The following is a 55513-nucleotide window of genomic DNA, read 5'->3' on the forward strand; positions in this document are numbered from 1 at the left end:
CCGATGCCATCACCGCGACCAGCACCTCGTCCGGCGCCAGCTCCGGCATGGGGACCTCACCGACGTGCAGGGTGCGCCGTACGTCCTTGGCACGGCTGTCGACGCCCTGGAACAGCTGCTCGTCCTCGCGGCGCAGGAAGACCGCGCGGTAGGACTCGGGGACCTGGCAGGCCAGCAGTTCGTCCGGGTCCGCGCCGTGCTGGACCGCCTCGATCAGATTCGGCATGAGTGGGTACTCCGCTGGGGGTGGGGTCGCGTCAGGACTGGTGTGTGGCCGACGCGTTGTCCGCCGGTCGCATGGCGGCGCACAGCTGCCCGATGGTGGCTCGCCGCCGGACTGCCTCGATGAGAGCCGGCAGGACGTTGCGACCCGCGCGGGCGTCGTCGCGCAGCCGGGCGAGCTCGGGCTCGCAGGACGGGCGTTCGACATCGCGTCGGCCGCCGGTCGTGGTGTGGCGTTCGGCCTGGAGCAGCTGTCGCTCGGACGCCGAGGGGGAGGTCTCCAGCACGCCCACGGTGGGCCCGGGGTCGCGGAAGGCCAGCTCCTCGATCTGCCCCTCCAGCCAGCCGCTGCGGATACAGGCCGCGATACCGCCGCGTTCCTCGATCCGCTCCAGCCAGTCGTCGACGTCCTTGCCCAGTTCCTCGACGAGTGCCTCGATCACGTGGGAGCCGCCGAGCGGGTCGGTGTAGCGGGCGAGGTCGGTCTCGTGGGCGAGGATCTGCTGGGTGCGCAGCGCGATCCGGGCGCCCAGCGGACCGGGGGTCTGTACGGCCTCGTCGAAGCTGCACACGTGCAGCGACTGGGTGCCGCCGAGCACGGCGGCGACCGCCTGGAGGGTGGCCCGGACGATGTTGTTGAGGGGTTCCTGGTAGGCGAGGGCCGATCCGAACGTGTTGACCTGGGCTCGCAGCTTCATCGCCCGGGACGAGGTGACGCCCCAGCGGTCGCGCATCCGCTCGGCGTACCGCCGGCGGGCGACCCGGAGCTTGGCGGCCTCCTTCAGCACCTCCATGTCGGTGCCGAAGATGAAGCTGAACCGGGAGGCCACCTGCTCGGCCGGGTGACCGCGCTCGACCATCCCGGCCAGGTAGGCGTCGACGCTCGCCAGTGCGCAGGCGACCTCCAGCGCGGCGTCCGCCCCGGCCTCGCGGGCATGCCCGCCGGAGACGGAGATGGGGTTGACGCCGGGCAGGTGCTCCACGCAGTACTCGACGACGTCGAGGGCGTAGCGCACGCTGGTGTCGAGGTCGTAGACGTAGGCCTTGCGGGCGAGGAACTCCTTGAGCATCTCGTTCTGCAGGGTGCCGCGCAGGGCGGCGGGGTCCACGCCCGACTCCTCGGCGGCCACGATCCACATCGCCAGCAGCATCGGGGCGGTGGCGTTGATGGTGAAGGACACCGAGACCCGGTCGAGCGGGATCTCCGAGAACACCGTCTTCAGGTCGTCCACGGTGGCGACGGAGACACCGGTGCGTCCCACCTCGCCGTCAGCGGCGGCGTCGTCGGGGTCGAGGCCGAGCTGGGTGGGCAGGTCGAAGGCGAGCGACAGGCCCGTCTCGCCCATCTCCAGGAGGTACTTGAAGCGGCTGTTGGTGGTCTCGGCGCTGCACAGACCGGCCAGTTGCCGCATGGTCCACAGCCGTGTCGTGTATCCGCCCGGGTGCAGCCCGGCGTCGTAGGGAAACTCTCCCGGTATGCCCATGGGTCATACCTGGGACGCGTCGTGGATCGTGTCCAGGACCGATACGGCGAACTCGCGCAGCTCCGGGTATTCGAAGACGTTGAGCAGCGGGATGTCCGCGCCGAACCGGGTGCGCAGTGCCGCCACGATCCGAGTGGCGACCAGCGAGTCGACGCCGAGTTCGAGGAGATTGTCGTCGAGGTTCACTTCGGGATGACCGAGAGCCTCGGCCGTTACGGCCAGTACGGCGATTTCGACATCGGCAAGGGTGACCGAAGCAATGGACATTCCGTCATCCGTTTCTGCCCGCTGCCTCGTGCGCGCGGCACGGAATAGCGGGGGACAAGTCCCTTGCGGGGCTAATGGGCTCGACACGGGTGCGGCCCCCGCACAGGGGTCCGCACCGGGTCCGTGATCTGCTGATCAACTTAGAAGTCCGAACGTCGCGGCAGCAACAGGTCTCGGGTGGCAAAGTCGGCAGAAACCTGCCAGGGCCCGGCCCTGGTCTGCCGCGGTCCGGTCAGTTCGCGGACAGCAGACCCAACGCGGCGGCCTTCAGGCCCGCCTCGAAGCGGGTGTTGACGTCCAGGGAGCTCAGGATGGCCGCGACGTGCCGCCGGTAGGTGCGGACGGACACGTTCATCTGCCGTGCGGCCGTGTCGTCCTTCGTGCCCGAGCCGAGCATCCGCAGCACTTCCCGCTGGGCGTCGTCCAAGCTCAGCGGACGGGCCGAGGGGGGCGGCAGCAGTTCCTTGGCGTGCCCCCACAGCACCTGATGGAACTGGTAGAGCGCGGCGGTGGCCTCGTGGCGGGCGAGCAGGATCTGTGGCTGTCCGTCCTGCCCCGCCGCGCGGACCAGGGCGAGTTCGGTGCCCAGCAGGGTCAGGTCGGGCAGTGGCGCGTCGGAGACACGCAGGTGCACCCGCCGGGCCGAGTCGCCGTGGAGCAGAGCGCGCGTGCCGGTCTTGGGCACGGCGTTCCGGGCGGCCAGCAACCGCAGGCCGTGGCCGCGTTCGAGGACTTCGGTGCGGATCAGGCGCGAGAAGTCCGAATTCGGATGGCGCATGACCTCGGTGGCGAAGCGCCCGCTCAACTGTATGCATCCTCGGGTGTGCGGCGCCTCGGCGAGTGCGTGGCGGAATACCTCGCAGACCGTGGTGCCGTCGAGCGGGCACACAGGTTCAATTGAAAGTTGCACGGAATCGTGCGCAGCGGCGAGCACGCGTTCCTGTGGATCCGCTATTTGAAGAGACACGATTCCCCCGGGTCTCGATTGTCGCTCTTGGGTGGCAGAGTTCGGCGACCGATGCATTCGGGACGGAAGGGGTTGCCCATTCGCCCTGCAGTCGATCATGAGCGTACGGCAAGGATGATTATCGGTCGACGGCTCGAATGCCGTATGTCGGTTGCCGTACGGAATGATCGCCCGTGACGCTTGTAGATCGCCTTTGAGTTGTGACCCACGTCTCAACTACCCTTCGTGTCGACCTCATTACCCTGCGCACCAGAAGGTGGCACCAGCGATGGCCCGACACACTTCCTCCCAGCACCCCACGGCGCAGCGCGCCCTGATCGCCCTCGCGACCGCCGGAGCAGCCCTGGGCACGGGTGCGGCGACGGCACACGCGGCCGCCGCCCCGGTCCTCGACGTGCCGTGGCGTCCCACCGCGCTCGGCAAGGTCGACCCCAAGGCGGGTCTGACGGCCCTCACCGGGACGGTCGGCTACGTCACCGGCCCGGTCTCCGGCCTCAAGCCCAACCCGCTCGCCGGTACCGGCGTCGACCCGCTCGACAACGGCGTGGGCACCCAGGTCGCCGACTTCAAGCCGGTCGGCACGCAGATGCTGACGGGTCCGGTCGCGCAGGCCCGGTCGCTGAACGCGGTGCCGGGAGTGGGCCTGGTGACCGGTCTGCTGGGCGGCGGTACGGGCGCCCCGCTGGGCTGAACCCCGGCCGGTACGAGGAGAGCCGCGCCGCCCCCGGACGGAGGGGTGGCGCGGCTCTCCGGCTCTGCGCGGCCGTCAGGCCGTCAGGCCGTCAGGCCGTCAGTACGACGAACCCGACGCGCCCAGCGAACCCGTCGGGTGCCAGACCGTCTTGGTCTCCAGGAATGCCGTCATGCGGTCGATGCCGGGAGTCGCCGACCAGTCGTCCACAGGCTGTGGACGAAGGACGCGCTTCAGGTTGTCGGCCGCGGCGATCTCCAGCTCCTTCGCCAGGACGTCGTCGGCGCCGGCGAGGTCGATCGCGTTGACGTCCTGGTGCGCGGCCAGCGGGGCCGCGATCTCCGCCGTGGCGCCGGAGAGGACGTTGACCACACCGCCGGGCAGGTCCGAGGTGGCCAGCACCTCGCCCAACGACAGGGCGGGGAGCGGGGACTTCTCGCTCGCGATCACGATCACCGTGTTGCCGGTCGCGATCACCGGGGCGATCACGGACACCAGGCCCAGGAAGGAGGACTCCTGGGGGGCGAGGACGGCCACGACGCCCGTCGGCTCCGGCGAGGAGAGGTTGAAGAACGGGCCCGCCACCGGGTTCCCGCCGCCCACGACCTGGGCGATCTTGTCGGTCCAGCCGGCGTACCAGACCCAGCGGTCGATCGCGGCGTCCACCTGGGCGGCGGCCTTCGACTTGGACAGGCCCTCCGCGTCGGCGACCTCGCGGACGAACTGCTCGCGACGGCCCTCCAGCATCTCCGCGATGCGGTAGAGGATCTGGCCGCGGTTGTACGCGGTCGCGCCGGACCAGCCGCCGAACGCCTTGCGGGCGGCGACGACCGCGTCACGGGCGTCCTTGCGGGAGGACCGGGGAGCGTTGGCCAGCCAGTTGCCCTTGGAGTCCGTCACCTCGTACACCCGGCCGCTCTCGGAACGCGGGAACTTCCCGCCGACGTACAGCTTGTAGGTCTTGAAGACCGACAGCCGCACGTCGGTCTTTTCCGTCTTGTCAGACATCGAGGTACGCCTCCAGGCCGTGGCGGCCGCCCTCGCGGCCGAAGCCCGACTCCTTGTAGCCGCCGAACGGCGAGGTCGGGTCGAACTTGTTGAACGTGTTGGACCAGACGACGCCGGCGCGCAGCTTGTTCGCGACGGCCAGGATCCGGGAGCCCTTCTCGGTCCAGATGCCGGCGGAGAGGCCGTACTGGGTGTTGTTGGCCTTGGCGACGGCCTCGTCGGGCGTGCGGAAGGTGAGGACCGACAGCACCGGGCCGAAGATCTCGTCGCGGGCGATGGTGTGCGCCTGGGTGACGTTCGTGAACAGCGTCGGGGCGAACCAGTAGCCGGAGGCCGGCAGTTCGCAGGCGGGGGACCAGCGCTCGGCGCCCTCCGCCTCGCCCTGCTCGACGAGCGAGGTGATGCGGGAGAGCTGCTCGGCGGAGTTGATCGCGCCGATGTCCGTGTTCTTGTCCAGCGGGTCGCCGAGCCGCAGGGTCGACAGGCGGCGCTTGAGGGAGTCCAGCAGCTCGTCCTGGATCGACTCCTGGACCAGGAGACGGCTGCCCGCGCAGCAGACCTGGCCCTGGTTGAAGAAGATGCCCGTGACGATGCCCTCGACGGCCTGGTCGATCGGGGCGTCGTCGAAGACGATGTTGGCACCCTTGCCGCCCAGTTCGAGGGTGAGCTTCTTCCTCGTGCCCGCGACGGTGCGGGCGATCTCCTTGCCCACGGCCGTGGAGCCGGTGAAGGCGACCTTGTTGACGTCCGGGTGCCCGACGAGCGCGGCACCCGCGTCGCCGTAGCCCGGAAGGATGTTGACGACACCCTTAGGCAGGCCCGCCTGGCGGCAGATGTCCGCGAAGAAGAGCGCGGAGAGCGGGGTGGTCTCGGCGGGCTTGAGGACGACCGTGTTGCCGGTCGCCAGCGCCGGGGCGATCTTCCACGCCAGCATCAGCAGCGGGAAGTTCCAGGGGATGACCTGGCCCGCGACGCCCAGCGGGCGCGGGTTCGCACCGAAGCCGGCGTGGTCGAGCTTGTCCGCCCAGCCCGCGTAGTAGAAGAAGTGCGCGGCGACCAGCGGGAGGTCCGCGTCGCGGGTCTCCTTGATCGGCTTGCCGTTGTCCAGCGTCTCCAGGACGGCCAGCTCCCGGCTGCGCTCCTGGATGATCCGCGCGATGCGGAACAGGTACTTGGCGCGCTCGGAGCCCGGCAGCGCCGACCACTTCTCGAACGCCTTGCGGGCGGCCTTCACCGCACGGTCGACGTCGGCCTCACCCGCCTGGGCGACCTCGGAGAGGACCTCCTCGGTGGACGGGCTGACCGTCTTGAAGACCTTGCCGTCGGCCGCCTCGGTGAACTCGCCGTCGATGAACAGGCCGTAGGAGGGGGCGATGTCGACGACGGAGCGGGACTCGGGCGCCGGTGCGTACTCGAATGCGGATGCCATGATGATCAGTCCACCGTCACGTAGTCGGGGCCGGAGTAGCGGCCGGTGGCCAGCTTCTGACGCTGCATCAGCAGGTCGTTCAGGAGCGAGGAAGCGCCGAAGCGGAACCAGTGGTTGTCCAGCCAGTCCTCGCCCGCGGTCTCGTTGACCAGGACCAGGAACTTGATGGCGTCCTTGGTGGTGCGGATGCCGCCGGCGGGCTTCACGCCGACCTGGACGCCGGTCTGGGCGCGGAAGTCGCGCACCGCCTCCAGCATCAGCAGGGTGTTGGCGGGGGTCGCGTTCACGGCGACCTTGCCGGTGGACGTCTTGATGAAGTCCGCGCCCGCCAGCATGCCCAGCCAGCTCGCCCGGCGGATGTTGTCGTACGTCGACAGCTCGCCGGTCTCGAAGATGACCTTCAGCCGGGCGCTCGACCCGCAGGCCTCCTTCACGGCGACGATCTCGTCGTACACCTTCAGGTACTTGCCCGCGAGGAACGCGCCGCGGTCGATGACCATGTCGATCTCGTCGGCGCCCGCGGCGACGGCGTCACGGACGTCGGCGAGCTTCACGTCGAGGGCGGCACGGCCGGCCGGGAAGGCGGTGGCCACCGAGGCGACCTTCACGCCGGAGCCGGCGACGGCCTCCTTGGCGACGGCCACCATGTCGGGGTAGACACAGACGGCCGCCGTGGTCGGGGTCGTCCGGTCCGTCGGGTCCGGGTGGACCGCCTTGGCGCCGAGCGCCCGGACCTTGCCCGGGGTGTCCGCGCCTTCCAGCGTCGTCAGGTCGACCATCGAGATGGCGAGGTCGATGGCGTACGCCTTCGCGGTGGTCTTGATGGAACGGGTGCCGAGAGACGCGGCGCGCGCCTCCAGGCCGACCGCGTCGACGCCGGGCAGCCCGTGGAGGAAGCGGCGCAGCGTGCTGTCGGACGCGGCGACGTCAGCGAGAGCGTGTGCTGTGGGTGCAGTGGGCATGGTCACCAGACGAGCATATCTACGCGCGTAGCGGCTGTATAGCCCCGGGTGCTCATTGCCTGGTTGTCGATCACGGATGAGCGCCGGTACGGGGGCGCGTAGCTGCGCCTGCGCCGACGTCGTGCAGAATCGGGACCATGACGACCCCGGACCACCAGTCGGCCACCGCCAAGGACCTGACCTACCGCTCGCCCCTGGCGCTCATGGCCGGCGTGCTGCTGCTCGTGCTGGCCGCCTGGCTGGGCTTCGACGCGCTGGTCCACGGCGCCGGGCGCACCCCCTGGATCGCACTCGCCGTGCTGATCCTGGTCGTCCCGCTGGTGATCGCCTTCACGCTGCGGCCGGCGGTCTTCTCGGGCGAGGACCGGCTGCGGGTCCGCAACCCGTTCCGGTTGATCACCCTGCCCTGGGGCGAGGTCGCCTCCCTGCGCTCCGGCTACACCAACGAGGTCATCGACAACGCCGGCACCAAGTACCAGCTGTGGGCCATCCCCGTGTCGCTGCGCGCCCGCAAGAAGGCGGCGCGCCAGCAGAGCCGGGCGGACGCGGCGGCCAAGGGTGAGGGACGCTCCTCCGGCCCGGGACCCGGCTTCGGCATCTTCGGCGGCTTCGGCGGCCACGACGGCCCGACCCGTGCCGAGACCGACCAGATCATGGACGACCTGCGGACCGCCATGGAGCGGCGCGGGCAGGCCAAGTCGGCGCAGGGCGAGGTGACCGTGCGCTGGGCCTACGAGGTGATCGCGCCCGTGATCGCCGGGGCGGTGCTGCTGGCCGTGCTGCTGGCGATCGGATGAGGGCAGCCGCCGGGGCCTGACCCCCAGCCCGCTCACAGTCGTACGGGTCATCATCGGCTGCCGCTCCGCGCAACCACGTGGACGGCAACCTGCTGTGCCGTTCGTGCGCGAGTCCGCCGTTGGCGGGAGCCCGGGTTGCGCCCGGCGGTGGGCAGCGAGGAGAGCGGCCGGGGACGCCCGCTGTGGCCGCTCGCGGTGGTGCCGGCCGTGGCGTGGGCGGCGGCCATCGTGTTCCTCCCGTAGGCCACTGCTCGGGTACGACGAAGGGGTGCCCCTGGAATCAGGGGCGCCCCTTCGTCGTCGGTGAACGTCGGTGAACGTCGGTGAACTCAGATGCCGGCGGCGGCGGACAGGTCCCGCTTGATGGCCGCGAGCAGGTCGGCCGCGCGGGTGTGCGCGGCCGGGAGGCCGGCGTGGGCCGCGACCGGCACGACGACCTCCAGGTAGCACTTGAGCTTGGGCTCGGTGCCGCTGGGGCGGACGATGACGCGGGCGCCGTCGAGGGTGTAGCGCAGGCCGTCGGTGGGCGGGAGCTTGTCCGTGCCCCGGGTGAGGTCCTCGGCGCGGGTGATGGCCAGGCCCGCCAGCTCGGTCGGGGGCTGCTCGCGCAGGCGGCGCATCGCGTCCGAAATGACGGAGAGGTCCTGGACGCGGACCGACAGCTGGTCGGTGGCGTGCAGGCCGTGCTCCACGGCCAGGTCGTCCAGCAGGTCGAGGAGGCTGCGGCCCTGCTCCTTGAGGACCGAGGCCAGCTCGGTGATCAGAAGCGCGGCGGTGATGCCGTCCTTGTCCCGCACGCCCTCCGGGTCCACGCAGTAGCCGAGGGCCTCCTCGTAGCCGTAGCGCAGGCCGTCCACGCGGGCGATCCACTTGAAGCCGGTGAGGGTCTCCTCGTACGGCAGGCCCGCCTTCTCGGCGATCCGGCCGAGCAGGGAGGAGGAGACGATCGACTCCGCGAAGGTGCCGGTGGCTCCCCGGCACACCAGGTGGGCGGCGAGCAGCGCACCCACCTCGTCGCCGCGCAGCATGCGCCAGTCGGACCCCGCCCTGACGGCCACCGCGCAGCGGTCGGCGTCGGGGTCGTTGGCGATGACCAGGTCCGGGTCGGTCGCGCGGGCCTGCGCGAACGCCAGGTCCATCGCGCCCGGCTCCTCCGGGTTGGGGAAGGCCACCGTCGGGAAGTCCGGGTCCGGGTCGGCCTGCTCGGCGACCAGCACCGGCTCGGGGAAGCCGGCGCGGGCGAACGCGGCCAGCAGGACGTCCTTGCCGACGCCGTGCATCGCCGTGTAGACCGTCCGGGCGGTGCGCGGCGAGCCGGCGGCCAGGACGGCGTCGGTACGGGCCAGATAGGCGTCCAGCACCGAGTCGTCCAGGGTCTCCCAACCGGAGTCCGGGCGGGGGACGTCGTTCAGCGAGGCGATCGCGTCGATCTCGGCGGCGATCTCCGCGTCCGCCGGCGGGACGATCTGGGAGCCGTCGCCGAGGTAGACCTTGTAGCCGTTGTCCCGGGGCGGGTTGTGGCTGGCGGTGACCTCCACGCCCGCGACCGCGCCGAGGTGCCTTGTCGCGAAGGCCAGGACGGGGGTCGGGAGGGGACGGGGGAGGACGGCCGCGCGCAGGCCGGCGCCGGTCATGACGGCGGCGGTGTCCCGGGCGAAGTCGGCGGACTTGTGGCGGGCGTCGTAGCCGATGACGACGAGGCCGCCGCTCTGGCCCTGGTTCTTCAGGTAGGCGGCGAGGCCGGCGGCGGCGCGGATGACCACCGAGCGGTTCATGCGCATCGGGCCGGCGCCGAGCTCGCCCCGCAGGCCGGCCGTGCCGAACTGGAGGGTGCCGCTGAACCGGGCGGAGAGTTCGGTGACGTCCCCGGCCTCGATCAGCTTGGCCAGTTCGTCGCGGGTCTCCGGGTCCGGGTCCTCGGCGAGCCATGCGCTGGCCTCGGCGATGAGATCGTCGTGCACCTTGGGATCAACCTCTCCTGTGTCTGCCTGCCGCCTGGGAGCTCCGCCCCCAGACCCCCGTTCCGCCTGCCGGCCCACCCGAGTCGGTGGGCCGGAGAGCCCGCTTACAGCCTGCCCAGCACCTGCGTCAGCAGCTGTCCCATGCGCGCCGCCGAGTCGCGGCCCGCCTGGAGGACCTCCTCGTGGTTGAGGGGCTCGCCGGTCATGCCCGCCGCGAGGTTGGTGACCAGGGAGATGCCCAGCACCTCGGCGCCCGCCTCACGGGCGGCGATCGCCTCGAGGACCGTGGACATGCCGACCAGGTCGGCGCCGATCACACGGGCCATGCGGATCTCGGCCGGGGTCTCGTAGTGCGGGCCGGGGAACTGCGCGTAGACGCCCTCCTCCAGGGAGGAGTCGATCTCCTTGCACAGGGCGCGCAGACGGGGGGAGTAGAGGTCCGTCAGGTCGACGAAGTTGGCGCCGACGATCGGGGACGTGGCCGTCAGGTTGATGTGGTCGCTGATCAGGACCGGCTGGCCGGGGCGCATGCCCTCGCGCAGGCCGCCGCAGCCGTTGGTGAGGACCACGGTCTTGCAGCCGGCGGCGACGGCCGTGCGGACGCCGTGCGCGACGGCGGCCACGCCGCGGCCCTCGTAGAAGTGCGTGCGGCCCAGGAAGACCAGGGCGCGCTTGTCACCGAAGGAGTACGAGCGGATCTTGCCGCCGTGCCCCTCGACGGCCGGCGGCGGGAAGCCGGGCAGCTCGGTGACCTGGAACTCGGCGTCGGGTGCGCCCAGGGCGTCGACGGCCGGAGCCCAGCCGGAGCCCATCACGAGGGCGACGTCGTGGGTCTCGGCGCCGGTGAGTTCGCGCAGGCGCGCGGCGGCGGCGTCGGCGGCGGCGTAGGGGTCGCCCTGGATGTCGTCCGGAAGGAGAGATGCGTTCACGCCGATGAGGGTAGCCGGTCTTCGCCTACGCGCGTAGATGACAGACCTCACGGGAATGCTTTCGTTGTCTTGTCGTTTCCGACGAAGCGCGGGCGAAGCCGCAGGAAGACCGCTGCCCGGCCGGCCTCAGCAGGGGCGCTTGCGGAGCTCCATCACATAGTCGTGGGGTGCCCCGGCCGACTCGGCCGCGTCCGCGATCTCCCCCAGATACCGCGCCGAGGGCAGGCCGCCCTCGTAGGCGTTGAGCGCGTACGTCCATGCCGACTCCTCGCCGTCCAGGGTGTGCACGCGGACCCGGACCCGGCGGTAGATGCCGAGGCCGACGCCCTCCCAGCGGTCCAGGGACTCCTCGTCCATGGGAGCGATGTCGTACAGGCCGACGAAGACCTGGGCGCCGGGCTCCTCGACGATCGTCGCCAGCGCGCCCTCCCAGCCCAGTTGTTCGCCGCCGAAGGTCAGACGCCAGCCGTTCAGCCAGCCGATGGCGCGCAGCGGGGAGTGCGGGGCGCGGCGTGACATCAGCCGCGCTTCGAGGTTGCCGGCGTACGCGGCATAGAGCGACATGGGGAGAGGGTACGGCAGGAGAAACTCCTGTCTCTTCCGTACCGGAGACAGCCGCCCGTCGCCCCCCGGGGCAGTAGCACCTTGAAGCGTGCGGGACAATGGGGTACGTGACTCGGATCGTGATCATCGGTGGCGGACCCGGCGGATACGAAGCGGCGCTGGTCGCCGCTCAGCTCGGTGCGGAGGTGACCGTCGTCGACTGCGACGGTCTGGGCGGAGCGTCGGTGCTGACCGACTGCGTGCCGTCGAAGACCCTTATCGCTACGGCCGAGGTGATGACCACCTTCGACTCCTCGTACGAGGAGCTGGGGATCATCGTCGCCGACGACACCCCGCCGCTGGAGCAGGCGGCCCGGGTGGTGGGCGTGGACCTGGGGAAGGTCAACCGCCGTGTGAAGCGGCTCGCGCTCGCCCAGTCGCACGACATCACCGCGTCCGTCACGCGCGCCGGCGCCCGGGTCATGCGCGGCCGCGGCCGGCTGGACGGCATGCAAGGCCTCGACGGTTCCCGCAAGGTCGTCGTCAGTGCCGCCGACGGCACCGAGGAGACCCTCACCGCCGACGCCGTCCTCATCGCCACCGGTGGTCACCCGCGCGAGCTGCCCGACGCCCAGCCCGACGGCGAGCGCATCCTCAACTGGACCCAGGTCTACGACCTCACCGAGCTGCCGGAAGAGCTGATCGTGGTCGGCTCCGGTGTGACCGGTGCCGAGTTCGCCGGCGCCTACCAGGCGCTCGGGTCCAAGGTGACCCTGGTGTCCTCGCGCGACCGCGTGCTGCCGGGTGAGGACCCGGACGCCGCCGCCGTCCTGGAGGACGTCTTCCGGCGCCGCGGCATGAACGTCATGGCCCGCTCCCGCGCGCAGTCCGCCAAGCGCGTCGGCGACCGGGTCGAGGTGACGCTGGCCGACGGCCGCGTCATCACCGGCTCGCACTGCCTCATGGCTGTCGGCGCCATCCCGAACAGCGCGGGTCTCGGGCTGGAGGAGGCGGGCGTGAAGTTGCGCGACTCGGGCCACATCTGGACCGACAAGGTTTCGCGTACGACCGCTCCGGGCGTCTACGCGGCCGGTGACGTGACCGGTGTCTTCGCCCTCGCGTCCGTCGCCGCCATGCAGGGACGTATCGCCATGTACCACTTCCTCGGCGACGCGGTGGCCCCGCTGAACCTGAAGACGGTCTCCTCCAACGTCTTCACCGACCCCGAGATCGCCACCGTCGGCTACACCCAGGCGGACGTGGACGCGGGCAAGATCGACGCCCGGGTCGTGAAGCTGCCGCTGCTGCGCAATCCGCGCGCCAAGATGCAGGGCATCCGGGACGGCTTCGTGAAAATCTTCTGCCGGCCGGGCACCGGGATCGTCGTGGGCGGTGTCGTGGTCGCGCCGCGCGCCTCGGAACTGATCCACCCCATCTCGATCGCCGTCGACAACAATCTGACCGTCGAGCAGATCGCGAACGCCTTCACGGTGTACCCCTCCCTTTCGGGGTCGATCGCGGAGGTGGCACGGCAGCTGCACACCCGCAAGGCGGGCATCGAGGCCTGACGGCCGGGGCTCGACTTCCCCCTGGTCACGGGGAGTTGTCGAGCATGCGTGCGGCATAGGCGGGGAGACTAGGCCTTATACCACTCCCCGTCCTGCCGTGCGAACAACTTCTGTTATTCGGCGCAAACTGCTGAAAGCAGACGGTCGTTGGGGTTACTGTCAGTTTCGTGTTCGCTGCAGAACGTCGCCAATTGATCCTCGAAATGGTGCGAGCGAACGGGGCTGTGTCGCTCCGTGAACTCGCCCGCGTCGTCCAGACCTCCGAAGTGACCGTACGGCGGGACGTGCGCGCACTGGAGGCAGAAGGACTCCTCGACCGCCGGCACGGCGGTGCGGTACTGCCGGGCGGGTTCACGCGGGAGTCCGGCTTTCCGCAGAAGTCTCATCTCGCGACCGCCGAGAAGACGGCCATCGCCGATCTCGCCGCGGGACTCGTCGAAGAGGGCGAGGCCATCGTGGTCGGCGCGGGTACGACCACGCAGGAGCTGGCCCGCCGGCTCGCGCGGGTACCCGGGCTGACCGTCGTCACCAACTCACTTCTGGTGGCACAGGCGTTGGCCCACGCCAACCGCGTGGAGGTCGTGATGACCGGCGGCACCCTGCGCGGCTCCAACTACGCCCTCGTCGGCTCCGGAGCGGAGCAGTCCCTGCAGGGGCTGCGGGTGTCGAAGGCGTTCCTCTCGGGGAGCGGCCTGACCGCGGAGCGGGGTCTGTCCACGTCCAACATGCTCTCGGCGTCCGTCGACCGTGCGCTGGTGCAGGCCGCGGCGGAGGTCGTGGTCCTCGCCGACCACACCAAGCTGGGTGCGGACACGATGTTCCAGACGGTGCCGACCGATGTCATCACCCGGCTGGTCACCGACGAGCCGCCCGCGCACGACGATCGCGCCGCCACGGAGTTGCAGGCTCTCGCGGATCAGGGGGTGCAGATCGCTGTCGCGGGGGCGAGCAGCCCTCCGGGGGGTGAGCAGGTCCCGGCGCGGCGTCCGCTGCCGGGACCGCGGCGGGGACAGGGTGGGCTGCGGGGGATGTTGGGGGAGCCGTCGGCAGGGGTCGAGCGGGGGCGCGTCGCTGATTTGCGGCGGCGTTGAGCGCGTAGTCGCCGTGGGGCTTCAGGTCGTGTGGCGGGTGCGGGTTCGTCGTGGCTGGTCGCGCAGTTCCCCGCGCCCCTCGGTTGGCTGCCGCTGAGGCTGGCTGGCTCCCGAAGCTCTGTCTCCTGAAGCCAGGGAAAGGCAACGCCCGGCAGACCGTTCGTCCACCGGGCGTCGCTCAGGCGTCTGACGTCAGTCCTTGATCTCGCAGATCGCGGCGCCGGACGTCACCGAGGCGCCGACCTCGAAGTTGAGGCCCTTGATGGTGCCCGCCTTGTGGGCGTTGAGGGGCTGTTCCATCTTCATGGCCTCCAGGACGACGACCAGGTCGCCTTCCTTGACCTCCTGGCCCTCCTCGACCGCGACCTTCACGATCGTGCCCTGCATCGGGGAGGCGAGAGTGTCGCCGGAGGCCACCGGGCCGGACTTCTTGGCCGCGCGGCGCTTCGGCTTGGCGCCGGCGGCGAGGCCGGTGCGGGCCAGGGACATGCCCAGGGAGGCCGGGAGGGAGACCTCCAGGCGCTTGCCGCCGACCTCGACGACGACCGTCTCGCGGCCCGTCTCCTCCTCGGCCTCGGCCTCGGCAGGGGTCGCGAACGGCTTGATCTCGTTGACGAACTCCGTCTCGATCCAGCGGGTGTGGACCTTGAAGGGCTCGGCGGAGCCGGTCAGCTCCGGGGCGAACGCATGGTCCCGCACGACCGCACGGTGGAACGGGATCGCCGTCGCCATGCCCTCGACCTGGAACTCCTCCAGGGCGCGGGCGGCCCGCTCCAGGGCCTCCTTGCGGGTGCGACCGGTGACGATCAGCTTGGCGAGCAGGGAGTCCCAGGCCGGGCCGATGACCGAGCCGGACTCCACGCCCGCGTCCAGGCGGACGCCGGGGCCGGACGGCGGGGTGAACGTGGTGACCGTGCCGGGAGCCGGCAGGAAGTTGCGGCCCGGGTCCTCGCCGTTGATCCGGAACTCGAACGAGTGTCCGCGCAGGGCGGGATCGTCGTAGCCCAGCTCCTCGCCGTCGGCGATGCGGAACATCTCGCGGACCAGGTCGATGCCGGCGACCTCCTCGGTCACCGGGTGCTCCACCTGGAGGCGGGTGTTCACCTCGAGGAAGGAGATCGTGCCGTCCTGGCCGACCAGGAACTCACAGGTGCCGGCACCCTCGTACGCGGCCTCCTTCAGGATCGCCTTCGAGGCGCGGTACAGCTCGGCGACCTGCTCCTCGGAGAGGAACGGCGCCGGGGCCTCCTCGACCAGCTTCTGGTGGCGACGCTGCAGGGAGCAGTCGCGGGTGGAGACCACGACCACGTTCCCGTGCTTGTCGGCCAGGCACTGGGTCTCGACGTGGCGGGGGCGGTCGAGGTAGCGCTCGACGAAGCACTCGCCACGGCCGAAGGCGGCGACCGCCTCGCGGACCGCCGACTCGTACAGCTCCGGGACCTCTTCGAGGGTGCGGGCGACCTTCAGGCCGCGGCCGCCGCCACCGAAGGCGGCCTTGATGGCGATCGGCAGGCCGTGCTCCTCGGCGAAGGTCACGACCTCCTCGGCACCGCTCACCGGGTCGGGCGTACCGGCCACCAGGGGGGCGCCGGCGCGCTGGGCGATGTGACGGGCGGCGACCTTGTCACCCAGGTCGCGGATGGCCTGCGGCGGCGGGCCGATCCAGATCAGACCGGCGTCCAGGACCGCCTGCGCGAAGTCGGCGTTCTCCGAGAGGAAGCCGTAGCCCGGGTGGACTGCGTCCGCACCGGATTCGCGGGCGGCGTTCAGCACCTTCTCGATGTCCAGATAACTGGTGGCGGGGGTCTCACCACCCAGGGCGAACGCCTCATCCGCGGCGCGGACATGCAGAGCGTCCCGGTCCGGGTCGGCGTAGACGGCCACGCTCGCGATCCCGGCATCCCGGCAGGCCCGGGCAACGCGGACAGCGATTTCGCCACGGTTGGCGATGAGCACCTTGCGCACGATTGAGGCTCCCTCCTTGAAACAAGCCGAGTTTAGGGACTGCCGACACGGCACTTCGACCCGTCCCCAATGGTGAGCTTGCCCACACGGAGCGTGATACGAGGCTCGCTCGACCCGCGAAATCCCTTGTCGCACCTCGGTACGCAGGACTCCTCCGGAAAACCCTAGCCCCGTCATGTGGTCAAGGTCTCTGTGAGAGCGTGCTGCGGCCCACTCTGTTTCTTTGTCGAGTCCCTACGAATGGCCCAATGATTCTTTGCTGGTGACCGAACCCTTGTCCCTGGGTTTACCCGTTAGTAGCGTTCGCGATGACTCGAACGTACTTCAGGTAACAGCAGCTCTGCTCGGGCTGAGGTCGAAGGTGGGTGGGGGCCGGTGGTGCGCAGACCGGTGGCATGGGTCGTAGCGGTCGTCCTGTTGGCCGAGGCGGTGGTGATCGGGGCGCTGAACTGGTTCCTCGGGGTGGTGGTGGACCGGCAGCAGATGTCCCTGGCCGGCCTCGACCCCGACGTCATGTCGAAGTCCTCGAAGATCGGCGGGGTGGCCTTCGGTCTCTACTTCGCTTTGTGCGCTCTGGTGGCCCTGCTCGTGGCGATACGCAACCGCGCGCCCGCGGGTTTCGGGCGTGTCGTGCTGATCAGCGTGGCGGTCGTCCACGGCCTGCTGGGCGCCTTCACCCTGAGCCTGGTGGGCTGGCCGGCCTTCGTGTTCATGGTCGTGATGCTCGGCCTCCTCGTCCTGCTCCTGGTGACGTACGACCGTGAGGACGGGCCGGAGCAGGGTGCCTCCGGCGGCGCCCCGGAGGCGGGCGGCGACCCGAAGGCGGAGGGCGAGCCGGCCGGGGCCCCGGGTGTCGTGGGCGAGTCGCACAGCCGGACGGACGAGCCCCAGGACGGGGACGAAGAACCGCAGGACTCCGTCCCCGCCCAGATCACTCAGCCGGTGCCCACAACTCTGTGATGCCGATGCCCAGTTCGGCCAGCAGCCGCCGTACGAGGGGCAGGCTGATGCCGATCACGTTGCCGTGGTCGCCGTTGATGCCCTCGATGAACGGCGCCGAGAGGCCGTCCAGGGTGAACGCTCCGGCGACGTAGAGCGGTTCGCCCGAGGCCACGTACGCGGCGATCTCCTCGTCCGAGGGCTCGCCGAAGTGGACGACGGTGGAGGCGAGCCCCGCGACGTACCGCTTGGCCGTCGTGTCCCAGATGCAGTGCCCCGTCTGGAGGGTCCCGGCCCGCCCGCGCATCGCCTTCCAGCGGGCGGTGGCCTCCTCGGCGTCGGCCGGCTTGCCGAGGGCCTGCCCGTCCAGCTCCAGCACCGAGTCGCAGCCGATCACCAGGGCGCCCTGCACCTCCGGCTTCGCCGCCACGACCGAGGCCTTGGCCTCGGCGAGAGCGAGCGCCAGCTCGGCCGGGGTCGGTGCGCTGACGGCGTCCTCGTCGACGCCGCTCACGATCACCTCGGGGGCGAGGCCGGCCTGGCGGAGCAGACCCAGGCGGGCGGGGGACTGGGAGGCGAGCACGAGGCGTCTGCGCGGCTTTGCAGTCATGCGGTCAGGTTAGCGGGGCCGCTGCGCTACCTCAGGCCGAGCACGATCATGCCGAGGAACATGGCCAGGGCCATGACGAAGCCGAGCCGCCGGAGCATCTCCTGCGTGTCGCGGAGTTCCTCTGGCGGCTCGTTCTCGGGGTCTGACCACAGCATGCCACCAGCGTGGGGCTTGGCCGGGGAAGGGTGCCTGAGTACAGGTACTCAAGTTGTGGCCCGGAATTGCAATGCGCTGTTCAGGCCCTGTTCACCTGCGGGTGCGTAGGGGCTGGTCGCGCCCGGGGAGCGGAGCCGCATGTCGATGCAGCCCCGCGCCCCTGGGGGTGCCCCTCAGCTCGGCCAGTAGGTGCGGGTCCAAGATGCCTGGCCGGGCTGCGGGACTCGCTGTGTTGCGATGCGGGCAGGGTCCGACCAGGAGTCCCGCGGGCCCGGTGCGCCGGGCGGCGTTGCTGCTGCCGCCGCGGCGCGGGCGCGGACCACCGCCAAAGCGGCGGCCAGCTCCTCCGGGGTGGGGTTGCCTCGTACGACCTTGATGTTCATGACCGCTCCAAGGGTCCGCGGGGCCTAGAGGGGGATGTTGCCGTGCTTCTTCGGAGGCAGGGATTCCCGCTTGGTGCGCAGCTGACGCAGGCCGCGGACGATGTGGCCGCGGGTCTCCGACGGCATGATCACCGCGTCGATGTAGCCGCGCTCGGCCGCGACGTAGGGGTTGAGGAGGGCGTCCTCGTACTCCTGGATCAGGCGTGCGCGGACCGCCTCCAGGTCCTCCCCGTTCGCCTCCGCCTCCGCGATCGTGCGGCGGTGCAGGATGTTGACCGCGCCCTGGGCGCCCATGACGGCGATCTGGGCGGTCGGCCAGGCGAGGTTGAGGTCGGCGCCCAGGTGCTTGGAGCCCATGACGTCGTACGCGCCGCCGAAGGCCTTGCGGGTGATGACCGTGATGAGCGGGACGGTCGCCTCCGCGTAGGCGTAGATCAGCTTCGCGCCGCGGCGGATGATGCCCGTGTGCTCCTGGTCGACGCCCGGGAGGAAGCCCGGCACGTCCACGAAGGTGAGCACCGGGAGGTTGAAGGCGTCGCAGGTGCGTACGAAGCGCGCCGCCTTCTCGCTGGCGTCGATGTCGAGGCAGCCGGCGAACTGCATCGGCTGGTTCGCGACGATGCCCACCGGGTGGCCCTCGACCCGGCCGAAGCCGGTGACGATGTTCGGTGCGAACAACGCCTGCGACTCGAAGAACTCGGCGTCGTCCAGGACGTGCTCGACCACCGTGCGGATGTCGTACGGCTGGTTCGCGCTGTCCGGGACCAGGGTGTCCAGCTCCAGGTCCTCCGCGGTGACGGTGAGGTCCGCCTCCTCCGGGAAGACCGGGGGCTCGCTGAGGTTGTTGGACGGCAGGTACGACAGCAGCTGCTTGACGTACTCGATGGCGTCCTTCTCGTCGCCGGCCATGTGGTGGGCCACACCGGACGTCGAGTTGTGGGTGCGGGCGCCGCCCAGCTCCTCGAAGCCGACGTCCTCGCCGGTGACCGTCTTGATGACGTCCGGGCCCGTGATGAACATGTGGGACGTCTGGTCGACCATCACCGTGAAGTCGGTGATCGCGGGCGAGTAGACCGCGCCGCCGGCGCACGGGCCGACGACCAGGCTGATCTGCGGGATCACGCCGGACGCGTGGGTGTTGCGGCGGAAGATCTCGCCGTACGCGCCGAGGGAGGCGACTCCCTCCTGGATGCGGGCGCCGCCGGAGTCGTTGATGCCGATGACCGGGCAGCCGGTCTTCAGCGCGAAGTCCATGACCTTGACGATCTTCTGGCCGTAGACCTCGCCGAGCGCGCCGCCGAAGACCGTGAAGTCCTGCGAGAACACCGCTACGGGGCGGCCGTCGACCGTGCCGTAGCCCGTGACGACGCCGTCGCCGTACGGGCGGTTCTTCTCCAGCCCGAAGTTGCTGGAGCGGTGGCGGGCGAACTCGTCCAGCTCGACGAAGGAACCCTCGTCGAGCAGCAGCTCGATGCGCTCACGCGCCGTCAGCTTGCCCTTGGCGTGCTGCTTTTCGACGGCGCGCTCCGAGCCGGCGTGCGTCGCCTCATGGATACGGCGCTGCAGATCCGCGAGCTTGCCCGCGGTCGTGTGAATGTCGATCTCTTCCGCCTCGGACATCGGGATCGCGGCTCCCTGCCTGCTCAAAAGGGGGGACGGTTACTCATCCGTAGCGTAGTGGCGTGCCTTCGTGTCGGCAGTGCGGCGTTTCCCACACCTAGGGTGACTTGCATGACGCCGCACAATGCATCAGACGACAGCCGTTGGTCCGACCTGGACCGCCCGCCCCTGAACGCCGCCGCGCTGCGCCGGGCCCTGGTGCGGGAGGGTGGTCTGTGGTCGGAGCTGGACGTGGTCCAGCGCACCGGCTCCACCAACTCCGACCTCGTGGCCCGGGCCGTCGCGGGCAAGGCGGGGGAGGGCGCGGTCCTGGTCGCCGAGGAGCAGATCTCCGGTCGGGGGCGGCTGGAGCGGGAGTGGACCGCGCCTGCCCGGTCGGGGCTTTTCTTCTCCGTTCTGCTCAACCCTGTCGAGGTGCCGGTGGCTCGGTGGGGGTGGCTGCCGCTGCTCACCGGGGTGGCGGTGGCGACCGGTCTGTCCCGGGCCGCCGGTGTGGACACGGCACTCAAATGGCCCAACGACGTGCTGGTGACCGTGGGTGACGAGGAGCGCAAGACGGGGGGCATCCTGGCGGAGCGGGCCGGGGACGACGGGGTCGTGGTCGGCGTCGGGATCAACGTCACCCTTCGTGCCGAGGAGCTGCCTGTGCCGCAGGCGGGGTCGCTGGCGTTGGCCGGGGCGGTGAGCACGGACCGGGATCCGCTGCTGCGGGCCGTGCTGCGGTCGCTGGAGGAGTGGTACGGGCGGTGGCGGGCGGCCGGGGGTGATCCGGGGGCCAGCGGGCTCCAGGAGACCTATGCGGCGGGGTGCGCGACGCTCGGGCGGGTGGTGCGGGCCGAGCTGCCGGGGGATCGGGCGCTGGTGGGGGAAGCGGTCGCCGTCGATGGGGACGGGCGGCTCGTCATCGCTACGGAGCGTGGTGTGCAGGAGCCTGTGGGGGCGGGGGACATCGTGCATCTGCGGCCTGCGTGAGGCTGCCTGCGGCGCCTTTGCGGGCTCGGGTGGGTGCCTCTTGCGGTGCCTGTCCGGGCTTGGGGGTGCCGCTGTGGTTCGTGGGTGGGGTGCCTGCGGTGCCTGTGCGGGTTTGGTGGGGGTGCGCCTGCGGGGGCCTGCGGTGCCTGTGCGGGTTCGGTCGGGGTGCGCCTGCGGGTGCCTGCGGTGCCTGTGCGGGTTTGGTGGGGGTGCCGCTGCGGGTGCCTGCGGCGCCTGTGCCGGTTCGGTGGGGGTGCGCATGGCGCCCCTGGTGGGGTGTGGGTCGGGGCCGCGCCGGGGCGTGTCCGTCCTCGGAACGGCGCGGAATCGGTTGGCGACAGAAGTGCCGGTGTTGACGCGCCAACCGCTGCGGGCGGACACCGCCCGGCACGTCCCCTTCCCGCCGTGGGCGGCTGCGGCGCCATTCGGCCGACGGCGCGGCAGTTCCCCCAGCGACGCCGGTCAGCGCACCCGGCACCGGGGAGCGAGCCGTCGGCTGAACCCTACGGAGTGAGCTGGCGCACACCTGCCGTAGAGTTGAGGCCGGTCGATACCTGACCGTGGCAGATCGGAAGGGCAGCAGGCGTGACCGTCGACGACACGGGCTCCGGCGCGGACGCGGACGGCCGGGTGGACCCCTACGCCGCCGACTCCGGCGAGGATCCGCTTGCCCTGCGTCTCGAGCAGCTCATTCTGGGGGCCGAGCGGCGCTACACCCCTTTTCAGGCGGCCCGCAGCGCCGGTGTCTCCATGGAGCTGGCGTCGCGGTTCTGGCGGGCCATGGGGTTCGCGGACATCGGGCAGGCCAAGGCGCTCACCGAGGCCGACGTGCTGGCCCTGCGGCGGCTCGCCGGTCTGGTGGAGGCGGGGCTGCTGAGTGAGGCCATGGCCGTCCAGGTCGCGCGGTCGACCGGGCAGACCACCGCCCGTTTGGCGGAGTGGCAGATCGATTCCTTCCTGGAGGGGCTGACCGAGCCCCCCGAGCCGGGCATGACCCGCACCGAGGTGACGTACCCGATCGTCGAGCTGCTCCTGCCCGAGCTGGAGGAGTTCCTGGTCTATGTGTGGCGCCGCCAGCTCGCCGCCTCCGCGGGCCGCGTTGTGCAGACCGGCGACGACGAGGAGATGGTCGACCGGCGGCTGGCCGTCGGCTTCGCCGACCTCGTCGGGTTCACCCGGCTGACCCGGCGGATGGAGGAGGAGGAGCTGGGCGAGCTGGTCGAGGCCTTCGAGACCACGGCCGCCGACCTGGTCGCCGCGCGGGGCGGGCGGCTCATCAAGACCCTCGGTGACGAGGTGCTGTACGCCGCCGACGACGCGGGTGTCGCCGCGGACATCGCCCTGCGGCTGGTCGAGACGATGGCCAACGACGAGACGATGCCCGAGCTGCGGGTGGGGATGGCGTTCGGCACGGTGACCACCCGGATGGGGGATGTCTTCGGTACGACCGTCAACCTGGCGTCGAGGCTGACCTCGATAGCGCCGCGTGACGCCGTCCTCGTCGACAGTGCCTTTGCCGAGGAGCTGATCCGTACCGCTGAGGCGCCCGCCTCCGAGGCCGAGGCGGCCGAAGCCGCTGCCGCCGCCGAGAAGGAGGGCGAGGAGCCGCCCAAGTACCGCTTCGGGCTCCAGCCGATGTGGCAGCGGCCGGTTCGCGGGCTCGGTGTCGTCGAGCCCTGGCTGCTCAATCGCCGCGACGGTCAGTCCTGAGGAACCGGGTTCTGCCGGGCGCTCGGCAGGTCCACGCACAGGGCGATCACCGGTACGCACACCCCGCCCTGTTCCGGTGCGGGTGTCTGTGTGGTCCGGCTGGGCGTCGGTGTGGGGGTTCGGGTGGGCGTGGGCGTCGTCGGCGTCGTGGATGACGGGCGGGGGGCCGTCGTCCTCGGGGCGCTCGTCGGGATCGTGGTCGGGATGCCGGTGCTGTCGGGGGGCGTCGTGGGTGTCGCCCGCGGAGCGGCCGTGGCGGTGGCTGGGGTCATGGGGGCCGCGCTGAACCCGCCCATGACCGATGTCGCCGAGGGCAGCGCGGTGGGGGTGGTGTCGTTCGCCGGGTCGGATGCGTGGTCGGTGGTGCCGTCCGGGTCCAGGCGGGGCTCTGCCTCCGCAGTGCCCGGTGCGCCCACCCCGGAGTCCGGGGCCACCCGGACGAGGCTGAGGACTCCGGCGGCCAGGGCCAGGCCGCCCGCGGCCAGCAGCACCTTGCGGGGGCGGGGCTTGCGGTGGCGGCCGCGGCGGACGAGGGGCAGGACGGGGAGCGTCGTCCCCGTCGGCTTTCTCTCGGCCGTGCCGGGCTGTGCAGGTATCGGTGTCATCAGGTTCCTCCCCGCCGCGCGCCCCGGGTGCGCCGGGGCGGAGCGCACGCTATGCGCTCTTGTGGGCGGTGTGGGGTGAGACGGCCGGGATGTCACTCGAACGGGCGTAGAACAGCGGGCGGGGGCGGCTCTTTCCCGGGGCGGGGTACGGCTGCGATGATCGGTCCGACAGTGAGTTAACCCGCGTTAACCGGAGGGTGTCATGAGCGAGGAGCGGTTCGGGGAGTTCGTGCTGGTGCGGCGGCACGGGCATGTGGCCGAGCTGGTGCTGGACCGGCCCAAGGCCATGAACGCCGTCTCGACGGAGATGGCCCGTTCCATCGCGGCCGCGTGTACGGCGCTCGGTGCCGACCGGGACGCGCGGGTGGTCGTCCTGACCTCGTCCCATGAGCGGGCGTTCTGTGTGGGGGCCGACCTGAAGGAGCGGAACTCGTTCAGTGACGCGGATCTGGTGCGGCAGCGGCCGGTGGCGCGCGGGGCGTACACCGGGGTGCTGGAGCTGCCCATGCCGACGATCGCCGCCGTGCATGGCTTCGCCCTGGGCGGCGGTTTCGAACTGGCCCTGTCCTGCGACCTGATCGTGGCGGACCGTACGGCGGTGGTGGGGCTGCCGGAGGTGTCCGTGGGAGTGATTCCGGGGGGTGGCGGTACGCAGCTGCTGCCGCGGCGCGTCGGGGCGGCCCGGGCGGCCGAGCTGATCTTCTCGGCGCGGCGGTTGGAGGCGGCCGAGGCTGCCGGGCTGGGGCTGGTGGACCAGTTGGTGGAGGAGGGGCGGGACCGCGAGGAGGCGCTGGCGCTGGGGGCGCGGATCGCCGGCAACTCGCCGGTGGGGCTGCGGGCGGCCAAGCGGGCGCTGCGGCTCGGGCACGGGCTGGATCTGCGGGCCGGCCTGGAGGTCGAGGACGCGGCGTGGCGGTCGGTGGCGTTCTCGGGGGACCGGGCGGAGGGCGTTGCCGCGTTCAACGAGAAGCGGAAGCCGGAGTGGCCCGGGGAGTGAGTCGGGGAGTGGGGCGGGGGATCGGGTCCCGGGTGTGTTCCTGGGGCCACCTGATCGCCACGCTTCTATCCCCATTTGCTCTGTTTCATCCCTAACCTGGGGTGATGGGTGAGGACAAGCGGCTCGCCACCGTGGTGGCGCTGGCTCAGGGGATGGCGGCGGCGCACACCCCGCGGGAGTCGTGGCGGGCCGCCGCGCTCGGTGCGTGCCGGGCACTGGACGGGAGCTTCGCCGCGCTGTCGGTGTGGGAGCGGGAGCTGGGGCGGCTGCGGGTTCTGGTGAACGTGGGGGAGCGCCGTCCGGACGAGGAGGAGTTCCCGGAGGGCGAGGCCTATCCGGTGCACCAGTTCCCGGAGATCACCGAGTTCCTGCACGAGCGCTGGGCGGGCGGTGGTGAGCCGAACGCCTGGGTGGAGACCGCCGAGGGCACGGCGGCCGGCACCCCCGGCTACCACCACCACCGTGTCGCCGCCCTGCGCCGCAGGGGCCGCGGCTGCTGCCTGGTCGCCCCCGTCGTGCTGCACGGCAGGGCCTGGGGCGAGCTGTATGTCGCCCGCGCGGCCGGCGAGCCCGTGTTCGGGCGGGCGGACGCCGACTTCGCCACGGTCCTGGCCGCCGTCGTCGCCGCGGGCATCGCACAGACCGAGCGGCTGGAGGAGGCCCGCCGGCTGGCGTTCACCGACGCCCTCACCGGCCTCGCCAACCGCCGTGCCGTGGACGTGAGTCTGGAGGAGGCCGTCGAGCGGCATCGCGCGGAGGGGGTCGTCGTCAGTCTCGTCGTCTGCGATCTCAATGGGCTCAAGAGGGTCAACGACAGTCTTGGGCATGCGGTGGGGGACCGGCTGCTGGAGCGGTTCGGCTCGGTGCTGTCGTTGTGCGGGGCGATGGTGCCGGGTGCGCTCGCGGCGCGGCTCGGTGGGGACGAGTTCTGTCTGCTGGCGGTGGGGCCGGCTGCCGATGACGTGGTCAAGGCCGCGGACGAACTGTGCCGCAGGGCCGCCGAGTTGGAGCTGGGGGAGGGGGTGGCGTGCGGGGTCGCCTCGACCGAGGAGGCCATCGGGCCGGTGCGCTCGGCCCGGCGGCTGTTCCGGCTGGCCGACGCCGCCCAGTACCGGGCCAAGGCCATGCGTGCGGACCGGCCGGTGGTGGCGGGCCGGGAGGGGCCGGACGACCCCGTCGTGCGTCTCGCCGACGAGCCGTCGCCCGAGCGGGGCGAGCGCGGAGAGCGGCGACGCTTCCGTGGGCGCCGGCCGCCCGGGGGTGGCCGTGAGGTGAAGCACACGGATCGGTAAGGGTCACTCCTGTTCCCCACTAGTGACATCAACGCATTCAATGCGTACGCTCCTGAATATGGATATGCACACTGTGGTGGTGGGGACGTCCGGTGTCACCGCGTCCGACGTTCTCGCCGTGGCGCGCGGCGGCGCCCGGATCGAGCTGTCGGCGGAGGCGGTGGCGGCCCTCGCGGCGGCCCGGGAGATCGTGGACGCGCTGGCGGCCAAGCCGGACCCGGTCTACGGCGTCTCCACCGGTTTCGGAGCCCTGGCGACCCGGCACATCAGCCAGGAACTGCGCGCCCAGCTGCAGCGCAACATCGTCCGCTCGCACGCCGCCGGCATGGGCCCGCGGGTCGAGCGTGAGGTCGTACGGGCCCTGATGTTCCTGCGGCTCAAGACCGTCTGCTCGGGACACACGGGTGTGCGGCCCGAGGTCGCGCAGACCATGGCCGACGTGCTGAACGCCGGGATCACCCCGGTCGTGCACGAGTACGGCTCCCTCGGTTGCTCCGGCGACCTCGCCCCGCTGTCCCACTGCGCCCTCGCGCTGATGGGCGAAGGGGACGCGGAGGGTCCCGACGGCACCGTCCGGCCCGCCGGTGAGCTGCTCGCCGAGCACGGGATCCAGCCCGTCGAGCTGCGCGAGAAGGAGGGCCTGGCCCTCCTGAACGGCACCGACGGCATGCTCGGCATGCTGGTCATGGCCCTCGCCGACCTGGACACCCTCTACAAGTCCGCCGACATCACCGCAGCCCTCAGCATGGAGGCGCTGCTCGGCACGGACAAGGTCCTCGCGCCCGAGCTGCACGCCATCCGGCCGCACCCGGGGCAGGGCGCCTCGGCGGCCAACATGCTCGCCGTCCTCAAGGACTCCGGGCTCACCGGGCACCACCAGGACGATGCGCCCCGCGTCCAGGACGCCTACTCGGTGCGCTGCGCGCCGCAGGTCGCCGGTGCCGGGCGGGACACCCTCGCGCACGCCCGTCTCGTCGCCGAGCGGGAGCTCGCCTCCGCCGTCGACAACCCCGTCGTGCTGCCCGACGGCCGCGTCGAGTCCAACGGCAACTTCCACGGCGCCCCCGTGGCCTACGTCCTGGACTTCCTCGCCATCGCGGCCGCCGACCTCGGCTCCATCGCCGAGCGCCGCACCGACCGGCTGCTGGACAAGAACCGCAGCCACGGGCTCCCGCCGTTCCTCGCCGACGACGCCGGTGTCGACTCCGGGCTCATGATCGCCCAGTACACGCAGGCCGCGCTGGTCAGCGAGATGAAGCGGCTGGCCGTTCCCGCCTCCGCGGACTCCATCCCGTCCTCCGCGATGCAGGAGGACCACGTGTCCATGGGCTGGTCGGCCGCGCGCAAGCTGCGCACCGCCGTCGACAACCTCACCCGGATCATCGCCGTCGAGCTGTACGCCGCCACCCGCGGCATCGAGCTGCGCGAGGGCCTGACCCCGGCGCCCGCCTCGCAGGCCGTGATCGAGGCCGTGCGTGCGGCCGGTGTGCAGGGGCCCGGCCCGGACCGGTTCCTGGCCCCCGACCTGGCCGCCGCCGACGCCTTCGTGCGCGCGGGTCACCTCGTCGCCGCCGCGGAGACGGTCACCGGTCCGCTGCAGTAGGACGCGGAAATGCGAAGGGGCCCTGTCGTTCGGCAGGGCCCCTTTGGCGACGTCACTTCAGCTTGGCCGCCTGGGCCTTGATGACCGGGGCCGACACCGTGTAGGCCTTCTTCGTCATCATCGCGCCGATGTTGATGGTGGTGTACGTGGCGAGGGTGTTCCCGTGCCGCACGACCTCGGCGTGCAGCGGCAGGGCGCCGTCCTTGCCCGAGTCGTTGGTCGCCGTGAAGGCCACCGAGTCGTCGCCCGTGCCCGAGGACTTCTCCTCCGCGACCTTGGTGAACTTGCCCTTCTCGCCGTCCTGCTCGCCGGAGAAGCCGCCCGAGCAGGACTTCACCGCGTCGGTCACCGACTTCAGGGCCGACGCGGCGCCGTCGCCGTCGTACGAGGCCAGGGTGACCACGGTGACGTCCAGGTCCATGGACTCGTTGAGCGCGTCCTCGAACTTGCCGTCGGCCAGGTCGTCCATGGACGTGGCCTTGTCCGTGGGGTCCTTCTTGTCCTCGGTGGCCATGCGGCTGGTGTTCGCCGCCGGCTCGCCGGGCGCGATGCCGGTCAGGGCGCGGAGCACCGGGTCGCACTGGGCGTCGGCCGACTTGACCTTGCTCTTGTCGGGGATGCCGCCCTCGACGGGGCCGACCTTGTAGCCGGGCACCTCGCCCTTGGCGATGATCAGCTGCTTCAGCTCCGCGGCGCTCAGCGCCTTCGCGGCCGAGTTCCCGTCCGTGCCGCCCTTGCCGTCCGCGGAGTCCTTCGAACCTCCGTCGGAGCAGCCGGTGATGAGGGCGAGCGACAGTGCGCTCACAGCTGCGGTGGCGCACAGCCGCACGCCCGATGATCTCTTCATGGGCGGACTATGCGTTCTCCGTCAAAGAAGAGTCAAGCGCAATTAAAAGCCGAGGCGTTCCCGACGTACCGAATACACCACGAATCCGGCGCCCACGGCGAGGAACAGGCTGCCGCCGACCACGTAGGGCGTGGTGTCGAAGCTGCCGGTGTCGGCGAGCTGGGTGCTGTCCGCGGTGCCCGTGGCATCCGTGGTCGCGGCCTCGGAGATCGCCTTCGCCTGCTGGGTGACCTGCGTCGTTCCGGTCACCTCCGTGGTCGCTCTGGCCGTGCCGTCCTGCGACGCGTTGGCGGACGGGACGAACCACAGGGCGCACAGCAGGGTCCCCGCGGCGGTGGCGGTCAGCAGCGGACGGCGAGCGGATGGCACGGAATATCGATCCCCCTTGTGACGCTGGCGAATTGGCCGTGTGGGGGCGATGTTAGTGAAAATCGCGGGTCACGGGAAAGTCACGGGAGGTTTCAGTCGTACGCTCCGGTCATGAGCACGGAAGAGACATCACGTTTTGTACGGCTTCGGGTGGAGCTGGTTCTTGAGGTGCACGACGAGGCCGGGGTGACCAAGACCGCGCTGCGTCGGCTCGCCGCCGATCCCGAGCTGCCTCCGGAGGAGCGGGCCCATGCCGAGAACGCTGTGACGGAAGACACCGCCGAGGCCCTCGCCTATCTCGTGGACCCGTTCGACCTGATCAGCGAGGTGCCTGGGGTGGAACTCCAGCAGGCCTCCTGGTCCAGCGAGCGGATCGAGTACGACCCGGATTCGCCGGACTGGGAGCTGGACGAGGAAGATGGGGACGACGACGAGGAAGAGGGCGGCATCGGCTGAGCGGCCCGGGGAACCCGACCCCGGACGGCAACCGCCGTCCGGGGTCTCGTCGTCTCCGGGGGCGCACGGACGGCTTCCGCACCACCCGTCCCGGGCGGGACGTGGTGTGGCCCACACATTCGATCTATGTGGAACGGGGCGGACCGGCCGTAGCGTTGATGGTTCCTACGGGGGCTTTCGGGGATTCCGCGGATTCGGCAGCGATGGAGAAGCGTGTGATGACGGACAGTAAGCGGCGCAAGGGCCTGACGGTCGCGTCCGCACTGCTCGGCGGTGTACTGGTACTCACCGGGTGTTCCGGCGGCGGCGACGCCAAGTCCGCCGACAACGGAGACACCTCCCAGGCCAAGGCCGACGAGGCGGCGGCCAAGAAGTCCTCCGCTGCCCAGATCACCATCACGCCCAAGGACGGCTCCAACAACGCCTCCATCAACAACTCGGCCGCCGTCACGGTCGCCAAGGGCACCCTCACCGGTGTGACCATGACCACCGCCGACGGCAAGGCCGTCGCCGGCGCGCTGTCCGCCAACAAGAAGAGCTGGAAGCCGACCACCCAGCTGGAGCGCTCCACCGGCTACAAGGTCGCCGCGGAGGCCAAGGACGCCGCCGGCCTCGTCGCCCACGAGAACGCCTCCTTCACCACGGTCTCCCCGGCCAACAGCTTCATAGGCAACTTCACGCCGGAGGACGGCTCCACCGTCGGCGTGGGCATGCCCGTGTCGATCAACTTCGACAAGGCGATCACCAACAAGGCCGCCGTCCAGAAGGGCATCACGGTCACCTCCAGCAGCGGCCAGGAGGTCGTCGGCCACTGGTTCAACGCCAACCGCATCGACTTCCGCCCCGAGGCGTACTGGAAGGAGAACTCCACCGTCACGCTGAAGCTCAACCTGGACGGTGTCCAGGGTGCGAGCGGCGTCTACGGCGTGCAGCAGAAGACGGTCACCTTCCACATCGGCCGCAACCAGGTCTCCTACGTCGACGCGCAGACCAAGCAGATGAAGGTCACGCAGGACGGCAAGACCATCAAGACCATCCCGATCTCCGCCGGTTCGCCCGAGAACAAGACGTACCAGGGCATCATGGTCATGCAGGAGAAGTTCAAGGAGACGCGCATGAACGGCGCGACCGTGGGCTTCACCGACGACGACGGCAAGGGCGAGTACGACATCAAGGACGTGCCGCACGCCATCCGCCTGACCAGCTCCGGCACCTTCCTGCACGGCAACTACTGGGGCGCGAAGTCCATCTTCGGCAGCGTCAACACCAGCCACGGCTGCGTGGGCCTGTCCGACACCAAGGGCGCCAAGGACCCGAGCACGCCGGCCGCGTGGATGTACAACAACTCCCTGATCGGTGACGTGGTGGTCGTCCAGCGCACCGGCGACAAGACCGTCTCCCCGGACAACGGCCTCAACGGCTGGAACATGGACTGGGCGCAGTGGAAGGCCGGTTCGGCCGTCTGACAGCCTCCGCACAGCCTTTCCGATGCCGCCCCCAGGGGCGGCATCGGTGTTTCCGGGGCCTTCCTGGGGGCGGCCACAGCCTTCTCATGGTTCTTTTATTTCGGCCTTATCGAGTCATCACGGTCCGTCCCTAGCTTGCGGGCATGTTCTTCACCTACCTGAGGCGCGAACTGCGCCGCCGCAGAAAGGCGGCCCTGGTCGTCGCCTCCGGCCTCGCGCTGGGCATCGCACTGGTCATCGTGGTCAACTCCGTGTCCAGCGGCATGGGGAAGGCCCAGGACAAGGTCCTGCAGTCGCTGTACGGACTGGGCACGGACATGACCGTCACCAAGGCGGCGTCGGCGTCCACCGGCGGCGCCCAGCGGCCACGCTTCCAGTTCGACGCCCGCAACAACGACGACGACTCCACCCAGAGCAGCGACCGCGTCATGGTGCAGGGCTTCCAGACGCTGTCGACCTCGACCGTGACCAAGGTCGGCGCGCAGTCCGGCGTCTCGGACGCGGTCGGCGGGCTGAGCCTGCAGGTCATCAAGATCAACGGCCAGTTCACGCGCGGCCGGTTCCAGCAGAACGGCAACGGCAACAGCCGGCAGGGCGGCCCCGGCGGAACAGGCCAGCCGCAGGGCGAAGTGCAGGGCGGTGGCGCCAACTTCGACGTCAACAACTACTCCGTCTACGGCACCGACGTCACCGAGCCGGCCCTCGGCCCGCTGACCTCGTCGAAGATCACCAGCGGTCGTACGTTCAAGGCGACGGAGACGAACGCCAAGGTGGTCGTGGCCGACTCGGCCTACGCCAAGCAGAAGAAGTACAAGGTCGGCTCCACCGTCACCATCAAGGGCGTCAAGTTCAAGGTGATCGGCATCGCCACCGCCGACAGCGGTGACTCGGCCGCCAACCTGTACATCCCGCTCAAGCAGGCCCAGACCCTCAGCGACTCGAAGAACAAGGTCACCACGATCTACGTCAAGGCGACCGACTCGCAGAAGATCGACACCGTCAAGTCGGCGATCCAGAAGAACGTCTCGGGCACGACGGTCACCACCTCCGCCGACCTCGCGGACACCGTCTCCGGTTCCCTGTCCACCGCCTCCTCCCTCGCCACCAACGTCGGCAAATGGCTGTCCATCGCGGTGCTGGTGGCCGCGTTCCTGGTCGCGGGCCTGCTCACCTCCGCCGCCGTCTCCCGGCGCGTCCGCGAGTTCGGCACGCTCAAGGCCCTGGGCTGGAAGTCCGGCCGGGTGACCCGGCAGGTGGTCGGCGAGGCCGTCGTCAACGGCCTGGTGGGCGGCGCCCTCGGCATCGCGCTCGGCCTGGCGGGCGCGTACGTCGTCACGGCCGTCAGCCCGAGCCTGCAGGCCCAGTTGGGCGGCGGCACGGGCGGTGGCGGCTTCGGCGGCGGCCCCGGTGGCGGTGGCGGCTTCGGCGGCCCCGGCCGTCAGCCGTCCAGGACCCTGGAGGTCGCCCTCACAGCCCCGGTCAGCGTGACGACGATCCTCCTGGCGGTGGGCCTGGCGGTGGCCGGCGGTCTGATCGCGGGGGCGTTCGGCGGCTGGCGGGCGTCGAGGCTGCGCCCCGCGGACGCGCTGCGGCGCGTGGAGTAGCTCAGCCCCACCCACCCGCAGCCGAGAACGATCCCAGGAGCCACCATGTACGAACTCAAGAACGTGACCAAGCGCTACACCAGGGGCAAGGACACCGTCCACGCCCTCGACGGCATAGACCTCACCATCGGTGACGGCGACCGGCTCGTCATCCAGGGCCCCACGGGCGGAGGCAAGTCCACCCTCCTTCAGATGCTCGGCGGCCTCGACCGCCCCACCGAAGGCGAAGTCGTCCTCGACGGCACCGACCTGGCCAGGCTCTCCGAGGCCCGCCTCACCAAGGTTCGCAGCGAGAACATCGGCTTCGTCTTCCAGTCCTTCAACCTCATCCCGACCCTCACCGCCCAGGAGAACGTGGAGACCGCTCTCGTCCCCCTCGGCATCAAGGTCAAGGAGCGCCGCGAACTGGCCGCCGACGCAATGAAGTCCGTCGGCCTCGGCGAACGCCTCTCGCACCTGCCTTCCGAAATGTCCGGAGGACAGCAGCAGCGCGTCGCCATCGCCCGTGCACTCGTCAAGCGACCGAAGGTCCTCCTCGCCGACGAGCCGACCGGCAACCTCGACGAGGGCATGCGCGACGAGATCATGGACGTACTCGAACGCCTGTGGGAGGAGCACGGGTTGACCTTCATCATGGTCACCCACGACTCCGCGATCGCGAAGAAGGCCCCGCGGCTGGCCACCATCCGCAAGGGCAGGATCACCGTGAAGGACAACGCGGGCGCCTGACGGCCCATAACACCGTTCCTACGAACGAGACTTAGCGATTCTGTAACGGTGTCCCCGCACACGCGTAACAGTTTTGGGGAGCGCTTTCTTACTGTCCTCTCATCTATTGAGCCGTCTGATCACCCCCCGGCATACTTCGGGATCCGGGGGGTTGACGTGCAGGTGTACGGGACTGCCCCCCCGCCGGGTGAATGGGGATTCGCCCGGTCACTCATCTCCAGGGGGAGAACTTGCGCAGACAAGTGAAAAGAGCAGCTGCGGCCACTGTGGCCACCGCCGCAGCCGTCGCCCTCGCAGCGGGAATGACCAGCCCCGCGTCGGCGAAGCCCGAGCAGCGCGTCTCGGCCGCTGCTTCCTCGCTCAGCGTCAAGCACCACGTCACCCTGATCACCGGCGACCGTGTCGCCCTCGACGCCAAGGGCCGCGTCGTCGGCCTCCAGCGGGCCAAGGGGCGGGAGCACATACCCGTTCAGGTCCGCAAGGCCGACGGACACACGCTCGTCATTCCCGCCGACGCGGCCCGCCTGGTCGCCTCCGGCAAGCTGGACCAGCGGCTGTTCGACATCACCGAGCTGAACAAGGCCGCCACCCGCAAGGCCCAGAAGAACGGCCTGAAGGTCATCGTCGGCTACAGCGGTTCCGCCACGGCCGCCAAGCAGGACGTCCGCGACGCGGGCCACCTGCGCCGCAGCCTCAGCGCGCTGAACGCGGACGCGGTGCAGACCCCGGTCAAGGACACCGCCGAGCTGTGGGACGCCGTCACCAACGGCGACAAGGCCGCCTCCGGCATCGCGCACGTCTGGCTCGACGGCGTCCGCAAGGCCTCGCTCGACAAGTCGGTGCCGCAGATCGGCGCCCCGGTCGCGTGGGCCGCCGGCTACACCGGCAAGGGCGTCAAGGTCGCCGTCCTGGACACGGGTGTGGACACCAGCCACCCGGACCTCAAGGATCAGGTGATCGACTCCAAGAACTTCACCGCCGCGGCCGACGCCAAGGACCACTTCGGTCACGGCACGCACGTCGCCTCCATCGTGGCGGGCACCGGCGCCAAGTCGGGCGGCAAGTACAAGGGCGTCGCCCCCGACGCCAAGATCCTCAACGGCAAGGTCCTGGACGACACCGGCTCCGGTGACGACTCCGGCATCCTCGCCGGCATGGAGTGGGCGGCCTCGCAGGGCGCCTCGGTCATCAACCTGAGCCTCGGCGGCTACGACACGCCCGAGATCGACCCGCTCGAGGCCGAGGTCAACAAGCTCTCCGCCGAGAAGGGCATCCTGTTCGCGATCGCCGCGGGCAACGAGGGCCCCCAGTCGATCGGTTCGCCGGGCAGCGCGGACGCCGCGCTCACCGTCGGCGCGGTCGACGACAAGGACAAGCTGGCCGACTTCTCCTCGACCGGCCCGCGCACCGGCGACGGCGCCATCAAGCCGGACGTCACCGCGCCCGGTGTGGACATCACCGCCGCCGCGGCCAAGGGCAGCGTCATCGACCAGGAGGTCGGTGAGAAGCCCGAGGGCTACCTGACCATCTCCGGTACGTCGATGGCCACCCCGCACGTCGCGGGCGCCGCCGCGATCCTGAAGCAGGAGCACCCCGACTGGGGCTACACCGAGCTGAAGGGCGCGCTCACCGGCTCCGCCAAGGGCGGCAAGTACACGCCGTTCCAGCAGGGTTCGGGCCGGATCGCGGTCGACAAGGCCATCAAGCAGGCCGTGATCGCCGACCCGGTGTCGGTCAGCTTCGGTGTGCAGCAGTGGCCGCACACCGACGACACCCCGGTCACCAAGCAGGTGTCGTACCGCAACCTCGGCGACAAGGACGTCACGCTCAACCTGACCAGCACCGCCACCGACCCCAAGGGTGCGGCGGCTCCGGCGGGCTTCTTCAAGCTCGCCGCGACCAAGGTGACGGTCCCGGCGCACGGCAAGGCCTCCGTCGGCCTGACGGTCAACACCAAGCTGGGCGGCACCCTCGACGGCGCCTACTCCGCGTACGTGACCGCGACCGGCGACGGGCAGACCGTCCGCACGGCCGCCGCGGTGCAGCGCGAGGTGGAGTCGTACGACGTCACGCTGAAGTTCATCGGCCGTGACGGCAAGCCGGCCCAGTACTTCGACGCCGACATGACCGGCGTGGCCGGCCTGGCAGGCGGCCAGTGGCTGAACCCGTACGACCCGTCCGGCACGGTGAAGGTGCGCGCGCCCAAGGGCACGTACATCCTCAACACCTCCACCTTCGTCGACCCGACGGACGCCACCAAGGGCATCGACTGGATCGCGCAGCCGAAGCTGACCGTCTCCGGCAAGCAGACGATCACGATCGACGCGCGCAAGGCCAAGCCGGTGGACATCACCGTCCCGGCCACGGGCCTGAAGTCCCAGTTCGCCTCACCGGAGTGGGACGTCACGATCGGCGACGGCCAGTACGGCTACGGCTGGTTCCTCGACTCGTACGACAACTTCCACACCGCTCACCTCGGTGGGTCGCTGCCCGCGGGCACGCTCTACCAGCAGTGGGACGCGCACTGGTCCAAGGGCGCCGGCGAGGAGTACGACGTCACCTCCGGCGGGACGGTCACCAAGCTCGCCACCGGCTACACCAAGCACTACAAGGCGAGCGACCTGGCCACGGTGAAGGCCCGGCTCGGTGCCGCCGCGAGCGGCAAGAAGGGCACCGTCAACGCGGTGGGCTGGCTGCCCGGCAGCTCCGGCGCCTCCTCCATCGGCATCCCGCAGACCCTGCCCGGCACCCGCACCCTGCACCTGTCGGCCAAGGGCGGCGTGAAGTGGCAGCTGGAGTTCGAGCAGGACGGCGGGGTGGACCCGGACGGGTTCCCGATCGCCGACGCGTCCTACTCGGCCGCCGCGCAGTCCTTCACGGCGGGCAAGTCGTACTCGAAGACCTTCAACACCGCGGTCTTCGCCCCGCTGGTCAACGCCGACTTCGGTGTCTTCCGGGACGGCAACGAGATCTACGGCGCGCTGCCGCTGTTCGCGGACGGCGCCAAGCACATCGGTTCGTCGACGTTCACCTCGGCGACCACGACCCTGTACCGCAACGGCGTCAAGGTCGGCTCCAACGACGACCCGATGTTCGGCGGGAAGACCTTCAAGGTGCCCGCCGGTGACGCCGCGTACAAGCTGACCACCTCGGTCAAGCGCTCGGCCAAGGTGTCGGAGGCCTCCTCCCGGATCGACGCGGCGTGGACCTTCCGCTCCAAGAAGCCGGCCGGCGGTTCCGCGAAGCTCCCCGTCTCCGCCCTGTACTTCGGCGCCAAGACCGGCCTGGACAGCCGTGTCGAGGCCGGCCGGACGGTCACCTTCCCGGTCACCGTCGAGGGCGCTGCGGCGGGCAGCAACCTGAAGTCCCTGGCGGTGTACGTCTCCTACGACGGCAAGACCTTCAAGAAGGTCGACGTCCGCGGCGGCAGGATCACCGTGAAGAACCCGGCGAAGAACAAGGCCGTCTCGTTCCGCGCCAAGATCGCCGACAAGAAGGGCAACACGTCGACGATCACGATCTACAACGCGTACTACGGCAAGTGAGCCGCCGTACCTGAGTAGGCCGTGAGCGAACGGCCCGCCGGAGCAGGAGCTTCCGGCGGGCCGTTCGTGCTTGTGTGCCCGTATGACGGCTCACACAGTCGAGTACATCCGTTACCGCGTTCCCGAGCAGCAGTCGGCGGAGTTCCTGGCCGTCTACACCCGCGCGGCCGTCCAACTGGCCGCCGCTCCCCAGTGTGTCGACTACGGACTGACCCGCTGCGAGGAGGAGCCCGAGTCCTGGATCCTGCGGATCACCTGGACGTCGACCGAGGATCACCTCCAGGGTTTCCGCAGGTCGGAGCTGTTTCCGCCGTTCCTGGCGGAGATCCGGCCGTACGTGGAGAACATCGAGGAGATGCGCCACTACCGGCCGACCGGTGTGCAGGGCGGCGGAGGCGCCGTCCCCACCCTGTACGACTGGGCGGGCGGCGCCGCGGCCTTCTCCCGGCTGACCTCGGTCTTCTACGACAAGGTGGTCAAGGACGACCTCCTCGCCCCGCTCTTCGCCGACCTGCCCGCCGAGCACGCGGAGCACGTCGCCCTGTGGCTGGCCGAGGTCTTCGGCGGGCCGGCCCGCTACTCCGAGACCCAGGGCGGCCACGGGCACATGGTCGCCAAGCACTTCGGGCGCAACATCAGCGAGGCCCAGCGCCGCCGGTGGGTGAACCTCGTCCAGGACGCCGCCGACGAGGCCGGCCTGCCGACGGACGCCGAGTTCCGTTCGGCGTTCCTGGCATACGTGGAGTGGGGGACGCGCCTGGCCGTGTACTTCTCCGGCCCGGACGCCCAGCCGCCCGCCGAGCAGCCCGTGCCGAAGTGGTCGTGGGGAGCGATGCCGCCCTACCAGGGGTGAACGCCGCCCTGTCGGGGGTGACCCGTGGCCGGTGGCCGGCTCAGGCCGACGGCACCGCCCGGGTCGCGTCCGTGCCCCAGCTGGCCAGCAGACGCAGGGACTCGGCCGACGGGGAACCGGGCTCGGCGTGGTACGTCACCAGGCCGAGGTCCGAGTCGCCCGCGAGGCGGAAGCCCTCGAAGTTCAGGGAGAGGTCGCCGACCAGGGGGTGGTGCAGACGCTTGACGCCGTGGCTCTTCTCCTTGACGTCGTGGGTCGCCCACAGGCGGCGGAACTCGTCGCTCTTCACCGACAGCTCGCCCACCAGAGCGGACAGCCGAGGGTCGTCCGGATAACAGCCCGCGTCCATGCGCAGGGCGCAGACGATGTCGATCGCCTTCTGCTCCCAGTCGACGAAGAGGTCGCGGTACTCGGGGTGCAGGAAGACGAGCCGGGCCCAGTTGCGCTCGGCGGACGGCAGTTCCGACCAGTCGCCGAAGACCGCCGCCGCCATCCGGTTCCAGGCCAGGATCTCCGAGCGGCGCCCGACGACGTACGCCGGCACGCCCTCCATCACGTCCAGCAACTGGCGCAGTGCCCCCCGCACCTGCTGCTGCCGTGCCGCCGGCTTCTTCTTGTGCGCCTTCGGCTTGGCCAGGTGGGTGAGGTGGGCGTGCTCGGCGTCGGTGAGGCGCAGGGCGCGCGCGATCGAGTCCAGGACCTCCGCCGAGACGTTGCGTCCGTTGCCCTGTTCCAGCCGGGTGTAGTACGCCACCGACACCCCGGCCAGCTGGGCCAGCTCCTCGCGGCGCAGCCCCGGCACCCGGCGGTGCCGTCCGAAGTCGCGCAGCCCCACGTCCTCCGGCTTCAGCCGGGCCCGCCGGCTGCGCAGGAACTCGCTCAGCTCGGCGCGCCGGTCCAGGGGCCGGCCGGCGGCTGCGTCCTGCTGTTCGTCCATACGGCCAGTATCGGCCGTCTCCCGTGGTCGTACGCCCGCCAGCCTGTCCCCGCCAGTGGTACGCACGGCGGTCGTACGAAGATCCGTGGTCTGGGTGAGCGGCGGCGTCCGCTGCAGGCTGGACGGGTGCCCGGTCGAAAGGCAGCCGGGCACGAACCCCCCTGCTAGGAGAACCCCGGCATGACCACTGTTGCTGCGTATGCCGCGCCCGCCGCGAAGGCCCCGCTGGAGCGGACCACCATCGAGCGGCGCGCGGTCGGCGAGTTCGACGTCCTGATCGACATCGAGTTCGCCGGTATCTGTCACTCCGACATCCACCAGGCCCGCGAGGGCTGGGGCACGGCGATCTTCCCGATGGTCCCCGGCCACGAGATCGCGGGTGTCGTCTCCGAGGTCGGTCCCGGTGTCACCCGATACGCCGTGGGCGACCGGGTGGGCGTCGGCTGCATGGTCGACTCCTGCCGCACGTGCGAGAACTGCCTCAAGGGCCTGGAGCAGTACTGCCTGGGCGGCAACGTCGGCACCTACAACGCCGTCGGCAAGGACGGCGAGCCCACCTACGGCGGCTACTCGCAGAAGATCGTCGTCGACGAGAACTTCGTCGTACGGATCCCGGACGGCCTGTCCCTGGACGTGGCCGCCCCGCTGCTGTGCGCCGGCATCACCACGTACTCCCCGCTGCGGCACTGGAACGCCGGTCCCGGCAAGAAGGTCGCGGTCGTCGGGCTCGGCGGCCTCGGCCACATGGCGGTCAAGATCGCGCACGCGATGGGCGCCGAGGTGACCGTGCTCTCGCAGTCCCTGCGCAAGAAGGACGACGGCCTGAAGCTGGGCGCCGACCACTACCACGCCACCAGCGACCCGAAGACCTTCGAGGAGCTGGCCGGCACCTTCGACCTGATCATCTCGACGGTGTCGGCGCCGCTGGACTTCGGCGCGTTCCTGTCGCTGCTGAGGACCGACGGTGCGCTGGTGAACGTCGGCGCGCCCGAGGAGCCGATCTCCCTCAACCTGTTCTCGGTGATCGCCGGCCGCAGGACCCTCGCCGGCTCGGGCATCGGTGGCATCCGGGAGACCCAGGAGATGCTCGACTTCTGCGCCGAGCACGGCATCGGTGCGGAGATCGAGCTGATCAGCGCGCCGGAGATCAACGAGGCGTACGAGCGGGTACTGGCGAGCGACGTCCGGTACCGCTTCGTGATCGACACGGCGACCATCTGACCTCGCTGGGCTGCGCCGCGTGGGGGCCGGTGCCCACGCGGCGCAGCCGCATGTCGATACAGCCCCCCGCCCCGGGGCCTAGGCCCTGTCGTCAAATTCCCGCCTGCCCCGCGGCGTCCGGCACGCACGCTCGGGCCTAGGACAGGCGGAAGACCTCCCCGGTCCCGTGCGCGCGCACCACCACGCCCCCCTCCCCGCCGGGCCGTACGACGTGCACGCGCCCGGCCCCCGCCACCCGGCAGTCCGCGCCGTCCACCGCCACCACGGTGTTCTCGTCGACGGCGACGCCGTACGGTGCCTCTCCGCGGCCCACCACCGCGACCAGCCGCCCCAGCGTCCCCCACTGCGCGGCGTGCACATCCACGGCGAACGGCACGAGCCCGAGCCCCGCCCGTACGTCGATCTCCTCGAGATCCTCCGCGGTGTCCGCCGGGCACACCGGCACCCCGTCCGCCAGCCAGCCGCCGACCACTGCCCGCCGCGCGGCCACGGCGGCGCCCGCGGAGAACCCCGCGTAGGGCAGCCCCCGGTCGGTGAGCAGCTGCGGCAGGCGGTCCAGGCACGCGGCGAACGCCTCCTGGTAAGCGGGCGTCAGCCCACCGCACACCAGGAGTCCGGCCACACCGTCCAGCGCCCCCTCAGGCTCGAACCGACCCCCGAGCGGTACGAGCAACGGCACGGGCGAACACGGGCCGGCCTTCCGCAGCGCACCCGCATACCGCTCGAACTGCTGCGCCCCGTCCCCTTCGTCGACGACCACGCACCCGATCCGCGGCACATCCCCGCCGCGTACCGCCGCCTGCCGCAGAAACGGCTCGTACACCTCCGGGACGTCCCAACCGCCACCGATCAGAAACGCGGAACTGCTCATCCGGACCCTCCCCTTGCGCGAAGTGCGAATGTACGAGGGCGCAGGCCCCGCGGTCGCCCGAATTACCCGAGTCCCCTGCGTGCGCTGCGGTGGTGGAGGGCGTGGTTCACGCGGGCGGCAGAGGCTGCTCCGTCCAGACGGTCTTGCCGTCGCGGGTGTAGCGGGTGCCCCACCGCTCCGTGAGCTGCGCGACCAGGAAGAGCCCGCGTCCGCCCTCGTCCGTGCTGAGGGCCCGTCTCAGGTGCGGGGAGGTGTGGCTGGTGTCGGACACCTCGCAGCTCAGCGAGTGCGTACGGATGAGGCGCAGGGTGACGGGGCCGGCCCCGTACCGGTAGGCGTTGGTGACGAGCTCGCTGGCGACCAGCTCGGTGGTGAAGGCCAGTTCGGTCAGCCCCCATTCGGTCAGTTTCTCCGTGGTCAGCTCCCTGGCGACGGCGGCGGAGGTCGCTTCCAGGGGCAGCTGCCATGAGGCGACATTCTCCGGCCGCAGCACCTGGGTACGGGCGATGAGCAGCGCGATGTCGTCGCTGGGGAGGTGCCCCTTGGGCAGCAGCGCTTCGACCACGGCGTGGCAGGTCTCGTCCAGCGGCTCCTTGGTGTGGGCCAGGCATGCGCGCAGGTGCTCCAGCGCGGCGTCTATGTCGCCGTTGCGTGCCTCCAGGAGGCCGTCCGTGTAGAGCGTGAGCAGGCTGCCCTCGGGGAGGTCCAGATCGTACGTCTCGAAGGGCAGTCCGCCCAGGCCCAGCGGTGGACCCGCGGGCAGATCGAGCACGGTCACCTCGCCGTCCGGGGTGGACATCAGCGGTGCCGGGTGGCCGGCGCGTGCCAGGGAGCAGTGCTGGGAGACCGGATCGTAGACGGCGTAGAGACAGGTGGCCCCGAGCACCTGCTCGATCGCCGGCTGGGTGTCGTCGGCGTTCGCCTCCAGCTCGGTGGCCAGCAGACTGACCAGATCGTCCAGCCCCGTCATCACCTCGTCCGGCTCCAGGTCGAGGCTGGCCAGGGTGCGCGCGGCGGCGCGCAGCCGGCCCATCGAGGCCGCGGCGTGGATGCCGTGGCCGACCACGTCTCCCACGACGAGTGCGGCCCGGGCCCCCGACAACGGGATCACGTCGAACCAGTCGCCGCCGATACCCGGTTCACCACTGGCCGGGAGGTATCGGAAGGCCACCTCCACGGCCGGCAGGTTGGACACCGCGCTCGGCAGCAGACTGCGCTGGAGAGTCAGAGCGGCGCTCTGCTGCTGGGTGAAGCGGCGTGCGTTGTCAATGCAGACGGCCGCACGCGAGGAAAGCTCCTGGGCCACCGCGGCATCGTCGTCCTCGAAGGCCTCCGAATTACGCGACCGCCACAGGCTCACCACGCCCAGGATCAGGCCGCGCGCGAGCAGGGGCACCGCGATCAGCGAATGAACGCCGAGCCCGAGGGCGATCTCGATCCGCCGCCGGTCCATGGCGTACCACTCGGGGCGCAGGGACAGCAGCCCGTCGAGAATCGGGCGACGCTCGGCCAGGCACCGCGCCTGCGGAGATTCCGGAAGCAGCGGGACCACGTCGCCCTCCTGGAACGGGATGCGGTGTTCCGGTGGCGACAGGGCGGCCCGGACCAGCGGACCCACCGCACCGGGAACCGGTTCGTCACCAAGTGTCACGGGCTTGAGGAGGTCCACCGAGCAGTAGTCGGCCAGGCCGTGGACGGCCGCCCCGGCCAGTTCCCGAGCGGTCTGTATCACGTCGAGCGAGGTTCCGATCCGGGCGCTCGCCTCGTTCAGCAGGGCGAGCCTGCGTTGCGCCCGGTGGCGGTCGGTCACGTCCTCGATCGTCTCGGCCACACCGAGAACCCGGCCCGAGGGATCTTCCATCCGGAACGCCGAAACGGACACGATCCGTTCCCGCCCTGGTTCGTGGCGTGCCCGGGCGGACTGCTCCGTGAAGATCAACGGCTCGCCGGTCTCCAGGACGTGCCGTACCCGGTCGTCCTGCGGACCCGCGTCCTCGTCGACCATGAATTCACGGGGGTGGTGGCCCACCGGCGCCTCGGCCGGGACGCCGCTCGCCTTTTCGACCGCGCGGTTGACCCGGGTCACCCTCCTGTCCGTGCCGTAGGTGACCAGACCGATCGGGGACCGGTGGTACAGGCCGTCCAGCAGCGCACGGTCCCGCTGCCAGGCGATGACCTCCGCGGCAGGAGCACCGACCAGGAGCCACTCCTGACCGCCCCCCTCCCGCGTGACCGCACGGGCTCGGAAACCCATCTCCACACGGCGTCCGTCGTGGTGCCGGACGGGCAGGACACCGAACCATCCCCCCGACTTCAGGGCCTCCACGACGACGGAGCGCACGACAGGCAGGTCACGGGCGTCGACCAGGAGGTCCTGCCACGCCCGTCCGAGTACTTCCTTGGCCGGATAGCCGAGCAGCTCCTCTGCACGCGCGCTCCAGCCGACCACGGTGCCCTGATCGTCGAGCACGGCCGAGGCACCGTGCCCGAGGGCGAACGGATCCTCCGGGCTCTCGCTGAAATGCATCGACGGCGTCCCCATAGCCACCACCTGCCTCCGTCACTCCGATGTTCCTCTCCACGGAGTCCGTCCGCGACCGACGCGATCAGCGGACCCGGGCGGGAGGACGCCGTTCTGCCGGGCCGGGGATCAGGTTCTGCCGAGGGCGGGCGCTCAGAGGCGCCTGTACTTCTCGATGTCCTCGGTGAACTCCCTGATCGCCTGTGCGGTGAGCGTCGGCCGGGTGTCGGCGATGGCGGTCATGTAGTCGTCGGTGTTGGCCGGTCCGCCCTTCCGCTCCATGACCTCACGCTCGAACGCCGCCTGCGCGCCCTTACGGGCGGCGAACTCGATGTCGGCAGGGGTGAACAGTTCGCTGGCCTCGACCAGTCGGTCGAGGTCCACCGAATCGCCGGCGGTCCTGAGATAGCGGGTCCAGATCGCAGCGCGGGCGGTCGGGTCCGGCGGGCCGATGGGAATGACGTAGTCGAACCGGCCCGGTCTCAGGAAGGCCGGATCGAGCGACCGCACGGAATTGGTGGCGCAGGCCAGCAGCCGTGCGTCGTGCTCGCGGAAGCCAGGGATCAGTTTGAGCAGCTCGTTGGTCACCCCGTGCCCCGGGTCGACCGCTTTCCCGGACCGCACGCCGGCGATCTCCTCGACCTCGTCGATGAAGAGCAGCACCGAGTCCAGTTCCGCCAGATCCGCGAAGGCCTCCCGAAGCGCCGCGGCCAGCCCCTCGCTCGTGTCTGCTGCGAGCCGGGACGGAAAGAGCTCCACGAACGGCCAGCCGAGCCGCGAGGCGACCGCTTTGGCGAAGCTGGTCTTCCCGGTGCCGGGAGGGCCGAACAGGATGATCGCCTTGGGAGGGGCGACCCCGTAACGGTCGGCCAGCGCAGGCTCCGTCAGCGGGAGCACGACCCGGCGTTCGACCACCTGCTTCTCGCGCTCCATGCCGGCCATGGCGTCCCAGAGCCCCTCGGGGAGCATGCGACCGCCCAACGCCGCGAGAACGTCGGCGTTGGCGGTTCCGGGGGGTTCGAGCTTCTCGAAGTAGGTCAGGTCGTCGCGGAACCGGTAGCCCGAGTTCTCCAGGGCCTTCGTCCCGGCGGCACCGGCGGGCAGCAGCGCGCTGATGTGGCGCGCGCCCAGTGCGCGTAGGCGCCGCTCCAGCTCGGTGAGGAGCGCACTGCCGATCCCGCGCTCGCGCCATCGGGAGGCGAGCGCCACCAGGAGGATCCACCCTCGCTTGCCGTGTGCCTGGGCCACGGCCATGCCCACGAGTTCGTCCCCGACCACGGCGACGACCGCCGTCTGACCGCCCTTGGCCGCAGCCATGACCTCGGACACGGGAAACACCCGGTCCTCGCCGCCCCGGCGGCTCTGGTCCCAGATCTGAATGGCCTGGTCGAGATCGTCGTCGCGATAGTCGCGCAGATGCCAAGCGGGCATGGCCACCACCCTCACCCGGCGGGAGAGTCTCATTATCCCAGCCAGGGCGTTCGGCGACGAACGCAGCCGATCAGGTCCCGCGTTGACTCTCTCCTGCCGGAACGGCCGTGGACGCGCAGTCTGCCGGCGCCGTCGGGGGTTCGGTGGCGACGGGACTCCAGGAGCAGGCCAGGGAGCCGCCGATCAGACCGGCGATCAGCCCGAGGAAGAGGCCGCCGAGGTTCGCGACGGGGAAGGAGATCAGGGTGAGCAGGAGCGTGGCGATCCCGGAGAACACGCGAAGGTGCGCGTGGTACCAGAGGGTGATCCCCAGGGTGATGAGCAGGACTCCGATGATCAGGGCTCCGGCACCGGACGTGGTCGACAGGGCCAGCGGAATTCCGCCCAGGTCCAGATGCGCGTACGGCCAGTACAGGATGGGCAGTCCCGCCGTCAGGGTGAAGAGTCCCGCCCAGAAGGGACGTTCGCCGCGCCAGGTTCTGAATCCGTGCCGGACACGCGCTGCGGTGACGCGCAGTCGGGGGCGTGCGGCAGGTTCGGCCCGCCGAGGACTCAGAAGCATTCGTGACGGCCGTGTTCGAGCTGCACGCGCAGGCCGGGGACGTTGAACGTCCCGGCAGTGAGCGCGACCGCGGTCAGGCGTACGTCGGTCAGGGAGACCGACGTGGCCTGCTGCCCGAAGCCGTCGGGGTCGAAGAAGCGCGAGTGCCTGTCGCCCGGATTGATCGGCCCCTTGGCGATCTCCCCCTGGGCGATTCCCTGGTCGAGGCCCCTGAAATTCGCCTGCCCGGCCGACTGGAACGTCGTGTCGAGGAACAGGTTCGATGCTTCGACCGGTCGTTCGTCTCCGCCGGTGAGCCTGAACGTCTGCACGCCCAGAACCGGGACCTCGATCAGTACGGACTGGCACAGCGCGGTGATCGTCGTGTGCCGGGATCCGGTGACCAGCACCGGCACGAGCTTTCCCTGCCTGGTCACGTCCACCATGCCGTAGCTGCTGAACCCGCGAGCGGTCAGTGTGTCCGCGGTGACCTGGAACTCCTTGCCGGAAATGAGGAACGACGCGGCCAGCACACCCTGGCCCATGGCGATTCCGAGGACCGCGCAGGCTGCGACGCTGGGTACCAGGATCGCCGCAAAGCGCCGCCAACGGGTTCTGCCGACGCGGGGCGACATCCCGTCTCCTTCGGTCATGGCGCGAGCCGCCTCTACCTGGACGAAGCGGATACGTTCCTCGCTACCCAGTGACGGATCCTAGGCTTCCGGTTGTGGCGATCGGCTGCACGTCAGGGCCGCCGTACGGGTGATGCACATGGTGCTCGGCCCTTCGGGCGATGCAGTGGTCACGAGCCGAGCGGCACCTCTGCGGCGTAGGCGACGAGGTTCGCGAAGCGCAGCCACCCGAGCAGATGACTGTTCAGGGGCGCCGGGCCCGGACGGAGAAGGCTCTCGATTCCGCCGATCGCCTCGGCCAGGGCGTCCCGCGTCGCGGCGTCCACGCGGCCGAGGTTCGTGAGGTACGCGGCGGCACAGCTGTCGAGGCAGGCGTGCAGGCCCGCCAGTTGCTGTCCCTGGCTGTCGCGGTGGAGGCCCTCGTCCGGGAAGGGAGAACGCCGGAACGCCGTGCGGCGGTTCGCGACGGCGGCGACGAGGCCCAGGCGGGAGGGGGCCGTCTCGCCGGGCCATCGAAACCCTGACGGCTGCGTGATGATGCGGCGTGGGGCGCGCCGGCCGGCCGCCTTCTCCGCGTGGCGTCGGACGGCGTAGGACTCGACCTCGTCGAGCCAGACCGCGCGACTGGCTTCCAGGGTCTCCAGCGCGCGCAGCAGGGCCGCGGGGTCTCTGCGGAGATCGGGGGACGGGCGCGCGGTCGCGGCGAGATAGGCCCAGGTCGCGTTGAAGCCCAGCGGACAGTAGTGCCCGACGGCACACCTGAGGGAGGTGTGCCGTCGGGCCAGTGGCACCTGCTCGTCGCGCACCCGGCGTGCGTAGGTTCCGAAGGACACCCGGTGATGTCAGCCCTCGGCCTCGACCACGCCGATCGGGCAGGACACGCCCGTCCCGCCCAACCCGCAGTACCCGCCCGGGTTTTTGCTGCTCGAAAGGTACTGCTGGTGATAGGCCTCGGCCGGGTAGAAGGTGCGGCCCTGCGCGGGGAGGATCTCCGTGGTGATCGTGCCGTGGCCGGAGTAGGTCAGGCGGTTCTGGTACGAGGTGCGGGAGGCCTCGGCCGTGGCCGCCTGAGCCGGGGTGTGGGTGTAGATCGCCGAGCGGTACTGGGTGCCCACGTCGTTGCCCTGGCGGAAGCCCTGGGTCGGGTCGTGGGACTCCCAGAAGGTCTTCAGGAGGCGGTCGTAGGCGATCAGTTCCGGGTCGTAGACCACGCGGACGACCTCCGTGTGGCCGGTCAGGCCCGAGCAGACCTCCTCGTACGTGGGGTGCTCGGTGTAGCCGCCCTGGTAGCCGACCAGAGTGGTCCACACACCCGCGGGGAGCTGCCAGAACCTGCGTTCCGCGCCCCAGAAGCAGCCCAGGCCGAAGTCGGCGGTCTCCAGGCCCTCGGGGTAGGGGCCGAGGAGTGGGGTGCCGAGGACGGTGTGGCGCTCGGGGACCGCGAAGGCGGGCAGGTCACGGCCCTTGAGCGCCTGCTCGGGGGTGGGCAGCTGGGGTGAGCGGCCGAAGAGCATGAGGTCTCCCTGTCGGTCTGGAAGGCGGAGGCCGGCCTGACACGTGGTCCAACGGCCCGGGCCTGCGCCGCATTCCGGTCAGGCCTCCGCCGTCACCGCCTGCACCGTGTCGTTGCGGACCTGGCAGTAGTACGCCGCCGCGCCGTCGCCCCGGTAGCTCCACGGCAGTGATTCCACGTACCCGTCGACCAGCTTGAACTGCTCCAGTGCCGCCTCGTGCCGGTCCTGGAGGTGGAGGTAGAACGCCAGCAGGTGGCGCAGCTGTGCCAGGCCCGGGTGGCTGGGGTCGGCTGCCGCCGCGTCCGCGAGGCCCGCGTCCACCCTGGCCACCATCTCGGGCGTGTTGTCGGCCGCGGTGTCGGTCGACTCGTCGTGCTCGAAGTGCGCGATGAGCGGCAGCGCCGTCAGCAGGCTGCCCAGCGGCGCCTCGGCGGCCGCACGCTCGGCGAAGTCGAACGCCAGCTGCTGCGAACCCCGCCACTTCGCGCACCAGTACTGGAGAGCCGAGAAGTGGGCCCCGAAGTGGTGCGGGGCGCGGGTCTTGATCTCCGCCCAGAGCTTGTCCATCTCGGCGTTCGCGTATCCGAGACCGAGCGCAACCCAGATCTCCGCGACGTACGGCGTGGGGTCGTCGGGGTTGAGGGCGGCCGCCCGCGCGATCTCCTCGCGTGCGCCCAGCAGCGTCCGGTGGAAGCCCTGGAACTGCTCCTGCGTCGTGTAATTGGCCTTCTTCGCGCCCCGCAGCTCCCAGGCGAGGTACACCGTGCTCTGCGCCCGGACCACGACCGCGTCCGGGTCCTCGGGGCGCGCCGCCTCCCAGGCCAGCAGCCACTCGTCGTCCTTGGCCGCGAGCGTGGCCACGTGGTTGACGAGCGTCGTACGGCGCTCCCAGTCCCGGCCGATGGTGCGCAGTGTCTGCGCGGCGGGCTCCCAGTCACCGCGGCGCACCGCGTCGAGGGCGGCGGCCCAGTCGGCGGGGAGCGGGGCGGGGTGGTCCATGTTCTGCCGTTCGGCGGGCAGCAGCCCGAGCTCCTCGGCGGCCTGCGCGGCCTCGGCGCCGTCGTCGGGGGTCGGGTTGAAGAACTCCTTGAGGAACACCCCGGCGATCCACACCACGAAGATCAGTGTGGGGACGGCCAGGACGGCCAGGATCCAGAGCAGCACGGTCATGGGAGGGTGCGGTCCGTTTCGTCGAGGGAGTCGAGGGGGAGCGGCGAAGAGGCTGCGTCGCTCACGCGGGCTGTGCCGCCGTCGGCGGCAGCAGCGCCCGCAGTGGTGCGGTGTCGGGGTGGTCGGCGAGCGCCGCCTCCACGGCCGCTTCCAGCGCGGCCTTGGGGCCGTCGTCCGGGGTGCTCTCCGGGGCCCAGCCGGGCAGCCGGACGACGGCCTCGCGGGACCAGGAGAACTCCCACTGCAGCAGTGAACGCGCGCTGAACTCGGCCAGCACCATCGTCCGCAGCATCCAGCGCAACCGGGGCCGTACGAACTCGCGGAAGGCCCGGCCCTTCGCGGCTGCCGCTTCCTCGGACAGCGGCAGCCGTTCCGCCAGCCGCCACAGCCGGCCGTCGTCGATGACGTCCAGCAGCGCGGACAGCGTCGCGGGCTGCCCGGTGTAGTCGGTGAGCGCCTCGTGCAGCGGGGTGTGCGCGGAGGACAAGTTCTCGGCCATGGAGGCGTTCAGCAGTTCCGGCCACTCGGCGGTGCGCCGGAAGGCGAGGACCTCGTCCGTCAGGGCGGTGTCCTCCAACGCGGCCAGGGTGCGCTGCGGGTCGGTGAGCAGGGCGAGGGCCGCGTCCGTGGCCTCCTCGGTGCGCCCGTCGGCGGGCAACTCCTCGATCCGGCGCACCCGTTCGGCGATGGGCGGATGGGAGTCGTACGGCGAGGCAGGCGCGGTCGGCAGCTGGGCCCGCAGCTTGACCAGCTCCTCTTCTCGGGCGGTCAGCAGTCGGCCGAAGCCGCCGAAGAACTCGCCGCGCGGCGGCAGCAGCCGTACCGGCAGGCCCAGGGTGGCGTAGGAGTCGAGGTAGAACTCGTGGGATTCGGCCAGGACCGGGATCTCGCGCAGCGCCGACGCGGTCGCGTCGCGCCCGGCGATCCGGGCGGCGGCCAGGTCGGCCGCGTACTCCTGGGCGCGGGCCGTGGACAGGGAGGCGCGCAGGTAGAGCTTGCCGTAGGCGGTGTAGATCTTCGCCATCGTCCGGTACGTCGCCCCGGCCCCGGCGGTGTCGATCCGCTTCGCCTTCCTGCCCTTGGCGACCCGCTTCGCGGAGGCCTGCTCCTGGCGGGCGCGCTCGGCGGCCACCTTGCCGTCGGCCTTGGCGTGGAACTGCCCGATGACCCGGGTGATCTGCACCCGGCCGCGCACCACGAGCGCGGACAGCCGGGTGTCGCCGCCGGTGAAGTGGCCGTACTCGTGGGCGAGTACGCCGCGCAGCTGTGCCTCGGTCAGACCGGTCAGCAGCGGCACGCCGAGGTAGAGGCGGCGCGGGCCGGGGAGCAGGCCGAGCAGCCGGGACTCCTCGCTGACGGCCGCGTTGACGTCGGCGGTGAGCAGGATCCGGTCGGGTGCGCGGGTGCCGGTCGCCGCCGCGAGGTCACGGACCAGCGCCCACAGCCGGGGCTCGTCGGCCTCGCTGACCGGGATGCCGGCCGGCTCCTCGCCCCGGGGCGTGCGCAGCATGAACATGCCGCGTACGACGGGGACGGCGAGCACCGCAGTGACGATGAAGAGCTTGATGGCGGCCGGGCCGTGCAGCCCCCAGCCGAACGCGGCGACGTCGGCACCGACCAGCACCGCGAGCAGCAGCAGACTCAGCAGATAGAAGCCGAACAGCAGGACCAGGGCGCGCAGCGCGCGCAGAGTTGCGCCCATCGGGCAGATCCCCCCACAGGACCCAGAGGCATGGACATGGCAAACACCGGGCCACGGTGCTGCCGGTGAGTGTGGGGGGACTCGGAGCACACCCCGGAGCCGGTTCAAGGCAAAGCAAGAGCAAACTCGGAGCATGCGGAGTATGCCCTACCGCAGGTCAGCAGGGCAATCCACTTGATCCACGGCCCGGCAGGTCAGCCGGGCAGGGTCGCCGGGCTGCCGCCGTTGGCCTCGTAGCCGGCCACCGCCAGCGCGCGGTGGACGGCGAACGCGGCGGCCGGGTCGGCGGACAGCGTCCAGGGCAGCGCGCCCACATGACCGTCGACGTGGATCAGCTGGTCCATGGCCTCCGCCCAGCGCTCGGCGCGGACCAGGAAGAAGAGCAGCAGATGGCGGACGTGCGCGAGCATCGGGTCGTCGGGGTGGGCCGTGTGCACCGCGTGCAGCGCGCCGTGCATCGCCTTGGTGACGACCTCGCTCTGGTAGAAGCTCACGACCAGGTTCACCTCGGGGAGGTGCTCGAAGACCGCGAACAGCGGCAGCGCGGCGAGCAGCGAGCCCTCGGGCGCGCGGGCCGCCGCGGCCTCGGCGAACGCGTACGCCGCCTCGCGCGAGCCGTGCCACTTCTCGCACCAGTAGTGCAGCGCGGCCAGATGCGCGCCCATGTGGTCCGGCGCGCGGTCCAGGATGTTCAGCCACAGCTTCTCGAACTCGGGCTGCGGATAGGCGAGGCCACGGGCGACGGACAGCTCGACGATGTACGGCACCGGGTCGCCGGGTGCCAGCAGCGCCGCCTCGGCGCAGGCCTGTCTGGCCTCCTCCATGATGATGCGGAAGTCGTCCGTGCCCGGCGTCGACGTCCGCCACGCCTGCTGTACCAGGAACTCGGCGTGCACCGCCGCGCCGCCCGCGTCCTTGGGCTGCTCGGCCCGCCACACCCTGAGCCACTGCCCGCCCGGCGTCTCGTGCACCCCGCCCGGCCGCTGCTTCAGCTCCAGCGCCGCCGCACCGGCGAAGGCCTGCACCCGCTGCCAGCGCGCCTCGCCCTCGGCCTCGGTGCCGGCCAGCAGCTGCGCCGCCGCGCGGTAGTCCTGAGTGCGCTGCACCAGCTCCAGGACGTTCAGCAGGTCCTGGTCGGGGCCGGGCATCCGCACGTCCAGCTCCTCCTGGCGCACGAAGCCGTAGGCCGCCGGGTCGGCGGCGTCCGGGTGGCCCGGGGGCACCAGCCCGATGGCCCCGCGCCTGCGCCGGATGATCGGGAGCAGTACGAAGCTCAGCAGGACCAGCGCCATGAGCAGCCAGAGAATCGACATGACTCCAGCGAACCAGACGCCGCCGACAATTGGCCAACCCCGCCCGCCGGGCCTGTGGAAAACCTCGATGCCTGTGTGCGGACGCCAGCATCCGGTCGGGCGCACTACGCTCGGTGGACATGAGCGACAGGCACATCAGTCAGCACTTCGAGACTCTCGCGATCCACGCGGGCAACACCGCGGATCCCCTCACCGGCGCGGTCGTCCCGCCGATCTACCAGGTCTCGACCTACAAGCAGGACGGCGTCGGCGGCCTGCGCGGCGGCTACGAGTACAGCCGTAGCGCCAACCCGACCAGGACCGCCCTGGAGGAGAACCTCGCCGCGCTGGAGGGCGGCCGCCGCGGCCTCGCGTTCGCGTCCGGCCTCGCGGCCGAGGACACCCTGCTGCGCACGCTGCTCAGCCCCGGCGACCACGTCGTGATCCCGAACGACGCCTACGGCGGCACCTTCCGCCTCTTCGCCAAGGTCGTCAGCCGGTGGGGCGTGGAGTGGTCCGTCGCCGACACCAGCGACCCGGCTTCCGTGCGGGCCGCCATCACCCCGAAGACCAAGGCCGTGTGGGTGGAGACCCCCTCCAACCCGCTGCTCGGCATCACCGACATCGCCACCGTCGCCCAGATCGCCCACGACGCCGGTGCCAAGCTCGTCGTCGACAACACCTTCGCCACGCCCTACCTCCAGCAGCCGCTGTCGCTCGGGGCGGACGTCGTCGTGCACTCCCTCACCAAGTACATGGGCGGCCACTCGGACGTGGTCGGCGGTGCGCTGATCGTCTCCGACCAGGCGCTGGGCGAGGAGCTGGCCTACCACCAGAACGCGATGGGCGCCGTCGCCGGCCCCTTCGACTCCTGGCTGGTGCTGCGCGGCACCAAGACCCTCGCGGTGCGCATGGACCGGCACAGCGAGAACGCCACGCGGATCGCCGACATGCTGACCCGGCACCCGCGTGTGACCCGGGTCCTGTACCCGGGTCTGCCCGAGCACGCCGGTCACGAGGTCGCCGCCAAGCAGATGAAGGCGTTCGGCGGCATGGTGTCCTTCCAGGTCGACGGCGGCGAGGAGGCCGCCGTCCAGGTGTGCAACCGCGCCAAGGTGTTCACCCTCGGCGAGTCGCTCGGCGGCGTCGAGTCGCTCATCGAGCACCCGGGACGGATGACGCACGCCTCCGCGGCCGGCTCCGCCCTGGAGGTCCCCGCCGACCTGGTGCGCCTGTCCGTGGGCATCGAGAACGTCGACGATCTGCTGGAGGACCTGCAGCAGGCCCTCGGCTAGTCCCGGGTCACCAGCCGGTGATCGGTGGAGTCGTCTGCGAGGGCGGCTCCACCCAGGGATGGACGTGCACCGCCCAGACGGTGAACGCCGCCGCCGCGGCGCACAACAGCAGCCACCACAGGCGGCGCGCGAGCCGCCGCCGGCGCAGGATGCGGTCGCCCCGGCGCACGGCCTCGCCGTACAGGTCCGCCGGCCGGGGTGCCGGGGCCTGCTCCAGGATCCGCCGTACGGCGGCCTCCCGCTGGGGACGGTTCACCTGGGCCTCCCGGCGGGCCGCGAGGCCCAGGACGGCGCCGCCCTCGCGCGCGGGGCGGGCGACACCGGCGCCGGATGCAGCACGGTGGCCGTGGCCCGGTCGCAGATCGAGTGCACCCGCTCGACCGGCAGACCGAGCAGGGCCGCCGCCTGTTCCTCGGCGACTCCCTCGTACATCCGCAGCACCAGGACCAGCCGTTCCTGCGGGTTCAGTTCGACGAGCGGACTGCGCGGATGCGGCCGGGCGCGGCCGACGGCGCCGTACTGGTGCCACGCCCCGCGCTGGAACCGGGTGGCGAGGTACTGGCGGGCGCAGTCGTAGGGGTCGTCGCCGTGCAGCCGGTCCCAGCCGGCGTAGGTGTGGGCGAGCGCCAGCGTCAGCAGACGCCGCGCGCGCGGGTTGGCGTCCGGCGCCTCCGCGGTGAGCAGCGTGGCGGTGTGCAGCAGGCGTCCTGCCGCACCCGCGACGAACGCCTCGAACTCCCGGGCCCGACGGGCAGCACGGGATGCCTGCCGATCACGCACCGTGCCTCCCCCCTGAGGAGGTCCTGTCCGGTACGGGACAGGCGAACCGCGCACGACGCAGGACCCGGTTTCATATGAGGCCAGCGGCGGCCCAAGGTCAATACGTAGGACGGCGCCAGTACCGCACCAGTGCGGCCGGCCTCAGGACGCCGGCGGCTGCTCCGAGGACGGCACCTGGACCGCCATCCGCGAGGACAGCGCGGTGTTGAAGCGCGTGAGGAGCGTGCAGAACTGCTCGCGCTCCTCCGGCGCCCAGTCGTGTGTCAGCTCGGCCATCAACTGACGCCGTGACGAACGCACTTCCTCCAGCCGCGAGGACCCGCGCGGCGACAGCTGGAGCACCACCGCCCGCCCGTCCTCCGGGTGCGAGGTGCGCTTGACGAGCCCGGTGTCGACCAGGGGGGCCACCTGCCGGGTGACCGTGGAGGAGTCGATCCCCATGCTCGCGGCGAGCGCCTTGACGCCCATTGGGCCTTCCTTGTCGAGGCGGTTGAGCAGCAGGTACGCGGCGCGGTCCATGGAGTTGCGCACCTGTCCGACGCCGCCGAGCCGGGTCTGTTCGGCACGGCGGGCGAACACCGCCACCTCGTGCTGGAGGGTGTCGAGAAGACCGGTGTCACCGACGGTCGTCATGTCCATCGACATTTCAGGTGTTGTGGGCATGGCCGGAGGCTCGCTTCATGAAGGGCTGCTGGGTTGGGGGACAGGGTACGCGGCCCGGGGGCGGGCCGTACCGGCGCGGAGCAAACCGGTCTCGGAGCTTGGTCACACCCGCCGTGTGCGAGCGTGAACTGCGAGACTTGAGTCATGAGCTACGGCACGGCTGACTCCTTGCGTTCCGTCACCCTCGACGATGTGCGCGGAGCCCAGAAGATGCTCTCCGGTGTGGCCCGTGTGACGGCGATGGAGGGCAGCCGCCACCTGTCCCAGCTGGTCGGCGCGCCGGTGCACTTCAAGTGCGAGAACCTGCAGCGGACCGGCTCGTTCAAGCTGCGTGGCGCCTACGTCCGGATCGCCGGTCTGCTGCCGGAGGAACGTGCCGCCGGGGTGGTGGCCGCGAGCGCCGGGAACCACGCGCAGGGCGTGGCGCTCGCCTCCGCGCTGCTCGGGGTGCACGCCACCGTGTTCATGCCGCAGGGCGCCCCGCTGCCGAAGATCAGCGCGACCCGGGACTACGGCGCCGAGGTGCGCCTGCACGGCCAGGTGGTCGACGAGACGCTGGCCGCCGCCCAGGAGTACGCGGAGAAGACGGGCGCGGTGTTCATCCACCCCTTCGACCATCCGGACGTCATCGCCGGTCAGGGCACGGTCGGCCTGGAGATCCTGGAGCAGTGCCCGGAGGTGCGCACGATCGTCGTCGGCATCGGCGGCGGCGGGCTCGCGGCCGGTATCGCGGTCGCGGTGAAGGCGCTGCGGCCGGACGTGCGGATCGTCGGGGTGCAGGCCGAGGGCGCGGCGGCCTACCCGCCCTCGCTCGCGGCCGGCCGTCCGGTGTCGGTGGAGAACCCGGCGACGATGGCCGACGGCATCAGGGTGGGGCGGCCGGGCCTGGTGCCGTTCGGGATCATCGAGCACCTGGTGGACGAGGTGCGCACGGTCAGCGAGGACCAGCTGTCGGCCGCGCTGCTGCTGTGCCTGGAGCGGGCCAAGCTGGTCGTGGAACCGGCCGGGGCGAGCCCGGTCGCGGCCCTGCTCGGCGAGCCCGGCGCCTTCCCCGGCCCGGTCGTCGCGGTGTTGTCCGGCGGCAACGTCGATCCGGTGCTGCTGCAGCGGGTGCTGCGCCACGGCATGGCGGCGCAGGGCCGCTACCTTGCCGTCCGGCTGCGGCTGACCGACCGCCCGGGCGCCCTCGCCACGCTCCTCGGGGTGTTGTCAGTGGTCGACGCTAACGTCCTCGACGTGAGTCACGTACGGACCGATCCCCGGCTCGGGCTCACGGAGGCGGAGGTGGAGCTGCACCTCGAGACGAAGGGACCGGCGCACTGCGCCGAGGTCGGCCAGGCCCTGCGCGAGGCGGGCTACACGGTCATCGACTGAGGCCGGCCGGGGCTGGAGCAGGCGGTCACTCGTTCGGGGAAAACCATTGAGAGACGCGATACATCGCGTTATGGTGTGTCGCGTGGTCGCCGGTCCGCCGACGGCCCGTCCGCCGGTTCGCGCACGGAAAGTCCCTGATGGAAAACCACAGGCGGCGTCGAGCGGACGAACCTAGCCTTTCCGCAACCCCCCACCCCTTCCCGAACGATCCCCGATGACGTGGAGACTCATATGCCAGGCGCCATCTATGCCGAAGGTCTGGTGAAGACCTTCGGCGACGTAAGGGCACTGGACGGCGTCGACCTCGATGTCCCCGAGGGCACGGTCCTCGGCCTGCTCGGGCCGAACGGCGCCGGCAAGACGACGACGGTGCGATGCCTGACCACACTGCTGCGCCCCGACAGCGGCCGGGCGGTCGTCGCGGGGGTGGACGTCCTCAAGCATCCCGACACCGTGCGCCGCTCCATAGGCCTGTCCGGCCAGTTCGCGGCGGTCGACGAATACCTGACCGGCAGGGAGAACCTGCAGATGGTGGGGCAGCTCTACCAGATGAGGGCTCGGGCGGCCAGACAGCGCGCATCCGAACTGCTCGAGCAGTTCAACCTCGCCGACGCCGCCGACCGCCCCGCCAAGACCTACTCCGGAGGCATGCGCCGCCGGCTCGACCTCGCCGCCGCCCTCGTGGTCTCACCGCCCGTGATGTTCATGGACGAGCCGACCACCGGCCTCGACCCGCGCAACCGCCAGCAGCTGTGGGAGGTCATCAAACAGCTCGTCTCCGGCGGTACGACGCTGCTGCTGACCACGCAGTATCTGGAAGAGGCCGACCATCTCGCCCACGACATCGCGGTCGTCGACCACGGCCGGGTCATCGCCAAGGGCACCTCCGACCAGCTCAAGGCCCGCACCGGCGGCGAGCGCGTCGAGGT

General features: G+C 70.9%; 52 protein-coding genes (2 of these 52 only partly in view). 20 read left to right on the top strand and 32 right to left on the bottom strand.

Annotated features, from left to right (window positions below; genetic code table 11):
* The 4 genes from ccrA to ACIRVH_RS09405 all read right to left on the bottom strand — a co-directional run.
* Positions 1–226, bottom strand: the 5' end (the start) of a protein-coding gene (gene ccrA, locus ACIRVH_RS09390; protein ID WP_403950083.1) for a crotonyl-CoA carboxylase/reductase. The gene continues 1118 nt to the left of window position 1, outside the view; only the first 226 of its 1344 coding nucleotides appear in the window; its start codon is at positions 224–226; the stop codon falls past the left edge of the window.
* Positions 227–257: 31 nt separating this feature from the next.
* Positions 258–1706, bottom strand: a complete 1449-nt coding sequence (locus tag ACIRVH_RS09395; RefSeq protein ID WP_403950085.1) for a methylmalonyl-CoA mutase family protein — start codon at positions 1704–1706, stop codon at positions 258–260.
* Positions 1707–1709: 3 nt separating this feature from the next.
* Entirely contained in the window at positions 1710–1973 is a 264-nt protein-coding gene (locus ACIRVH_RS09400) for a phosphopantetheine-binding protein (RefSeq protein ID WP_403950088.1), read from the bottom strand.
* Between the two features lie 232 nt (positions 1974–2205).
* Entirely contained in the window at positions 2206–2778 is a 573-nt protein-coding gene (locus ACIRVH_RS09405; protein ID WP_403950090.1) for a response regulator transcription factor, read from the bottom strand.
* 430 nt (positions 2779–3208) lie between these two features.
* Here ACIRVH_RS09405 and ACIRVH_RS09410 point away from each other — a divergent pair, with 430 nt between their 5' ends.
* A complete protein-coding gene (locus ACIRVH_RS09410) occupies positions 3209–3631 on the top strand; it encodes a hypothetical protein (RefSeq protein WP_403950092.1) in 423 nt (140 codons plus the stop codon).
* A gap of 99 nt (positions 3632–3730) precedes the next feature.
* Here ACIRVH_RS09410 and ACIRVH_RS09415 read toward each other — a convergent pair whose 3' ends face one another.
* Genes ACIRVH_RS09415 through deoC form a run of 3 tightly spaced genes read right to left on the bottom strand, consistent with a single transcriptional unit; the run spans position 3731 to position 7030 of the window.
* Positions 3731–4639 carry an aldehyde dehydrogenase family protein gene (locus tag ACIRVH_RS09415; protein WP_403950094.1) on the bottom strand — a complete coding sequence of 303 codons (909 nt, stop codon included), beginning with the start codon at positions 4637–4639 and terminating at the stop codon, positions 3731–3733.
* Entirely contained in the window at positions 4632–6068 is a 1437-nt protein-coding gene (locus ACIRVH_RS09420) for an aldehyde dehydrogenase family protein (protein WP_403950097.1), read from the bottom strand. The genes ACIRVH_RS09415 and ACIRVH_RS09420 overlap by 8 nt, the downstream gene beginning before the upstream one ends.
* A 5-nt stretch (positions 6069–6073) precedes the next feature.
* Positions 6074–7030 carry a deoxyribose-phosphate aldolase gene (gene deoC, locus ACIRVH_RS09425; protein ID WP_403950964.1) on the bottom strand — a complete coding sequence of 319 codons (957 nt, stop codon included), beginning with the start codon at positions 7028–7030 and terminating at the stop codon, positions 6074–6076.
* A gap of 137 nt (positions 7031–7167) precedes the next feature.
* Here deoC and ACIRVH_RS09430 point away from each other — a divergent pair, with 137 nt between their 5' ends.
* A complete protein-coding gene (locus ACIRVH_RS09430) occupies positions 7168–7827 on the top strand; it encodes a PH domain-containing protein (protein ID WP_403950100.1) in 660 nt (219 codons plus the stop codon).
* A gap of 329 nt (positions 7828–8156) precedes the next feature.
* On the opposite strand, the gene ACIRVH_RS09435 is transcribed toward ACIRVH_RS09430, so the two are convergent.
* The 3 genes from ACIRVH_RS09435 to ACIRVH_RS09445 form a co-directional block, all read right to left on the bottom strand.
* A complete protein-coding gene (locus ACIRVH_RS09435; RefSeq protein WP_403950102.1) occupies positions 8157–9788 on the bottom strand; it encodes a phospho-sugar mutase in 1632 nt (543 codons plus the stop codon).
* Positions 9789–9892: 104 nt separating this feature from the next.
* Positions 9893–10717, bottom strand: coding sequence for a purine-nucleoside phosphorylase (locus ACIRVH_RS09440; RefSeq protein ID WP_403950105.1), 825 nt, complete (start codon positions 10715–10717; stop codon positions 9893–9895).
* 126 nt (positions 10718–10843) lie between these two features.
* On the bottom strand, positions 10844–11281 hold the full coding sequence (locus ACIRVH_RS09445; RefSeq protein WP_389186485.1) for a gamma-glutamylcyclotransferase: 438 nt from the start codon (positions 11279–11281) through the stop codon (positions 10844–10846).
* A 98-nt stretch (positions 11282–11379) separates the two neighbouring features.
* On the opposite strand from ACIRVH_RS09445, the gene ACIRVH_RS09450 reads away from it, so the two are divergent.
* Together ACIRVH_RS09450 and ACIRVH_RS09455 are read left to right on the top strand one after the other, a co-directional pair.
* Positions 11380–12828 carry an NAD(P)H-quinone dehydrogenase gene (locus ACIRVH_RS09450; RefSeq protein WP_403950108.1) on the top strand — a complete coding sequence of 483 codons (1449 nt, stop codon included), beginning with the start codon at positions 11380–11382 and terminating at the stop codon, positions 12826–12828.
* 167 nt (positions 12829–12995) lie between these two features.
* Entirely contained in the window at positions 12996–13919 is a 924-nt protein-coding gene (locus ACIRVH_RS09455; protein WP_403950111.1) for a DeoR/GlpR family DNA-binding transcription regulator, read from the top strand.
* 192 nt (positions 13920–14111) lie between these two features.
* Here ACIRVH_RS09455 and ACIRVH_RS09460 read toward each other — a convergent pair whose 3' ends face one another.
* Complete coding sequence (locus tag ACIRVH_RS09460; RefSeq protein ID WP_403950114.1) at positions 14112–15884, bottom strand: acetyl/propionyl/methylcrotonyl-CoA carboxylase subunit alpha; 1773 nt, start codon at positions 15882–15884, stop codon at positions 14112–14114.
* Between the two features lie 375 nt (positions 15885–16259).
* On the opposite strand from ACIRVH_RS09460, the gene ACIRVH_RS09465 reads away from it, so the two are divergent.
* The gene (locus ACIRVH_RS09465) at positions 16260–16844 is read left to right on the top strand and encodes a hypothetical protein (protein ID WP_403950117.1); all 585 of its coding nucleotides are present in this window, start codon (positions 16260–16262) and stop codon (positions 16842–16844) included.
* Here ACIRVH_RS09465 and ACIRVH_RS09470 read toward each other — a convergent pair.
* The 4 genes from ACIRVH_RS09470 to ACIRVH_RS09485 form a co-directional block, all read right to left on the bottom strand.
* Positions 16816–17433 (bottom strand): Maf family protein, encoded by a 618-nt coding sequence (locus tag ACIRVH_RS09470; RefSeq protein ID WP_403950120.1) that lies wholly within the window; start codon positions 17431–17433, stop codon positions 16816–16818. The two genes, ACIRVH_RS09465 and ACIRVH_RS09470, sit on opposite strands and share 29 nt — an antisense overlap.
* A 26-nt stretch (positions 17434–17459) precedes the next feature.
* Positions 17460–17588 carry a morphogenic membrane protein MmpB gene (gene mmpB, locus ACIRVH_RS09475; protein WP_403950123.1) on the bottom strand — a complete coding sequence of 43 codons (129 nt, stop codon included), beginning with the start codon at positions 17586–17588 and terminating at the stop codon, positions 17460–17462.
* Between the two features lie 174 nt (positions 17589–17762).
* Entirely contained in the window at positions 17763–17972 is a 210-nt protein-coding gene (locus ACIRVH_RS09480; RefSeq protein ID WP_403950126.1) for an acyl-CoA carboxylase epsilon subunit, read from the bottom strand.
* A 24-nt stretch (positions 17973–17996) separates the two neighbouring features.
* Positions 17997–19592 carry an acyl-CoA carboxylase subunit beta gene (locus ACIRVH_RS09485; RefSeq protein WP_403950129.1) on the bottom strand — a complete coding sequence of 532 codons (1596 nt, stop codon included), beginning with the start codon at positions 19590–19592 and terminating at the stop codon, positions 17997–17999.
* Positions 19593–19703: 111 nt separating this feature from the next.
* Here ACIRVH_RS09485 and ACIRVH_RS09490 point away from each other — a divergent pair, with 111 nt between their 5' ends.
* Positions 19704–20564, top strand: a complete 861-nt coding sequence (locus tag ACIRVH_RS09490) for a biotin--[acetyl-CoA-carboxylase] ligase (RefSeq protein ID WP_403950131.1) — start codon at positions 19704–19706, stop codon at positions 20562–20564.
* Positions 20565–21149: 585 nt separating this feature from the next.
* Positions 21150–22274, top strand: coding sequence for an adenylate/guanylate cyclase domain-containing protein (locus ACIRVH_RS09495; RefSeq protein WP_403950133.1), 1125 nt, complete (start codon positions 21150–21152; stop codon positions 22272–22274).
* Here the strand turns inward: ACIRVH_RS09495 and ACIRVH_RS09500 are convergent.
* Entirely contained in the window at positions 22265–22879 is a 615-nt protein-coding gene (locus ACIRVH_RS09500; RefSeq protein WP_403950136.1) for a hypothetical protein, read from the bottom strand. The genes ACIRVH_RS09495 and ACIRVH_RS09500 overlap by 10 nt on opposite strands.
* A 202-nt stretch (positions 22880–23081) precedes the next feature.
* Here ACIRVH_RS09500 and ACIRVH_RS09505 point away from each other — a divergent pair, with 202 nt between their 5' ends.
* The 3 genes from ACIRVH_RS09505 (at position 23082) to hutH (ending at position 26771) form a co-directional block, all read left to right on the top strand.
* Entirely contained in the window at positions 23082–23876 is a 795-nt protein-coding gene (locus ACIRVH_RS09505; protein ID WP_403950139.1) for an enoyl-CoA hydratase/isomerase family protein, read from the top strand.
* A 104-nt stretch (positions 23877–23980) separates the two neighbouring features.
* Complete coding sequence (locus ACIRVH_RS09510) at positions 23981–25168, top strand: diguanylate cyclase domain-containing protein (protein WP_403950141.1); 1188 nt, start codon at positions 23981–23983, stop codon at positions 25166–25168.
* 64 nt (positions 25169–25232) lie between these two features.
* On the top strand, positions 25233–26771 hold the full coding sequence (hutH, locus tag ACIRVH_RS09515) for a histidine ammonia-lyase (protein ID WP_403950967.1): 1539 nt from the start codon (positions 25233–25235) through the stop codon (positions 26769–26771).
* A gap of 52 nt (positions 26772–26823) precedes the next feature.
* On the opposite strand, the gene ACIRVH_RS09520 is transcribed toward hutH, so the two are convergent.
* Entirely contained in the window at positions 26824–27618 is a 795-nt protein-coding gene (locus ACIRVH_RS09520) for a hypothetical protein (RefSeq protein WP_403950142.1), read from the bottom strand.
* 42 nt (positions 27619–27660) lie between these two features.
* Positions 27661–27987, bottom strand: coding sequence for an LAETG motif-containing sortase-dependent surface protein (locus ACIRVH_RS09525; protein ID WP_403950144.1), 327 nt, complete (start codon positions 27985–27987; stop codon positions 27661–27663).
* A gap of 111 nt (positions 27988–28098) precedes the next feature.
* Between ACIRVH_RS09525 and ACIRVH_RS09530 the strand changes: the two genes are divergently transcribed.
* The 6 genes from ACIRVH_RS09530 to ACIRVH_RS09555 all read left to right on the top strand — a co-directional run bounded on the left by ACIRVH_RS09530 (position 28099) and on the right by ACIRVH_RS09555 (position 36640).
* Complete coding sequence (locus ACIRVH_RS09530; protein ID WP_403950146.1) at positions 28099–28443, top strand: hypothetical protein; 345 nt, start codon at positions 28099–28101, stop codon at positions 28441–28443.
* 218 nt (positions 28444–28661) lie between these two features.
* The gene (locus ACIRVH_RS09535; RefSeq protein WP_403950148.1) at positions 28662–29909 is read left to right on the top strand and encodes an Ig-like domain-containing protein; all 1248 of its coding nucleotides are present in this window, start codon (positions 28662–28664) and stop codon (positions 29907–29909) included.
* A gap of 143 nt (positions 29910–30052) precedes the next feature.
* Positions 30053–31513, top strand: a complete 1461-nt coding sequence (locus tag ACIRVH_RS09540; protein WP_403950150.1) for an ABC transporter permease — start codon at positions 30053–30055, stop codon at positions 31511–31513.
* Between the two features lie 45 nt (positions 31514–31558).
* Positions 31559–32242, top strand: a complete 684-nt coding sequence (locus tag ACIRVH_RS09545) for an ABC transporter ATP-binding protein (RefSeq protein WP_403950152.1) — start codon at positions 31559–31561, stop codon at positions 32240–32242.
* A gap of 242 nt (positions 32243–32484) precedes the next feature.
* Positions 32485–35787 (top strand): S8 family peptidase, encoded by a 3303-nt coding sequence (locus ACIRVH_RS09550; protein WP_403950154.1) that lies wholly within the window; start codon positions 32485–32487, stop codon positions 35785–35787.
* A gap of 82 nt (positions 35788–35869) precedes the next feature.
* A complete protein-coding gene (locus ACIRVH_RS09555; protein WP_403950156.1) occupies positions 35870–36640 on the top strand; it encodes a group II truncated hemoglobin in 771 nt (256 codons plus the stop codon).
* A gap of 40 nt (positions 36641–36680) precedes the next feature.
* Here ACIRVH_RS09555 and ACIRVH_RS09560 read toward each other — a convergent pair whose 3' ends face one another.
* A complete protein-coding gene (locus ACIRVH_RS09560) occupies positions 36681–37577 on the bottom strand; it encodes a helix-turn-helix domain-containing protein (RefSeq protein WP_403950158.1) in 897 nt (298 codons plus the stop codon).
* A gap of 180 nt (positions 37578–37757) precedes the next feature.
* Here ACIRVH_RS09560 and ACIRVH_RS09565 point away from each other — a divergent pair, with 180 nt between their 5' ends.
* Positions 37758–38798: an NAD(P)-dependent alcohol dehydrogenase gene (locus ACIRVH_RS09565; RefSeq protein ID WP_403950160.1), complete on the top strand. Its 1041-nt coding sequence runs from the start codon at positions 37758–37760 to the stop codon at positions 38796–38798.
* A 136-nt stretch (positions 38799–38934) separates the two neighbouring features.
* On the opposite strand, the gene ACIRVH_RS09570 is transcribed toward ACIRVH_RS09565, so the two are convergent.
* From ACIRVH_RS09570 to ACIRVH_RS09615, 10 genes are all read right to left on the bottom strand, one after another.
* Positions 38935–39669, bottom strand: coding sequence for a hypothetical protein (locus tag ACIRVH_RS09570; RefSeq protein WP_403950163.1), 735 nt, complete (start codon positions 39667–39669; stop codon positions 38935–38937).
* A 106-nt stretch (positions 39670–39775) separates the two neighbouring features.
* Entirely contained in the window at positions 39776–42211 is a 2436-nt protein-coding gene (locus ACIRVH_RS09575; RefSeq protein WP_403950164.1) for a SpoIIE family protein phosphatase, read from the bottom strand.
* Positions 42212–42343: 132 nt separating this feature from the next.
* A complete protein-coding gene (locus ACIRVH_RS09580; RefSeq protein ID WP_403950969.1) occupies positions 42344–43630 on the bottom strand; it encodes an ATP-binding protein in 1287 nt (428 codons plus the stop codon).
* A gap of 61 nt (positions 43631–43691) precedes the next feature.
* Entirely contained in the window at positions 43692–44183 is a 492-nt protein-coding gene (locus tag ACIRVH_RS09585; RefSeq protein WP_403950166.1) for a DUF6114 domain-containing protein, read from the bottom strand.
* Positions 44174–44797 (bottom strand): DUF6230 family protein, encoded by a 624-nt coding sequence (locus tag ACIRVH_RS09590; RefSeq protein WP_403950168.1) that lies wholly within the window; start codon positions 44795–44797, stop codon positions 44174–44176. The genes ACIRVH_RS09585 and ACIRVH_RS09590 overlap by 10 nt, the downstream gene beginning before the upstream one ends.
* Positions 44798–44964: 167 nt before the next feature.
* Positions 44965–45627 (bottom strand): hypothetical protein, encoded by a 663-nt coding sequence (locus ACIRVH_RS09595; protein ID WP_403950171.1) that lies wholly within the window; start codon positions 45625–45627, stop codon positions 44965–44967.
* A gap of 9 nt (positions 45628–45636) precedes the next feature.
* Entirely contained in the window at positions 45637–46308 is a 672-nt protein-coding gene (gene msrA / locus ACIRVH_RS09600; protein ID WP_403950173.1) for a peptide-methionine (S)-S-oxide reductase MsrA, read from the bottom strand.
* Positions 46309–46386: 78 nt separating this feature from the next.
* Entirely contained in the window at positions 46387–47478 is a 1092-nt protein-coding gene (locus ACIRVH_RS09605) for a hypothetical protein (protein WP_403950176.1), read from the bottom strand.
* A gap of 61 nt (positions 47479–47539) precedes the next feature.
* Positions 47540–49180, bottom strand: a complete 1641-nt coding sequence (locus tag ACIRVH_RS09610; RefSeq protein ID WP_403950177.1) for a M48 family metallopeptidase — start codon at positions 49178–49180, stop codon at positions 47540–47542.
* A 194-nt stretch (positions 49181–49374) separates the two neighbouring features.
* A complete protein-coding gene (locus tag ACIRVH_RS09615; RefSeq protein WP_403950179.1) occupies positions 49375–50493 on the bottom strand; it encodes a hypothetical protein in 1119 nt (372 codons plus the stop codon).
* Between the two features lie 119 nt (positions 50494–50612).
* Between ACIRVH_RS09615 and ACIRVH_RS09620 the strand changes: the two genes are divergently transcribed.
* Positions 50613–51767 (top strand): cystathionine gamma-synthase, encoded by a 1155-nt coding sequence (locus ACIRVH_RS09620; protein ID WP_403950180.1) that lies wholly within the window; start codon positions 50613–50615, stop codon positions 51765–51767.
* 7 nt (positions 51768–51774) lie between these two features.
* On the opposite strand, the gene ACIRVH_RS09625 is transcribed toward ACIRVH_RS09620, so the two are convergent.
* The 3 genes from ACIRVH_RS09625 to ACIRVH_RS09635 all read right to left on the bottom strand — a co-directional run bounded on the left by ACIRVH_RS09625 (position 51775) and on the right by ACIRVH_RS09635 (position 53192).
* Positions 51775–52023: a hypothetical protein gene (locus ACIRVH_RS09625; protein WP_403950182.1), complete on the bottom strand. Its 249-nt coding sequence runs from the start codon at positions 52021–52023 to the stop codon at positions 51775–51777.
* Complete coding sequence (locus ACIRVH_RS09630; RefSeq protein WP_403950185.1) at positions 52020–52547, bottom strand: sigma factor-like helix-turn-helix DNA-binding protein; 528 nt, start codon at positions 52545–52547, stop codon at positions 52020–52022. The genes ACIRVH_RS09625 and ACIRVH_RS09630 overlap by 4 nt, the downstream gene beginning before the upstream one ends.
* A 141-nt stretch (positions 52548–52688) precedes the next feature.
* On the bottom strand, positions 52689–53192 hold the full coding sequence (locus ACIRVH_RS09635) for a MarR family winged helix-turn-helix transcriptional regulator (RefSeq protein ID WP_386579380.1): 504 nt from the start codon (positions 53190–53192) through the stop codon (positions 52689–52691).
* Positions 53193–53354: 162 nt separating this feature from the next.
* Here ACIRVH_RS09635 and ilvA point away from each other — a divergent pair, with 162 nt between their 5' ends.
* Both ilvA and ACIRVH_RS09645 read left to right on the top strand, forming a co-directional pair.
* Positions 53355–54584 carry a threonine ammonia-lyase gene (gene ilvA, locus ACIRVH_RS09640; protein ID WP_403950187.1) on the top strand — a complete coding sequence of 410 codons (1230 nt, stop codon included), beginning with the start codon at positions 53355–53357 and terminating at the stop codon, positions 54582–54584.
* Between the two features lie 231 nt (positions 54585–54815).
* On the top strand, positions 54816–55513 hold the 5' portion of the coding sequence (locus tag ACIRVH_RS09645) for an ATP-binding cassette domain-containing protein (protein ID WP_403950190.1). 286 nt of this gene lie beyond the right edge of the window; the window shows 698 of its 984 coding nt (coding positions 1–698); the start codon lies at positions 54816–54818; its stop codon lies off the right edge, out of view.

The organism is Streptomyces sp. NPDC101165, assembly GCF_044768135.1.
Lineage (GTDB): Bacteria > Actinomycetota > Actinomycetes > Streptomycetales > Streptomycetaceae > Streptomyces.

Excerpts from the sequence above, each read along its gene's own strand:
- ACIRVH_RS09395 (WP_403950085.1), bottom strand. The coding sequence starts at position 1,706 with ATGGGCATACCGGGAGAGTTTCCCTACGACGCCGGGCTGCACCCGGGC.
- ACIRVH_RS09400 (WP_403950088.1), bottom strand. The coding sequence starts at position 1,973 with ATGTCCATTGCTTCGGTCACCCTTGCCGATGTCGAAATCGCCGTACTG.
- ACIRVH_RS09410 (WP_403950092.1), top strand. The coding sequence starts at position 3,209 with ATGGCCCGACACACTTCCTCCCAGCACCCCACGGCGCAGCGCGCCCTG.
- ACIRVH_RS09415 (WP_403950094.1), bottom strand. The coding sequence starts at position 4,639 with ATGTCTGACAAGACGGAAAAGACCGACGTGCGGCTGTCGGTCTTCAAG.
- ACIRVH_RS09420 (WP_403950097.1), bottom strand. The coding sequence starts at position 6,068 with ATGGCATCCGCATTCGAGTACGCACCGGCGCCCGAGTCCCGCTCCGTC.
- deoC (WP_403950964.1), bottom strand. The coding sequence starts at position 7,030 with ATGCCCACTGCACCCACAGCACACGCTCTCGCTGACGTCGCCGCGTCC.
- ACIRVH_RS09430 (WP_403950100.1), top strand. The coding sequence starts at position 7,168 with ATGACGACCCCGGACCACCAGTCGGCCACCGCCAAGGACCTGACCTAC.
- ACIRVH_RS09445 (WP_389186485.1), bottom strand. The coding sequence starts at position 11,281 with ATGTCGCTCTATGCCGCGTACGCCGGCAACCTCGAAGCGCGGCTGATG.
- ACIRVH_RS09450 (WP_403950108.1), top strand. The coding sequence starts at position 11,380 with ATGGGGTACGTGACTCGGATCGTGATCATCGGTGGCGGACCCGGCGGA.
- ACIRVH_RS09470 (WP_403950120.1), bottom strand. The coding sequence starts at position 17,433 with ATGACTGCAAAGCCGCGCAGACGCCTCGTGCTCGCCTCCCAGTCCCCC.
- mmpB (WP_403950123.1), bottom strand. The coding sequence starts at position 17,588 with ATGCTGTGGTCAGACCCCGAGAACGAGCCGCCAGAGGAACTCCGCGAC.
- ACIRVH_RS09480 (WP_403950126.1), bottom strand. The coding sequence starts at position 17,972 with ATGAACATCAAGGTCGTACGAGGCAACCCCACCCCGGAGGAGCTGGCC.
- ACIRVH_RS09485 (WP_403950129.1), bottom strand. The coding sequence starts at position 19,592 with ATGTCCGAGGCGGAAGAGATCGACATTCACACGACCGCGGGCAAGCTC.
- ACIRVH_RS09490 (WP_403950131.1), top strand. The coding sequence starts at position 19,704 with ATGACGCCGCACAATGCATCAGACGACAGCCGTTGGTCCGACCTGGAC.
- ACIRVH_RS09500 (WP_403950136.1), bottom strand. The coding sequence starts at position 22,879 with ATGACACCGATACCTGCACAGCCCGGCACGGCCGAGAGAAAGCCGACG.
- ACIRVH_RS09505 (WP_403950139.1), top strand. The coding sequence starts at position 23,082 with ATGAGCGAGGAGCGGTTCGGGGAGTTCGTGCTGGTGCGGCGGCACGGG.
- ACIRVH_RS09510 (WP_403950141.1), top strand. The coding sequence starts at position 23,981 with ATGGGTGAGGACAAGCGGCTCGCCACCGTGGTGGCGCTGGCTCAGGGG.
- hutH (WP_403950967.1), top strand. The coding sequence starts at position 25,233 with ATGCACACTGTGGTGGTGGGGACGTCCGGTGTCACCGCGTCCGACGTT.
- ACIRVH_RS09520 (WP_403950142.1), bottom strand. The coding sequence starts at position 27,618 with ATGAAGAGATCATCGGGCGTGCGGCTGTGCGCCACCGCAGCTGTGAGC.
- ACIRVH_RS09530 (WP_403950146.1), top strand. The coding sequence starts at position 28,099 with ATGAGCACGGAAGAGACATCACGTTTTGTACGGCTTCGGGTGGAGCTG.
- ACIRVH_RS09535 (WP_403950148.1), top strand. The coding sequence starts at position 28,662 with ATGACGGACAGTAAGCGGCGCAAGGGCCTGACGGTCGCGTCCGCACTG.
- ACIRVH_RS09540 (WP_403950150.1), top strand. The coding sequence starts at position 30,053 with ATGTTCTTCACCTACCTGAGGCGCGAACTGCGCCGCCGCAGAAAGGCG.
- ACIRVH_RS09545 (WP_403950152.1), top strand. The coding sequence starts at position 31,559 with ATGTACGAACTCAAGAACGTGACCAAGCGCTACACCAGGGGCAAGGAC.
- ACIRVH_RS09555 (WP_403950156.1), top strand. The coding sequence starts at position 35,870 with ATGACGGCTCACACAGTCGAGTACATCCGTTACCGCGTTCCCGAGCAG.
- ACIRVH_RS09560 (WP_403950158.1), bottom strand. The coding sequence starts at position 37,577 with ATGGACGAACAGCAGGACGCAGCCGCCGGCCGGCCCCTGGACCGGCGC.
- ACIRVH_RS09565 (WP_403950160.1), top strand. The coding sequence starts at position 37,758 with ATGACCACTGTTGCTGCGTATGCCGCGCCCGCCGCGAAGGCCCCGCTG.
- ACIRVH_RS09570 (WP_403950163.1), bottom strand. The coding sequence starts at position 39,669 with ATGAGCAGTTCCGCGTTTCTGATCGGTGGCGGTTGGGACGTCCCGGAG.
- ACIRVH_RS09575 (WP_403950164.1), bottom strand. The coding sequence starts at position 42,211 with ATGGGGACGCCGTCGATGCATTTCAGCGAGAGCCCGGAGGATCCGTTC.
- ACIRVH_RS09585 (WP_403950166.1), bottom strand. The coding sequence starts at position 44,183 with ATGCTTCTGAGTCCTCGGCGGGCCGAACCTGCCGCACGCCCCCGACTG.
- ACIRVH_RS09590 (WP_403950168.1), bottom strand. The coding sequence starts at position 44,797 with ATGTCGCCCCGCGTCGGCAGAACCCGTTGGCGGCGCTTTGCGGCGATC.
- msrA (WP_403950173.1), bottom strand. The coding sequence starts at position 46,308 with ATGCTCTTCGGCCGCTCACCCCAGCTGCCCACCCCCGAGCAGGCGCTC.
- ACIRVH_RS09605 (WP_403950176.1), bottom strand. The coding sequence starts at position 47,478 with ATGACCGTGCTGCTCTGGATCCTGGCCGTCCTGGCCGTCCCCACACTG.
- ACIRVH_RS09610 (WP_403950177.1), bottom strand. The coding sequence starts at position 49,180 with ATGGGCGCAACTCTGCGCGCGCTGCGCGCCCTGGTCCTGCTGTTCGGC.
- ACIRVH_RS09615 (WP_403950179.1), bottom strand. The coding sequence starts at position 50,493 with ATGTCGATTCTCTGGCTGCTCATGGCGCTGGTCCTGCTGAGCTTCGTA.
- ACIRVH_RS09620 (WP_403950180.1), top strand. The coding sequence starts at position 50,613 with ATGAGCGACAGGCACATCAGTCAGCACTTCGAGACTCTCGCGATCCAC.
- ACIRVH_RS09635 (WP_386579380.1), bottom strand. The coding sequence starts at position 53,192 with ATGTCGATGGACATGACGACCGTCGGTGACACCGGTCTTCTCGACACC.
- ilvA (WP_403950187.1), top strand. The coding sequence starts at position 53,355 with ATGAGCTACGGCACGGCTGACTCCTTGCGTTCCGTCACCCTCGACGAT.